The organism is uncultured Oscillibacter sp. (assembly GCF_910584465.1).
GTDB lineage: Bacteria > Bacillota > Clostridia > Oscillospirales > Oscillospiraceae > Oscillibacter.
Genome location: NZ_CAJUBK010000013.1, coordinates 1 through 46,970, shown reverse-complemented (window position 1 = coordinate 46,970; position 46,970 = coordinate 1). Strand labels below are relative to the sequence as shown.

General features: G+C 65.7%; 45 protein-coding genes and 2 riboswitches. Of the genes, 30 read left to right on the top strand and 15 right to left on the bottom strand.

Annotated elements, in window-relative coordinates; genetic code table 11:
• The 3 genes from QZ332_RS05245 to QZ332_RS05235 form a co-directional block, all read right to left on the bottom strand.
• A partial coding sequence (locus QZ332_RS05245) for an amino acid ABC transporter ATP-binding protein (RefSeq protein ID WP_367116650.1) occupies positions 1 to 628 on the bottom strand: 628 nt, incomplete at its 3' end.
• A 19-nt stretch (positions 629 to 647) separates the two neighbouring features.
• Complete coding sequence (locus QZ332_RS05240; RefSeq protein WP_295763264.1) at positions 648 to 1,424, bottom strand: amino acid ABC transporter permease; 777 nt, start codon at positions 1,422 to 1,424, stop codon at positions 648 to 650.
• Positions 1,425 to 1,509: 85 nt separating this feature from the next.
• Entirely contained in the window at positions 1,510 to 2,427 is a 918-nt protein-coding gene (locus tag QZ332_RS05235; protein ID WP_295763262.1) for a transporter substrate-binding domain-containing protein, read from the bottom strand.
• A 495-nt stretch (positions 2,428 to 2,922) separates the two neighbouring features.
• On the opposite strand from QZ332_RS05235, the gene QZ332_RS05230 reads away from it, so the two are divergent.
• The 7 genes from QZ332_RS05230 to QZ332_RS05200 all read left to right on the top strand — a co-directional run bounded on the left by QZ332_RS05230 (position 2,923) and on the right by QZ332_RS05200 (position 9,880).
• A complete protein-coding gene (locus QZ332_RS05230; protein WP_295763260.1) occupies positions 2,923 to 3,363 on the top strand; it encodes an ACT domain-containing protein in 441 nt (146 codons plus the stop codon).
• Between the two features lie 109 nt (positions 3,364 to 3,472).
• On the top strand, positions 3,473 to 4,669 hold the full coding sequence (locus QZ332_RS05225; protein WP_295763258.1) for a homoserine dehydrogenase: 1,197 nt from the start codon (positions 3,473 to 3,475) through the stop codon (positions 4,667 to 4,669).
• A 75-nt stretch (positions 4,670 to 4,744) separates the two neighbouring features.
• Positions 4,745 to 5,956, top strand: coding sequence for an aspartate kinase (locus QZ332_RS05220; protein WP_295763256.1), 1,212 nt, complete (start codon positions 4,745 to 4,747; stop codon positions 5,954 to 5,956).
• An 80-nt stretch (positions 5,957 to 6,036) separates the two neighbouring features.
• Positions 6,037 to 6,306, top strand: a complete 270-nt coding sequence (locus QZ332_RS05215) for an ACT domain-containing protein (RefSeq protein WP_295763254.1) — start codon at positions 6,037 to 6,039, stop codon at positions 6,304 to 6,306.
• A gap of 12 nt (positions 6,307 to 6,318) precedes the next feature.
• Positions 6,319 to 7,677, top strand: coding sequence for a PFL family protein (locus QZ332_RS05210; protein ID WP_295763252.1), 1,359 nt, complete (start codon positions 6,319 to 6,321; stop codon positions 7,675 to 7,677).
• 566 nt (positions 7,678 to 8,243) lie between these two features.
• A complete protein-coding gene (locus QZ332_RS05205) occupies positions 8,244 to 8,594 on the top strand; it encodes a LytTR family DNA-binding domain-containing protein (RefSeq protein WP_295763250.1) in 351 nt (116 codons plus the stop codon).
• Complete coding sequence (locus tag QZ332_RS05200; RefSeq protein ID WP_295763248.1) at positions 8,591 to 9,880, top strand: sensor histidine kinase; 1,290 nt, start codon at positions 8,591 to 8,593, stop codon at positions 9,878 to 9,880. Before QZ332_RS05205 ends, QZ332_RS05200 begins: the two co-directional genes overlap by 4 nt.
• Before the next feature lie 416 nt (positions 9,881 to 10,296).
• On the opposite strand, the gene QZ332_RS05195 is transcribed toward QZ332_RS05200, so the two are convergent.
• Both QZ332_RS05195 and QZ332_RS05190 read right to left on the bottom strand, forming a co-directional pair.
• Positions 10,297 to 12,939 carry a DNA translocase FtsK gene (locus QZ332_RS05195; protein ID WP_295763247.1) on the bottom strand — a complete coding sequence of 881 codons (2,643 nt, stop codon included), beginning with the start codon at positions 12,937 to 12,939 and terminating at the stop codon, positions 10,297 to 10,299.
• Between the two features lie 21 nt (positions 12,940 to 12,960).
• Positions 12,961 to 13,806, bottom strand: a complete 846-nt coding sequence (locus QZ332_RS05190; RefSeq protein ID WP_295763245.1) for an undecaprenyl-diphosphate phosphatase — start codon at positions 13,804 to 13,806, stop codon at positions 12,961 to 12,963.
• Positions 13,807 to 14,059: 253 nt separating this feature from the next.
• Between QZ332_RS05190 and QZ332_RS05185 the strand changes: the two genes are divergently transcribed.
• Complete coding sequence (locus tag QZ332_RS05185) at positions 14,060 to 14,383, top strand: inorganic pyrophosphatase (RefSeq protein WP_295763243.1); 324 nt, start codon at positions 14,060 to 14,062, stop codon at positions 14,381 to 14,383.
• Positions 14,384 to 14,483: 100 nt separating this feature from the next.
• Here QZ332_RS05185 and ygfK read toward each other — a convergent pair whose 3' ends face one another.
• The 5 genes from ygfK to QZ332_RS05160 all read right to left on the bottom strand — a co-directional run bounded on the left by ygfK (position 14,484) and on the right by QZ332_RS05160 (position 20,682).
• A complete protein-coding gene (gene ygfK / locus QZ332_RS05180) occupies positions 14,484 to 17,435 on the bottom strand; it encodes a putative selenate reductase subunit YgfK (protein ID WP_295763240.1) in 2,952 nt (983 codons plus the stop codon).
• Positions 17,436 to 17,473: 38 nt separating this feature from the next.
• Positions 17,474 to 17,704: a hypothetical protein gene (locus tag QZ332_RS05175; protein ID WP_295763239.1), complete on the bottom strand. Its 231-nt coding sequence runs from the start codon at positions 17,702 to 17,704 to the stop codon at positions 17,474 to 17,476.
• A 99-nt stretch (positions 17,705 to 17,803) separates the two neighbouring features.
• Positions 17,804 to 19,147, bottom strand: a complete 1,344-nt coding sequence (gene ssnA / locus QZ332_RS05170) for a putative aminohydrolase SsnA (protein WP_295763236.1) — start codon at positions 19,145 to 19,147, stop codon at positions 17,804 to 17,806.
• Positions 19,148 to 19,410: 263 nt separating this feature from the next.
• Positions 19,411 to 19,788, bottom strand: a complete 378-nt coding sequence (locus QZ332_RS05165; protein WP_295763233.1) for a metal-dependent transcriptional regulator — start codon at positions 19,786 to 19,788, stop codon at positions 19,411 to 19,413.
• A 192-nt stretch (positions 19,789 to 19,980) separates the two neighbouring features.
• Positions 19,981 to 20,682: an ECF transporter S component gene (locus QZ332_RS05160; protein WP_295763230.1), complete on the bottom strand. Its 702-nt coding sequence runs from the start codon at positions 20,680 to 20,682 to the stop codon at positions 19,981 to 19,983.
• 103 nt (positions 20,683 to 20,785) lie between these two features.
• Positions 20,786 to 20,922, bottom strand: a riboswitch (FMN riboswitch).
• A 129-nt stretch (positions 20,923 to 21,051) separates the two neighbouring features.
• On the opposite strand from QZ332_RS05160, the gene QZ332_RS05155 reads away from it, so the two are divergent.
• The gene (locus tag QZ332_RS05155; RefSeq protein WP_295763227.1) at positions 21,052 to 22,278 is read left to right on the top strand and encodes a DNA polymerase IV; all 1,227 of its coding nucleotides are present in this window, start codon (positions 21,052 to 21,054) and stop codon (positions 22,276 to 22,278) included.
• 65 nt (positions 22,279 to 22,343) lie between these two features.
• Here the strand turns inward: QZ332_RS05155 and udk are convergent, their stop codons facing one another.
• Positions 22,344 to 22,961: a uridine kinase gene (gene udk, locus QZ332_RS05150; RefSeq protein WP_295763224.1), complete on the bottom strand. Its 618-nt coding sequence runs from the start codon at positions 22,959 to 22,961 to the stop codon at positions 22,344 to 22,346.
• 203 nt (positions 22,962 to 23,164) lie between these two features.
• On the opposite strand from udk, the gene QZ332_RS05145 reads away from it, so the two are divergent.
• From QZ332_RS05145 to QZ332_RS05115, 7 genes are all read left to right on the top strand, one after another.
• Positions 23,165 to 24,226 (top strand): SH3 domain-containing protein, encoded by a 1,062-nt coding sequence (locus QZ332_RS05145; RefSeq protein ID WP_295763222.1) that lies wholly within the window; start codon positions 23,165 to 23,167, stop codon positions 24,224 to 24,226.
• 131 nt (positions 24,227 to 24,357) lie between these two features.
• Positions 24,358 to 26,109: an ABC transporter ATP-binding protein gene (locus tag QZ332_RS05140; RefSeq protein ID WP_295763219.1), complete on the top strand. Its 1,752-nt coding sequence runs from the start codon at positions 24,358 to 24,360 to the stop codon at positions 26,107 to 26,109.
• Positions 26,102 to 26,911: an RNA-binding protein gene (locus tag QZ332_RS05135; RefSeq protein ID WP_295763216.1), complete on the top strand. Its 810-nt coding sequence runs from the start codon at positions 26,102 to 26,104 to the stop codon at positions 26,909 to 26,911. The genes QZ332_RS05140 and QZ332_RS05135 overlap by 8 nt, the downstream gene beginning before the upstream one ends.
• Positions 26,912 to 26,958: 47 nt before the next feature.
• Positions 26,959 to 27,159: a DUF4177 domain-containing protein gene (locus tag QZ332_RS05130; protein ID WP_295763213.1), complete on the top strand. Its 201-nt coding sequence runs from the start codon at positions 26,959 to 26,961 to the stop codon at positions 27,157 to 27,159.
• Positions 27,156 to 27,362, top strand: a complete 207-nt coding sequence (locus QZ332_RS05125) for a DUF896 domain-containing protein (protein ID WP_295763210.1) — start codon at positions 27,156 to 27,158, stop codon at positions 27,360 to 27,362. The genes QZ332_RS05130 and QZ332_RS05125 overlap by 4 nt, the downstream gene beginning before the upstream one ends.
• Positions 27,363 to 27,365: 3 nt before the next feature.
• Positions 27,366 to 28,541, top strand: a complete 1,176-nt coding sequence (locus QZ332_RS05120) for a 5-bromo-4-chloroindolyl phosphate hydrolysis family protein (RefSeq protein WP_295763207.1) — start codon at positions 27,366 to 27,368, stop codon at positions 28,539 to 28,541.
• A gap of 136 nt (positions 28,542 to 28,677) precedes the next feature.
• Positions 28,678 to 30,018: a helix-turn-helix transcriptional regulator gene (locus QZ332_RS05115; protein ID WP_295763205.1), complete on the top strand. Its 1,341-nt coding sequence runs from the start codon at positions 28,678 to 28,680 to the stop codon at positions 30,016 to 30,018.
• A gap of 191 nt (positions 30,019 to 30,209) precedes the next feature.
• On the opposite strand, the gene QZ332_RS05110 is transcribed toward QZ332_RS05115, so the two are convergent.
• Positions 30,210 to 31,478: an amidohydrolase family protein gene (locus tag QZ332_RS05110; protein WP_295763202.1), complete on the bottom strand. Its 1,269-nt coding sequence runs from the start codon at positions 31,476 to 31,478 to the stop codon at positions 30,210 to 30,212.
• A 73-nt stretch (positions 31,479 to 31,551) separates the two neighbouring features.
• A riboswitch (purine riboswitch) is annotated at positions 31,552 to 31,649 on the bottom strand.
• Between the two features lie 136 nt (positions 31,650 to 31,785).
• Between QZ332_RS05110 and QZ332_RS05105 the strand changes: the two genes are divergently transcribed.
• Positions 31,786 to 32,544, top strand: coding sequence for a ZIP family metal transporter (locus tag QZ332_RS05105; RefSeq protein ID WP_363323998.1), 759 nt, complete (start codon positions 31,786 to 31,788; stop codon positions 32,542 to 32,544).
• 284 nt (positions 32,545 to 32,828) lie between these two features.
• Here the strand turns inward: QZ332_RS05105 and QZ332_RS05100 are convergent, their stop codons facing one another.
• Entirely contained in the window at positions 32,829 to 32,999 is a 171-nt protein-coding gene (locus QZ332_RS05100; RefSeq protein ID WP_295763198.1) for a hypothetical protein, read from the bottom strand.
• 157 nt (positions 33,000 to 33,156) lie between these two features.
• Here QZ332_RS05100 and QZ332_RS05095 point away from each other — a divergent pair, with 157 nt between their 5' ends.
• Positions 33,157 to 33,336: a hypothetical protein gene (locus tag QZ332_RS05095; protein ID WP_295763195.1), complete on the top strand. Its 180-nt coding sequence runs from the start codon at positions 33,157 to 33,159 to the stop codon at positions 33,334 to 33,336.
• A gap of 54 nt (positions 33,337 to 33,390) precedes the next feature.
• Here QZ332_RS05095 and QZ332_RS05090 read toward each other — a convergent pair whose 3' ends face one another.
• A complete protein-coding gene (locus tag QZ332_RS05090) occupies positions 33,391 to 33,822 on the bottom strand; it encodes a hypothetical protein (protein ID WP_295763192.1) in 432 nt (143 codons plus the stop codon).
• A 178-nt stretch (positions 33,823 to 34,000) separates the two neighbouring features.
• On the opposite strand from QZ332_RS05090, the gene htpG reads away from it, so the two are divergent.
• The 12 genes from htpG (at position 34,001) to QZ332_RS05030 (ending at position 46,797) form a co-directional block, all read left to right on the top strand.
• Entirely contained in the window at positions 34,001 to 35,887 is a 1,887-nt protein-coding gene (gene htpG, locus QZ332_RS05085; RefSeq protein ID WP_295763189.1) for a molecular chaperone HtpG, read from the top strand.
• 143 nt (positions 35,888 to 36,030) lie between these two features.
• Complete coding sequence (locus tag QZ332_RS05080) at positions 36,031 to 36,462, top strand: MarR family winged helix-turn-helix transcriptional regulator (protein WP_295763186.1); 432 nt, start codon at positions 36,031 to 36,033, stop codon at positions 36,460 to 36,462.
• Positions 36,463 to 36,478: 16 nt separating this feature from the next.
• Positions 36,479 to 37,852 (top strand): MATE family efflux transporter, encoded by a 1,374-nt coding sequence (locus tag QZ332_RS05075; protein ID WP_295763183.1) that lies wholly within the window; start codon positions 36,479 to 36,481, stop codon positions 37,850 to 37,852.
• Between the two features lie 258 nt (positions 37,853 to 38,110).
• The gene (locus tag QZ332_RS05070; RefSeq protein WP_295763180.1) at positions 38,111 to 38,824 is read left to right on the top strand and encodes a hemolysin III family protein; all 714 of its coding nucleotides are present in this window, start codon (positions 38,111 to 38,113) and stop codon (positions 38,822 to 38,824) included.
• A 410-nt stretch (positions 38,825 to 39,234) separates the two neighbouring features.
• Positions 39,235 to 40,062, top strand: a complete 828-nt coding sequence (locus tag QZ332_RS05065; protein ID WP_295763178.1) for a F0F1 ATP synthase subunit A — start codon at positions 39,235 to 39,237, stop codon at positions 40,060 to 40,062.
• A 220-nt stretch (positions 40,063 to 40,282) separates the two neighbouring features.
• On the top strand, positions 40,283 to 40,489 hold the full coding sequence (locus QZ332_RS13795) for an ATP synthase F0 subunit C (protein WP_363323997.1): 207 nt from the start codon (positions 40,283 to 40,285) through the stop codon (positions 40,487 to 40,489).
• 14 nt (positions 40,490 to 40,503) lie between these two features.
• Positions 40,504 to 40,989: an ATP synthase F0 subunit B gene (locus QZ332_RS05055; RefSeq protein ID WP_295763172.1), complete on the top strand. Its 486-nt coding sequence runs from the start codon at positions 40,504 to 40,506 to the stop codon at positions 40,987 to 40,989.
• Entirely contained in the window at positions 40,976 to 42,730 is a 1,755-nt protein-coding gene (atpA, locus tag QZ332_RS05050) for a F0F1 ATP synthase subunit alpha (RefSeq protein ID WP_295763169.1), read from the top strand. Before QZ332_RS05055 ends, atpA begins: the two co-directional genes overlap by 14 nt.
• Before the next feature lies 1 nt (position 42,731).
• Positions 42,732 to 43,628: an ATP synthase F1 subunit gamma gene (atpG, locus tag QZ332_RS05045; protein ID WP_295763167.1), complete on the top strand. Its 897-nt coding sequence runs from the start codon at positions 42,732 to 42,734 to the stop codon at positions 43,626 to 43,628.
• A gap of 4 nt (positions 43,629 to 43,632) precedes the next feature.
• Positions 43,633 to 45,036: a F0F1 ATP synthase subunit beta gene (atpD, locus tag QZ332_RS05040; RefSeq protein WP_295763164.1), complete on the top strand. Its 1,404-nt coding sequence runs from the start codon at positions 43,633 to 43,635 to the stop codon at positions 45,034 to 45,036.
• Positions 45,036 to 45,446 (top strand): ATP synthase F1 subunit epsilon, encoded by a 411-nt coding sequence (gene atpC, locus QZ332_RS05035; RefSeq protein WP_295763161.1) that lies wholly within the window; start codon positions 45,036 to 45,038, stop codon positions 45,444 to 45,446. Before atpD ends, atpC begins: the two co-directional genes overlap by 1 nt.
• Positions 45,447 to 45,657: 211 nt before the next feature.
• On the top strand, positions 45,658 to 46,797 hold the full coding sequence (locus tag QZ332_RS05030) for a hypothetical protein (protein WP_295763159.1): 1,140 nt from the start codon (positions 45,658 to 45,660) through the stop codon (positions 46,795 to 46,797).
• Here the strand turns inward: QZ332_RS05030 and QZ332_RS05025 are convergent.
• Positions 46,769 to 46,970, bottom strand: a 202-nt coding sequence (locus QZ332_RS05025) for a GHKL domain-containing protein (RefSeq protein ID WP_295763156.1), incomplete at its 5' end; no start/stop codon positions are given. The two genes, QZ332_RS05030 and QZ332_RS05025, sit on opposite strands and share 29 nt — an antisense overlap.

Here is a 46,970-nt window from a genome sequence, read left to right as displayed (position 1 = left end):
TGCCCACCTCCCGGGCGAAGCCCATCTCGTGGGTGACCACCACCATGGTCATGCCCTCCCGGGCCAGGCCCTTCATCACGTCCAGCACCTCGCCCACCATCTCAGGGTCCAGGGCGGAGGTGGGCTCGTCGAAGAGCATGACCTCCGGCTCCATGGCCAGGGCCCGGACGATGGCGACGCGCTGCTTCTGCCCGCCGGAGAGCTGGATGGGGTACGCCTCCGCCCGGTCCTTCAGGCCCACCCGGTCCAGCAGGGCCAGGGCCTTCTCCTCGGCGGCGGCTTTGGACATCCCCTTGACCTTGATGGGGGCCAGGGTCATGTTGTCCAGGATCGTCATGTGGGGGAAGAGGTTGAAATGCTGGAACACCATGCCCATCTTCTGGCGGTGCTGGTCGATGTCCAGCTTCACCAGCTTCCCCTCGGCGTCCCTCACCTTCTTCTTGGTGATGTCCACGCCGTCGAAGACGATGGAACCGCCGGTGGGCTCCTCCAGCAGGTTCAGGCTGCGCAGGAAGGTGGATTTGCCGGAACCGGAGGGGCCGATGACCACCATCACGTCGCCCCGCTCGATGTCCACGCTGACGCCGTCCAGGGCCTTGATGGCCCCCCGGTTATAGTGCTTCTTCAGGTCCGTGACCTGGATGAGACTACCGCTTGTCGCCACGGCTCATCCTCCTCTCAAAGTAAGCGATGATCTTGCTGGTGGGGAAGGTCAGGCAGAAATAGATGACCGTCGCGATGATCAACGGTTCCGCGATGCGGTAGGTCGCCCCCTTGATGGAGGACACCGCGTACATGATCTCCTGCACGCCGATGGTGTAGCAGATGGAGGACTCCTTGATGATGGTGACGAACTCGTTGGCGATGGGGGGCAGGATGTTCTTGATGGCCTGGGGCAGGATGATGAAGCGCATGTTCTGCACCTGGGACAGGCCCAGGGAACGGGCCGCCTCGGTCTGCCCGCCGTCGATGGACTGGATGCCCGCGCGGATGATCTCGGAGAGGTAGGCCCCGGAGTTCAGGGACAGGGCCACCACGCCGGGGAAGAACCGCTCGAACCGGATGAAGCCGAACAGCTTGAAGGAGGGCAGGGGCACGTCCGCCAGCAGCACGTAGTAGACGATGAACAGCTGGACCAGCATAGGCGTGGCCCGGAAGATCTCCACATAGACCGTGGCCAGGAAGCTGATGGGGTTGAAGCGGCTCAGCACCGTGAGGAAGCCCTGCTCCCGCAGGCGCCCGTCCGCAGTCAGGCCCAGGGAACGGAAGGGGCGGATGTCGGACAAGCGGGCGATCGCCAGGATGAGGGCCAGGATGAAGCCGAACACCACCGTCAGCAAAGAGAGGGAGATGGTGCAGACCAAGCCCTGCTGGAAGAGGGATATGTATTCCCAGGCCGTTGCGAAACCGGCGGCAGTAAACACGGGCGGTTCCTCCTTTTCGTTTCTGTTTCTGTCACGGGAAAGCCCTCCCCGCGTCGCCGCGGGGAGGGGCAAGGCATAGAGGGGATCACTCCTCGATCAGGCCCTCGACGATGTTGCCGGAAGCCTGTTCCACGGCATCCACCACGTACTGGTCGAAGGAGCCGTCGGACAGGGCGGCGTTGATGGCCTCGTTGACGCCGGCCAGCAGGGCCGCGTTGCCCTTGGACACGCCCACCACGGAGCCCTTGGCGTCATAGGGGACGTCCAGGACCACGCAGAGCTCGGGATAGCTGGCGGCGTAGCTCTCGGCCACCATGGTCTCGATGAACGCGCCGTCCATCTTGCCGGTCAGCAGCTCCGCCAGGATGTCGGGCACCTTGGCCAGCTCGATGATGTCCGCGTCGGGGGTGTGCTCTTTGGCCAGGTCCGCCTGGATGGAGCCCACCTGGGCGCCGATCTGATAGTCAGGGTTATTGGCCGAGGCCAGGTCGGGGAACTTGTCCTTGTTCTCCTGGAGGCAGACGAAGGACTGGCCGCCGGTGATATAGACGTCGGAGAAGTCCATGGCGCCGGCCCGCTTGGGATCGGGGGAGTAGCCCGCCATGCCCAGGTCCACGTTGCCCTGCTGGAGCTCCATGATGGTGCCGTCGAAGTCCATGGGGACGACCTCCAGCTCCAGGCCCAGGTAGTCGGCGATGTACTGGGCCAGGTCCATGTCGAAGCCCGCCAGGGTGGCGGTGCCGTCGTCGGCGATGGCGTAGAACTCATAGGGGGCGAAGTCGGGGCTGGTGGCCACGGTCAGCTTGCCCGCGTTGATGGTAGTGAGGGAGGTCTTCCAGTCCGCGGCATCGCTGCCGGCGTCCCCGGAATCGTCGGAGCCGGTGTCGGCGGGCTGCTGGGTGCCGGCGTCGGAGGGGCTGCTGTCGTCCGCGTCTTTGCCGCCGCAGGCGGCCAGGCTCAGGACCATCGCCAGAGCCAGCATGAGGGTCAAAAACTTCTTCATGATACGATCTTCCTTTTCTTCCAAAATAGTGGTCCGTTCAGCCGGGCGCGGGCCCGGAGGACGAGGGGAGGCGTTCCTCCCGTCGGGTTGCGGTTACTTTAGCACGTTGGGAGGGCGCTGTCAATAGTTTTCCAGAAACTGTGAATAATTATTTGCGTGTTTTCTCTGTTCCGTCCGAAAAATCCCGCGGGGACTTCGACTATTTGTGCATTTTTTATACAAGACCCCCAAAGACTGGTGAATAAACGGATGAATATCCATTTTTGGATGGCGGACGATCCCGCGGGGGTCTGCCGCCCCGGGGGAGACAGAGGAGCGGCGGGGACCGGCTCCCTCCGGCATTTTGCATACGTGGGAGTAGGATTTCCCGGTCAGTTTCCCTGTTTCCGACAGTTGCGGAGCCGTTGAAAATGTGTTACCATGCTGGAAGGACAAATGACCGCAATAGGCGGACTGACGCGCTGCCCGCCAAGGGCGGGGCGCGGGGAGGGCGCAATGTCGAGACCGATCAAATACTACATCGTGGCGGCGGACGCGCTGCCGGAGATCTTCGTCAAGGTGGCGGAGGCCAAGCGGATGATGCAGACCGGCGAGGCGGACACCGTAGGGGCCGCCACACGGATGGCGGGCATCAGCCGCAGCGCTTTTTATAAGTATAAGGACTCTGTGCGGCCCTTCAACGACATGAAGGCGGAACACATCATCACCTTTTACGCCATGCTCAAGGACGTGGCCGGCGTGCTGTCCAGCGTGCTGGCGGTCTTCGCCGCCTCCGGGGCCAACATCCTGACCATCAACCAGAGCATCCCCACCAACGGCTGCGCGGCGGTGACGATCTCCGCCGAGACCAGCCGCATGGCGGAGTCCCTGGAGCAGCTGATGGCGGACGTCACCAGCCTGGACGGTGTGCTGAGGTTCGAGATCCTGGCCGGGTAGCCCCTCCCCTCCTCCCCCGGGAGCCGGAGGGAGCGGAGAGGACGTCCGCGCGCCCCGGCGGCAGGACGGAGCGGCGCGATATCTGGGAATGATAGAGAGGTTTACGGGAATGATACAGATCGCGATCCTGGGCCTGGGCACCGTGGGGACGGGCGTGGCCAAGGTGGTGGCGGAGAACGCCAGACAGATCGAGCGGAAGCTGGGGGAGCCTTTGCAGGTCAAGGCCGTGCTGGTCCGGCATTTCAAGGACGGGCCCTACCGCCAGCTGATGACGGACGATTTCAAGAAGATCGAGGAGGACGAGTCCATCCGGGTGGTGGTGGAGACCATCGGCGGCATGGAGGCGGCCTACGAATATACGAAGCGGGCCCTCTGCGCCGGGAAGCATGTGGTCACCGCCAACAAGCAGCTGGTGGCCGAACGGGGGTGCGAGCTGCTGGCCCTGGCGAAGCGGAAGAACGTCAGCTATCTCTTCGAGGCCAGCGTGGGCGGCGGCATCCCGGTGCTCCATCCCCTGACCCAGTGCATGGCCGCCAACCGCATCGACGAGGTCTGCGGCATCCTGAACGGCACCACGAACTATATCCTCACCCGCATGGTCCGCACCGGGGCCTTCTTCTCCGACGCCCTCCGGGAGGCCCAGGCCAAGGGCTATGCCGAGGCGGACCCCACCGCCGACGTGGAGGGCATCGACGCCGGGCGGAAGATCTGCATCCTGGGCGCCCTGGCCTTCGGCCATCAGATCGACCCGGACCGGGTGCCCATGGAGGGCATCAGCAAGCTGAGCCTCCGGGACGTGAAGATCGCCCAGCGGGCGGGCTACCGGGTGAAGCTGCTGGGTCGGGCGGTGCGCCTGCCCGGCGGCGGGCGCACGGCCTACGTCGCCCCGCACCTCATCCCGGAAGACCATCCCATGTCCAGCGTGGAGGACGTGTTCAACGCCGTCATGGTCCGGGGCAACGCCGCGGGCGAGGTGATGTTCTACGGCCGGGGGGCCGGGGAGCTGCCCACGGCGTCGGCCTGCGTGGCGGACGTGATGGAGTGCCTCCAGCAAAGCCCCAGGCGGGAGGAGATCGGCTGGTCGGCGGACACGGGGGGCTTCGAGGGGCCGGAGGGCCTGAAGACCCGGCATTACTTCCGCATCGAGGGCAGCCTCACCGACGCGGCCCTGGCCTTCGGCCAGGTGGAGGTCCTCAGCGAGGACGGGGAGACCGCGTTTTTGACCGATCCCCTCAGCGGCGAGGACGCGGCCCGGCAGTCCCGGACCTTGAACGTGCTGGCCTGTATGCGGGTGCTGGAGGACTGACGGGCGGCCGCATATGATAGAGCGGGGGAGAAGGCCCCCACCCAACCGACTTCAAGCGAAAAGGAAGACAGACACATGAGTTTGATCGTACAGAAATTCGGCGGCAGCTCCGTGAGGGATGCCAAGCGCATCCAAAATGTCGCCCGGATCATCGCGGAGACCTATGTGAAGGGCGACGACGTGATCGTGGTCCTGTCCGCCCAGGGAGACACCACCGACGACCTGATCGAGAAAGCGGCAGAGATCAACCCCAACGCCTCCAAGCGGGAGATGGATATGCTCCTCTCCACCGGCGAGCAGGTCAGCGTGGCCCTGTGCGCCATGGCGCTGGAGGCCATGGGCCTGCCCTGCGTGTCCCTGGCCGCGTGGCAGGTGGGCATCCAGTCCACCGCCGTCCATACCGACGCCCGGATCCGGAAGATCGACTCCGAGCGCATCCAGGCGGAGCTGGACCAGCACCGCATCGTCATCGTCACGGGCTTCCAGGGCGTGGACCGCAACGGCGACGTGACGACCCTGGGCCGGGGAGGCTCCGACACCAGCGCCGTGGCCCTGGCAGCGGCCTTCCGGGCCAAGCTCTGCCAGATCTACACGGATGTGGACGGTGTGTATACCGCGGACCCCCGCGTCGTCCCCGCCGCCCGGAAGATGGAGGAGATCACCTACGACGAGATGCTGGAGCTGGCGTCCCAGGGCGCCCAGGTGCTCCACAACCGCAGCGTGGAGCTGGCGAAAAAGTTCCGTGTGGCTCTGGAAGTGTTGTCGAGCCTGGAGCGCAAGCCCGGCACGAAAGTCAAGGAGGTTACCAAAGTGGAAAAGACCAATATCGCGGGCGTGGCCAAGGATACCAGCATCGCCCGGGTGGCCCTGGTGGGCCTGCAGCACAACCCCGGCGTGGCCTTCCAGGTCTTCGACCTGCTGAGCAAGCACAACATCAACGTGGACGTGATCCTCCAGTCCATCGGCCGGGAGGACACCAAGGACATCACCTTCACCATCCACAAGAAGGACCAGCGGGAGGTGGAGACCATCCTGAAAGAACATAAGGAGGCCCTGCGCTTCGACCACATCGAATCCGACGACGCGATCGGCAAGGTCTCCATCGTGGGCGTGGGCCTGATGAGCAACTGCGGCGTGGCCGCCAAGATGTTCGAGGCCCTCTACGAGGCGGGCATCAACATCCAGATGATCAACACCTCGGAGATCCGGGTATCCGTCCTGCTGGACGAGAAGGACGTGGACCGGGCCGTCCGGTCCATCCACGACAAGTTCTTCGACGAGCTTTGAGCCCTGTGCCGGCGAGGGGAGCCGCTCCCCTCGCCGGAAGCTGTCTCCATAAAATCATAGAGTATCAAGGAGGATGGATCATGAACGCCATCGTCACCGTCCTGGGACAGGACAAGGTGGGCATCATCGCCGCCGTCTGCAACCGCCTGGCAAACTACAACGTCAACATCCTGGACATCTCTCAGACGATCTTACAGGGCGCCTTCACCATGGTCATGGCGGTGGACGTCAGCAAGTCCACCGCCAGCTTCGGCGAGCTGGGCAGGGGCCTGGACGACCTGGGGGCCGAGATGGGCCTCTCCATCCGCATCCAGCGGGAGGAGATCTTCGACGCCATGCACAGCATTTAAGGAGGGGGCCCTATGCTGAATCAAAAGGACATCCTCTCCACCATCGAGATGATCGACCAGCAGCACCTGGACATCCGGACCATCACCATGGGCATCTCCCTCCTCTCGTGCTGCGACCCGGACCCCAAGCGGGCCTGCGAGAAGATCTACGAGAAGATCTGCCGCTACGCGGAGAAGCTGGTGGAGACCGGCTGCGACATCGAAGACGAGTTCGGCATCCCCATCGTCAATAAGCGGATCTCCGTCACCCCCATGGCCATGGTGGCCGGGGCCAGCGAGACGGAGGACTTCGTCCCCTTCGCCCTGGCCCTGGACCGGGCGGCCCAGAGCTGCGGCGTGAACTTCATCGGCGGCTATTCCGCCCTGGTGCAAAAGGGCATGACCAGGGCCGACGAGGCGCTGATCCGCTCCATCCCGGAGGCCCTGGCCCGGACGGAGCTGGTCTGCGCCTCCGTCAACGTGGGATCCACCCGGGCGGGGATCAACATGGACGCGGTGGGCCTCATGGGCCGGATCGTCAAAGAGACCGCCAAGGCCACCGAGGACCGGGACGGCCTGGGCTGCGCGAAGCTGGTGGTGTTCTGCAACGCCGTGGAGGACAACCCCTTCATGGCCGGGGCCTTCCACGGCGCGGGGGAGGCGGAGAAAGTCATCAACGTGGGCGTCTCCGGGCCGGGCGTGGTGCACCATGCCCTCCAGTCCGTGAAGGGCCAGCCCCTGGACGTGGCGGCGGAGACCATCAAGAAGACCGCCTTCCGGGTGACCCGCATGGGCCAGCTGGTCGCCCAGGAGGCCAGCCGCCGGCTGGACACGCCCTTCGGCATCGTGGATTTGAGCCTGGCCCCCACCCCCGCCGTGGGCGACAGCGTGGCGAGGATCTTGGAGGAGCTGGGCCTGGAGGTCTGCGGGACCCACGGTACCACCGCCGCCTTGGCGATGCTGAACGACGCGGTGAAGAAGGGCGGCGTCATGGCGTCCTCCAGCGTGGGCGGGCTCTCCGGGGCCTTCATCCCCGTCAGCGAGGACGAGGGCATGATCGCCGCCGCCCGGAGGGGGACGCTCTGCATCGACAAGCTGGAGGCCATGACCTGCGTGTGCTCCGTGGGCCTGGACATGATCGCGGTGCCGGGGGATGTCCCGGCGGAGACCATCGCCGCCATCATCGCGGACGAGGCGGCCATCGGCATGGTGAACAACAAGACCACCGCCGTGCGGGTCCTCCCCGCGCCGGGGAAGGGCGTGGGCGGCACCATCGAGATGGGCGGCCTGCTGGGCAGCGCCCCGGTGATGCCGGTGCATCCCGAGTCCTCCGCGGCGTTCATCCGCCGCGGCGGGCGGATCCCCGCGCCGCTGCACAGCCTGCGGAACTGAGCGGGGCGTTGGCCGGGACTCGGCCTTATGGATGAAGCGCCCGGGAAGGGATCCCCCTTCCCGGGCGTCGAAGCGTCGAAATAGCAGTGGAGATCCCATCGGCGGGAAGGAAGAGAGCTGCAAGAGGGACCGCGGGAGGGTGTGCCTGATAAAGGATGACACACAGGACCCAAAAACATCAGGCAGTCACCGCGAAATGAAGCCGATGTGATACGGATCGACACCCGGGAGAACGCACGATCGAAAGATCGTGCGTTCTCTTTTGCCCAAAAGGAGGCCCTGACCATGCCGGGAATCATATTGTCAGATTATTTCTGCGGCGATGGATCGGAGGGATCCGTCTATCCCAAGATCCCTGCCGGTCGATCACGGATCCCCAAATCCAAGCACGTCTCCACGGACACCAAGGCCGGATCACTGCGGCTGAAAAATGGATCTCACGGTGAGACGCGATCCTTATCTGGGATCGACTCCCACCGTGAGATCGATTTTCTTCCCATCCAATATTGACATTTCGATCAAATTTCGGTACGATCCAGATATATCAAGAGAAGGGAGCCGACGATATGGCGAGGATCGCCCTTTGTGACAACGAGCCCCCCGATCTGGAGGAGCTGCACCTGTTTTTGGAGCAGTACGGCACCCGGTGGGGCCAGGAGATAGGAGCGGCCTTATCCAGCAGCCTGCTGGAGCTGGTGGCCGGCATGGATGAGCTGCTGGAGCACCTTTCCGCTTACCGCTGTTTCCTCCGGGTACACCGCTCCTGCTTCGTCGATATGGATCACATCCGGCAGTTCTCCTACCGCGCCGTCATCCTGTGCTGTGGGGCGAAGATCCCTGTTCCGCGGGGAAGATATAACGAACTAAAAAATTCGTTCCTAGAGTATGCCACGAGGAAAGGGCAGGTGCTGCTATGAATGAGACGGTCCACATTCTGATCGCCGTGCTGAACGACGCCGCGGTGAGCGTCTTCGGCGGCGTCCTGTCCGCCTCCTTCTGCGACGCACTGCGTACCCAGCGGGAGCGGATCGTTTTCTGGTGCGGCATGGCGGTGATGCTGATCCCACAGGGAGCGGTCTACCTGATCTGGAGCGCGGACTTCCGCTTGCGGGTCTATCCGCTCATCGTACATCTGCCCCTGCTGCTCCTTCTCTATGTCCTGACAAAAAAGCTGTGGAGCCCGGCGGTCTCCATTCTGACCGCCTACCTGTTCTGCCAGCTCCGGCGCTGGGTCGCACTGCTGGCAGCGGTGGTCCTGCCCGGCGGAGCCATCGTGCAGGACCTCACGGAGCTGGCGGTCACGGCGCCGCTGCTGCTGTTTTTGCTGCGGTTCGCCGCTCCCGCCATCCGCCAGCTGTTTGGCTATCCCATGAAGATACAGTGCTGTTTTGGCGCGATCCCGGCCCTTTACTATGCCTTCGACTACCTGACGAGGGTTTACACCGACCTGCTCTCCAGCGGGGAGCCGGTGGTGGTGGAGTTCATGCCCTTCGTGTGCTGCGCGGCCTATCTGATCTTCCTGCTGTTCAACTTCACTGAGGAGCGCAAGCGGGCCCGGCTCCGGGACATCCAGAAGAATCTTGAAATTCAGCTGGCCCAGTCTGTGCAGGAGATCAACGCCCTGCGGCAGTCCCAGGAGATGGCCGCCCGCCACCGCCACGACCTGCGCCACCATCTGCAATACCTCTCCAACTGCATCCGCAACGGACAGGAGGAGCGGGCGCAGTCCTACATCTCCGGGATCTTCCAGGAGATCGAGGCGCAGACGGTGCAGCGGTACTGCGAGAACGAGGCGGCGAACCTGATCCTCTCCGCCTTCGCCGGGCGGATGGAGAAGGATGGCATCCGCCTGGAGGTCCAGGGCGCGCTGCCCGCCTTCCTCACGGTGTCGGACAGCGACCTGTGCGTCCTGCTGTCCAATTCCTTGGAGAACGCCCTTCACGCCTGCCGGCCACTGGCCGCGGCGGGGCGGGCGTGTACGGTCTCCCTGCGGCTCCAATACCACGAGCGGACGGGAAAGCTCACCATGCTTGTCACCAATCCCTGCGGAGAGGCGGTCCGCTTTGAGAACGGGGTCCCTGTGTCCGGGGAGCCGGGCCATGGGATCGGCGTCCAGAGCATTTGTGCCATCGTGGAGCGGTACGGCGGCGCTTGCAGCTTTCAGGTGGAGGATGAGCAGTTTATTTTACGGCTTTTTCTATGACCCGGCTGCTGATCAGGGATAGGGGCAGGCCCAGGACAGGACCTGCCCCTTCAGTTTGGCTGTTGAAAAGAAGACTGTCGATCCAGTCTTTTTTCGTCCTATTCGCGCATGGACCCTCTCCCTTTTTCAAAAGGCTGTTATAGTATATCTTGCATCATGCGGCTGTCTCCTGTCAGGAGACTTTCTTTATCGGGGTCCCTCTGGAGCGGTCCCGTTCGTTTTGATCAATAAGTGTTCAGGACTTTTTTGAACGTTCTGAACACTTGCTCAGCCTGTCGAAAAGACGTTTTCGACAGGCTGAGGACTGCCCGCCGAAGAGGCGGGCAGTCCTCAGAGTGTCAAAAAAGGAGGGGGACTGCATCGGCGGGAAGGAGGAGAGCCGCGAGAGGGACCCGGGAGGGGCCCCTCTCGTTTCTTCATCCTTCCTCAGGCGGATCCAGGACGGGCTCCGGCAGGTCCGCGCCGGCCCCGCCCATCTTCAGCTCCTGCCATTTCTCCTTGGTGATGAGGAGCTGCCGGGGCTTGGAGCCCTCGAAGGGACCCACGTAGCCCCGCTCCTCCAGCTGGTCCACCAGGCGGGCGGCCCGGGAGTAGCCCAGCTTCAGGCGCCGCTGGAGCATGGACGTGGACGCCTGCCCCGTCTCCAGGATGACCTCCACGGCGGCGGGGAGGAGCTCGTCCTCCTCGCTCTCCTGGGGCTCGGGGGCGGCGGGCTTGCCGCCCTTCGCGCCCTTCTCCTGGACGGATTCCTCGATCTTGGCGATGACCTCGTCGGAATACTGGGCCTCGCCGGTCTGCTTGACGAAGGCGACCACCTGCTCGATCTCCTCGGGGGAGATGAAACAGCCCTGGATGCGGGTGGGCTTCCCGGCCCCCAGGGGGGCGTAGAGCATGTCGCCCCGGCCCACCAGCTTCTCCGCGCCGCCGATGTCCAGGATGATCCGGGACTCCATGGAGGACGCCACGGCGAAGGCGATGCGGCTGGGGATGTTGGCCTTCATCAACCCGGTGATCACGTCGGCGGAGGGGCGCTGGGTGGCGATGACCAGGTGCATCCCGGCGGCGCGGCCCATCTGGGCCACGCGGCAGATGGACTCCTCCACCTCCTTCGCCGCCACCAGCATCAGGTCCGCCAGCTCGTCGATCACCACCACCACGCTGGGCAGGGGCTCCAGGTCGTCCCGGGCCTTTGCCAGGCGGTTGAATTCCTCCAGCTTCTTCACGCCGTTCTCGGAAAAGGTCTTGTACCGCTTCATCATCTCGAACACCGCCCACTGGAGGGCCCCGGCGGCCTTCTTGGGGTCCGTCACCACGGGGATCAGCAGATGGGGGATGCCGTTGTAGGGGGCCAGCTCCACCATCTTCGGGTCCACCATGATGAAGCGCACGTCGTCCGGCGTGGACTTGTAGAGGAGGCTGATGATGAGGGAGTTGGTGCACACGGATTTGCCGGAGCCGGTGGTGCCGGCGATCAGCACATGGGGCAGGGTCCCGATGTCGCCGATGACGTTCCGTCCGCCGATGTCCCGGCCCAGGGCGAAGGACACGTTGGACTTGTGCCCGGCGAACTCCCGGGACTCGATCACGTCCCGGATGAGGACGGGGGTCACCTGCTTGTTGGGCACCTCGATGCCCACCACGGAGATCTTATCGGGGATGGGGGCGATGCGCACCCCGGAGGCGCCCAGGGCCAGGGCGATGTCGTCCGCCAGGTTGGTGATCTTGGAGAGCTTCACGCCCTGCTCCAGGATGAACTCGTAGCGGGTGACGGAGGGGCCGTGGATCACGTCGCCGGGGGCGGCGTCCACGCCGAAGCTGGTCAGGGTCTCCGCCAGGCGGCGGGAGTTGTTCCGCAGCTCCGCTCCGGCCTCCACATGGTCCTCCCCCCGGTTCATCCGCAAAAGGTCCACCGGCGGGAACTGATAGGCCCCCTCTTCCGCCGCCAGCTTCTCCTCGATCTCGGCGGCCACGGCGGCGGTCTGGGCGGCCACCTCCTTGGCGGTCTCGGCCTTGCCGCTGCGGGTGAAGGACTCGGCGGTGGGGAGGGGCTTGGCCTCCGCCTTCCCCGGCGCGGGAGCGGCGGGCTCCGGCTCCGGGACTTCGGGCTCGGGGAAGACCGGCTCCGGGCGGACCGGACCGGCGTCGGGGACCGGCGGCTCCGGCGCCGCGGGGACGGCGGGGCCGGGCTCCGGCACCGGGACGGGCGGCGGCACGGGGATGGCCGCTTTGCGCTCGGCCGGGGCGGGAGGGGCCGCTCCCGGCGCGGGGGCAGGCGGCTCCGCGTGGGCCCGGAGGACCTGGTCGGGAGTGGGCTGGGCCTCGGCCTTGTGGCGGAAGAAGCCGGTGAACTTGCCGGACTTCTCCGGCCTGGCGGGCCGCTCCTCGCCGTCCAAGGGGATGTCGATCTGGGGCTTGGCCCCGGCGGGGCGGCGCTTGGGCGGCGGGGCCGGCTGGGGGGCCGGCTCGGGGGGCTCCTCATACTGGGGCCGGGACTGCCGCCACTGGCGGAAGCTGGCCAGGGTCAGCCGCAGGGACAGGAACAGCAGCGTCACGAAGAGCACCGTGAACAAGATCGTGGACGCCAGAGGGGAGAACACGGCGGCGCAGCCGTTGGCCAGCACGCCGGAGACGGCGCCGCCGGACCGCAGCGCCGTACCGTCGGTCCAGATGGCCCCCAGCATCCCGAAGAAGGAGGGCTCGTAGGTCTCTTTGCAGAAGGCCAGATGGGCCAGGGAGCCGAAGAACAGCGGCAGCAGCAGGGCGCAGGCGGTCCGGAGCTGGACGGGGCGGCCCCGGTGGGTGAGCAGGATCAGCCCCGCCAGCACCAGGGAAGGCCCCGCCAGCCAGTAGCCATAGCCGAACAGGCCCTTCAGGAGCTTCGCGAAGAAGTCCAGGAACAAGGCGTTGACGCCGAAGTAGCTGACGAAGACGAACAGCGCCAGCACCAGCAGCACGCCGCCGGTGACCTCCCGGCGGACGGGCTGCTTCTGGGGGGGCTTTTTGGCCCCCTTCCCGCCGGGACGGCTGGGAGAGGATCTCTTTCGTGATGTGGAAGCCACGGTATGTACCTCCGATCCGCGTTACGTTTGCGTGAAGATCAAGGCCAGGGTGACGATGCCCGCCAGCCAGCAGTACCAGGCGAAGAAGCCGAACCGCCCCTTGTCCGCCACCAGCTTGATGAGGCGGATGCAGAGATAGCCGACGGCGGCGGAGACGGCCACGCCCACCAGGTAGACGGGGACCTCCTCCCAGAGGATGCCGGCCTCCAGCGCGTCCTTGAGGCTGAGGATGTTGGCCCCCAGGATGGCGGGGATGGACATCAGGAAGGAGTAACGCACGGCGAACTTCCGCTCGAAGCCCACGAAGCACCCGGCGGTGATGGTGGTGCCGGAGCGGGAGATGCCGGGGCAGGTGGCCACGGCCTGGCCCACGCCCACCAGCAGGGCGTCCAGCATCGAGGCGGACCGCTCCGTCTTGCGGCCCCGGCGGACGTGGTCGCTGGCGAAGAGCAGGCAGCCCGTCGTCAGCAGGGCGAAGGCCACGAAGTACATGTTGTCCCCCAGGCCCTCGATGGCGTCCTTGAAGGGCAGGACGGCGAAGAGGGGCGCCGTGCCCACCACGATCAGCACGATCATCCGCCGGGCGGGGGGCGCATGGGCGGGGGTGGTGCCGCGGACGATGTCGCCGATCCCGTAAAAGAACTCCAGGACCATGTCCCGGATGTCCCCCCAGTAGGCGGCAAAGACGGCGAACAGGGTGCCCAGGTGGAGCAGGACGTCGAAGAAGGCGGGGACCTGCGAGGCGTTGGACATGTTCAGCAGGTGCTCCGCGATGGCGAGGTGGCCGGAGCTGGATACCGGCAGGAACTCGGTCACGCCCTGGATGACGCCCAGGAAGACGGAAGACAGCAGGGTCAAAAGGCTCACACTCCTAACTCATGCAGGGATCTTGGCTCATGTAGGGAATAGTATATCACGGACAGGCTGTAAATTCCAGTCATATTTCTGAAAGTCCTTTGAAGAGGGGACGGGAGCCGGGGCTCGACACCGGCCGGCCCGTGTGGTAGGATGGGGGAAGGCCCCCGCGAGGGGGCGGGAGGAGCGCCGCCATGGCATATGGCGCCGTTCGCGCGGCCCTGCCGGGCCCTGCGGGCCAGGAGGGGATGGGAGGGCTTCGAAGATGATCGGTGAGATCGTGACGGTGACGGTGGACCGGCCTTTGGGCAGCGTCCACCCCCGATACCCGGACCTCCGGTACCCGGTCAATTACGGGTACGTCGAGGGCGTCCCCGCTCCGGACGGGGAGGCCCAGGATGCCTACGTCCTGGGCGTGGCGGAGCCGGTCGGGACCTTCACCGGCCGGGTGCTGGCGGTCATCCGCCGCCTGGACGACGTGGAGGACAAATGGGTGGTGGTCCCGGAAGGGACGCGGCTGTCGAAAGAGGAGATCGGGAGGCAGGTCTGGTTCCAGGAGCGGTATTTCCGAACGGAGATCGAGCTTTAGGACCTGTGTCCCCCGGTCATGGATACAGGTCCTTGACGGACAGCGCCCAAGGAAACGCGGAGGCCGGGACGATCCCGGCCTCCGCGCTGCGTCCCGGGGCTCAGCCCAGGAGATAGGCGTACTTGTTCAAAACGGTGAGGATGAAGACCTCGATGTCGGCGGGCAGGTCGTTCGCGGCGTTCAGATCGGCCTCGAAGACTTTGCCGTCCAGGCGCACCAGCACCCGGCCGGGGCCCAGGGGCAGGAAGCCCTGGTTGGCCGTGCTCTCGTCGAAGCCCTCCCGGGTCTTGAACAGGGTGAACTTGTCCCGGTAGGGAGCGGAGTCGTAGGGGCAGAAGACGGCGCAGTTGCCGCACTCGTTGCACATCCGGTCCACATGCAGGATCTGATGCCGCCCGTCGGGCAGGGCGATGACCACGTTGGCCCGGTTGGGGCACACGTCGGCACAGACCTGGCACACCACGTTGCAGGTCAGGCACCGCTCGCCCTCGCACTTGGCGGACTCGCAGAGGATGCCCTTCTTGGCGATGGCGTCCGCCCGGGAGGCCACGGCCTTGGCGGGGATCTCGAACTTGCGGGCATCCCCGAGGACGGCGTTGGCGAACCACTGGGCGTCGGCGATGCCCTCCACCACCGTGGCGGGGCCGCGCATGGCGTCGCCGCCCACGAAGACGCCTTCCACGTTGGTCCGGAAGTCCGGCAGGCCCTTGGCGTCCACCTCGATGCCGTTGGCGGTGAAGAGCTCGCTGTCCACCTTCTCGCCCACGGCGGAGATCACGGTGTCGCAGTCGATCTCCACGAACTCGCCGGTGGGCTCCGGCTTCCGGCGGCCCGCCTCGTCGGGCTCGCCCAGCGCCATCTTCTCGCAGCGGAGCTTCCCGTCCTTCTGCTCCACGGGGGCCACCAGCTCCAGGAACCGCACGCCGTCGGCGATGGCCAGCTCCAGCTCCTCGGCGTCGGCGGGCATATACTTCTTCGTCCGGCGGTAGACCAGGGTGGAGGACGCCGCTCCGGCCCGGAGGGCCGCGCGGGCGGCGTCCATGGCGGTGTTGCCGCCGCCCACGACGGCCACATGGCCCAGGGACACGTCCTTCCCGGCCTTCAGGTCCTTCAGCCAGCCGATGACGGGGACCACGTTGCCGGGGATGTCCAGCCTGCCGGCCTTCCACGCGCCCACGGCGAAGAAGATGTGGGTGTACCCCTCGGCCTTCAGCTGGGCGACGGAGGGGGCGGGGGCGTTCAGCCGGATCTCGGCGCCCATCTTGGCCACCAGGGCCGCGTCCTTGTCGATGGCCTCGTCCGAGATGCGGAAGGCGGGGATCACCTGCCGGACGATGCCGCCCAGCTTATCGGCCTTCTCGAAGAGGGTGACGGGGATGCCCGCCCGGCCCAGGAAGTAGGCCGCGGCCATGCCGGCGGGGCCTCCGCCGATGACGGCCGCTTTCCTGCCGTCGTCCACGGGGGCGGGGGCGTCGATCTTGGCCAGATAAGCGTCATAGCCTCGCTCGGCGGCCACCAGCTTCGTGGCCCGGATCTGGACGGAGTCGTCGTAGTGGTTCCGGGTGCACTTGGTCTGGCAGCGGTGGGCGCAGATGGTGCCCGTGATGAAGGGCAGGGGGTTCTTCTCGCAGATCAGGCGCAGGGCGGAGGCGTACGCGCCCTTCCGGCACAGCTCGATATACTCGGGGATGTCCTGGCCGATGGGGCATCCGCCCTTGCAGGGGGCGGTGAAGCAGTCGATCAGGGGGACCTTCGCCTCCAGCTTCCGCTTGGGCAGGGGCTTGACGGATTTGACGTGGTACTTGTCGGACCGGGCGGCCAGGGCCAGGGCCTCGATGCCCTCCACGTCCACGCCGGTGAAGGGCTCGAAGGCCAGGGCGTCCAGCTTGTCGCCGATCTGGACGAAGCGCTGGTAGCCGCCGGGCTTCAATTCCGTCGTGGCCATGGTGATGGGCCAGATGCCGAGGGCGAAGAGCTTGTCGATGTTCAGCGCGTCCGCGCCGCCGGCGTAGCTGATGCGCATACGCCCGCCGAACTCCCGGGAGATCCGGGCCGCCATGGCGGTGGTCAGGGGGAAGAGGGACTTGCCCGCCATATACATCTCCCCGCTGGGCAGCTCCCCGGCCTTCACGTCCACGGGGAAGGTGTTGGAGAGCTTGAGGCCGAACTCCACGCCGGTCTTATCCGCCAGGGCCTGGAGGCGGCGGAACATGGGGACGGCGTCCTCGTACTGGAGGTCCTCCTTGAAGTGGTGGTCGTCGAAGGCGATATAGTCATAGCCCATGCCGTCCAGGATGGACCGGGCGGTCTCGTAGCCCAGGATGGTGGGGTTGCATTTGACGAAGGTGTGGAGGCGCTTCTCTTCGATCAGGTAGCCGGCGATGCGCTCGATCTCGTCCGGCGGGCAGCCGTGGAGGGTGGAGACGGTCACGCTGCCGGAGATGCGGGGGGAGATGCCGTCGATGAAGGCGGCCTCGGCGGGGAAGAACTCCTTGAGGACCCGGATGCACTCCTGGAAGATGGGGGTCCGGGAGGCGTCCGTCATGCCGCGGAGGAACGTGTCCACCTTTTCACCCTGGATGCCCGCCAGATCGTAGCCCACGGACATGTTGAAGACGAAGGCGTCGGGATCGCCCAGGCCGTATACCTTCGCCATGATCTTGCAGGCGCACCAGGCTTTCACGTACTCCTCGAACGCCTGGGGGACATAGAGCTCCGTGGACCACTCGCAGTTGTAGCACTCGTCCTCCGCCAGGATGCAGGGGCGGGCCACGCAGGCGGACAGCTCCGCGCCGTCCATCTTCTGGACGGTCTTGAGCTCGAAGAACCGGGCCCCGGCGAAGTAGCTGGCGATGATGTTCTGGGCCAGCTGGGTGTTGGGGCCGGCGGCGGGGCCGAAGGGGGTCTCGATCTTCTCGCCGAAGATCGGCAGGGTCTTCACGCCGGCCTTGTAGGGTTTGTGGACGCCGAAGACGGTGCCCTCCTGCCGGTATTCGGTGGTCATCCAGGTCATCAGTTCCCGGAAGGGGATGGGGGTCATGAGTTCGGACATTATGATACCTCCAAATTTATTATGAACTGCCTTGAAAATTACCGATTTCTTTCCTCAACATAAGGAGCCAAGCGGATGCCTTTATTGATTTCTGTCACATAGCTTGAAGGCAGTCCCGCCATCTGAAGGATATCCTTTGGCGAATAATCTGCCTCTTGAATTTCATTTGAATAGCGGATACCAAAAAGATGAATCATCGTAGTCTGTTCACCTTTGGATGCAGTGGCATACATTTCCTTTAACGCACTGGATAATTCATTTAATGTCATAAAGAACCTCCCATTGCAGGCAATTCACTTGGGATATTTCAGGAGACTACGGACGAATCCAAATAGAAAACCAACGATAAACCTTAGCATAGCGGAGCCTCAGTATTCGCAGTGGTTCAGCTGGCCCCAGAGCTTCTTGGAGACCTCCAGGATCTCCGCGTTGACGGCCTCCTCGTCGATCTCGGTGAGCTGGCGGTCCTTCATCAGGATCTTCCCCGCGATCATGGTGGTCTGACACTGGCGGCCCGTCATGCCGAAGAGCATGTGCCCGTCGATGTTGGCGTCGGAGAAGGGGGTGAAGGGCTTGTAGTCCATGACGATCGCGTCCGCCGCGGCCCCGGCCTTCAGCACGCCCATCTCCGGGAACCCGGCCCGCCGGGCCATCCTGGCGTTGTTCTTGAAGAGCATGTCCGTCACCTCGCACCAGCCCACGCCGGGGAGGCACGCGTTGTGCCGCTGGATGGTCAGCGCCGCCTTGATGCTCTCCAGCATGTCGTTGGTATAGGCGTCGGTGCCCAGACCCACCAGGATGCCCTTCTCATAGAGCCGGAGCACCGGGGAGCAGCCCACGGCGTTGCCCATGTTGCTCTCCGGGTTGTTGACGCACATGGTGTCCGTTTCCTTGATGATGTCCATCTCCGCCGTGTTCACATGGATGCAGTGGCCCAGGATGGTCTTGGGGCCCAGGATGCCGTGGTCCTGGAGCCGCTGGACGGGGCGGCGGCCGTAGTTCCGGAGGCTGTCGTACACGTCGTCCATGCCCTCGGAGACATGGATGTGGTAGCCCACCCGGCCGGCGTTGGCGGCGTCCATCCGCTCGAAGGTCTTGTCGGAGATGGTGAAGAGGGCGTGCCCGCCGAACATGGCCTTCAGCATGTCGGAGGGATGGGCCTCGCAGTAGTCGATGAAGTCCTTGTTCTCCTGGACGGACTGGAGGGACTTCTCCTCGCCGTCCCGGTCGCTGACCTCATAGCACAGGCAGGCCCGCATGCCCATCTCCCGGGTGACCGCGGCGATCTCCATCAGGGAGCCGGGGATCTCACAGAAGGAGGCGTGGTGGTCGAAGATGGTGGTGACGCCCTGCTTGATGGAGTCGATGACCAGGGCCCGGGCGCTGGCCCTGGTGGCGGCCAGGTCCAGGTGGCGGTCGATATACCACCACTGGCCGTCCAGCACCTCGTAGAAGCTGGTGGGGGCGTAGCCGTCGATGCTGAGCCCGCGGGCCAGGGCGGAATAGATGTGGGTGTGGGCGTTGATGAGGCCGGGCATGATGACGCCGCCCTTGGCGTCCACGAACTCGGCCTGGGGGTATCTCGCCTTCAGGTCCGCCGTGGTCCCGACCTCGCGGATCTCTCCGCCGTCGGTGACGATGCCGCCGTCGGGCAGATAGCCCGTGCCTTCGGGGTCTCGGGTGATCAGCTTGCCGTTTGCCAGCAGGATCATAGTGGGGTTCCTCCTCGATGAATGATTTTTGGGTAAAAAAGAAAGGCGCCCCAAATCCACTCGGACTTGAAACACCTATCGGCCCGCATGGAGAGACAGGTGCGGGCCCGTGCGCGCGGCACTCCGTTGCAGCCATCTATCCTTGCTTTAGTATATCCAATCATACCGGAAAAACGGGAAGGATGCAAGCCTCTGGGGAGAGAAGTTTCCTGCCTCTTTTTATGCAGATCGCCGGGAAGCTCCCTCCCCACCGGGGGCCCTGCTCATGCGTTGGCGGCCCGTCCCTCCACGAACATGCAGATCCGCTCGAAGGTCTCCTCGCTGAGGTCATGCTCCACCTTGCACGCGTCCAGCGCGGCCTGTCCCGAGGAGACGCCCAGCAGCTCGAAGAGCTTCGTGATGGTCTTGTGCCGGTCATAGATGCGGCTGGCGATCTCCATGCCGCTGCTGGTGAGGGTGATGTTCCCGTCCCCGGCCATGGTGATGTAGCCGCTCTCCCGCAGCTTCTTCATGGCGATGCTGACGCTGGGCTTGGAGAAGCCCAGCTTGTTGACAACGTCGATGGAACGGACCTGCCCGGCCTGCTCCTGGATGATCAGGATGGACTCGAGGTAATCCTCCGCGGATTCATGGATGACCATGGCGCTGCGCCTCCCTTCTCGTTAAGTTTACCATGATAACAGATCTTTCCAGGAATTGCAAGAGGTTTTCGTCACAGTCCACGAAATTTTTTCAAAATATTTCCTGATGCGCGGGGGAGGGGGGGCAGTCCCGCGCCAAAACGAGGCGGAGCCGAACGGCTCCGCCTCGCGTCTTGGATCGTATCGGGGGGCTCAGATCTTCCCCGCCAGGACCAGCACCAGCACCACGAAGGTGGCCAGCAGCGCGAAGGAGAACAGGAGGAAGCCCGCGTCGAAGCGGTCCCCGCTGGAGGTCTCCTCCCGCTCGGGGACCAGCCGGGCCTTCCGCAGGGCGGTGACCACGGGCTTGTAGAGGATGAGGGTCAGGGCCATGTTCAGCCCGCCCTTGACCAGGTTGAAGGGGAGGAAGACCGTGGGCAGCATGCCCGCCACGACGGAGCGGTCCATGTGCATGTAGATGGGGGTGATCAGGTAGTTCCACAGGAGCATAGTGACCGTCAGGGCGATGATGCCCACCGTCAGGCCGATGACCGCGCCCTTCCGGGTGCGCATCTTTTGGTAGATGAAGGCGGCGGGGCAGGCGAAAGCGCAGGCCGCCAGCAGGTTCATGATACAGCCGATGATCCCCGTGTCGCTGACGGTGAACATCTCGATAAAGGCCACCACGATGGAGATGATCGCGGCGGACAGGGGACCGAAGAGGAAGCCGCCGATGGCGATGACGGTGCCTTTGATCTCCATTTGCAGGAAGCCGGAGACCTTGGGCAGCATGTTGCTGATGAGCATGGCCAGATAGGTCAGGGCCACCAGCATGGCCAGGGAGGTGACGGTCCTGACGGTGACCCGGGGACGGGCGGCGGGGATGGCGGCGGTGTTGGGCTCGTAGTTGGACATAAGAAAACACTCCTTCACAAACTTGAAAACACCCTGGATGCTTTGACTCCTCCAAGGTGAACAAGCAGCAAAGGAGCGCGCCGAAAGGCGCGGCCCGAGCCGCACTCATCTTCTTCCATCCAGACTGTGACTGTTGGTCCCGGAGTCTCACCGGGTCAGCGGAGGCCATGCGTGGGGGAACGGCCTCCGGTCGCGGACTGTACCGCCAGTGGGGGATCTCACCCCGCCCTGAAGACAAAGTATTCAGTTCTGTTTCCTGAGGCTAGTATACGACAGTCCCGGGGAAAATGCAACCCCTAATTTCCACTTTTCAAAACAGAACGGATGTGCTATCATAAGGCCATCGAGACTGGGGAAGGAGGGGGCACCGTGGACCGCGTGATCCTCCACTGCGACCTGAACAGCTTTTACGCCTCCGTAGAGCTGCTGAGCCATCCGGAGCTGAGGGGATCGCCCGTGGCCGTCTGCGGCGACCCCTCCTCCCGCCGCGGCATCATCCTGGCGAAGAACGAGCCTGCCAAGCGCTGCGGCGTCCAGACGGCGGAGACCATCTGGCAGGCGAGGAAGAAATGCCCGGAGCTGATCCTGCTCCCGCCCCACCGGGGGCTGTACCGGGAGTACTCCCGGAAGGTCAACGCCATCTACGACGAGTACACCGACCTGGTGGAGCCCTTCGGCATCGACGAGAGCTGGCTGGACGTGACCCACACCCTCCACCTCTTCGGCATGGACGGCCGGGCCCTGGCGGATACCCTCCGGCGGAGGGTGGAACGGGAGCTGGGGCTGACCCTCTCCGTGGGGGTCTCCTTCAACAAGGTCTTCGCCAAGCTGGGCAGCGACTACAAAAAGCCCGACGCCACCACCGTCATCTCCCGGGAGGATTGGAGGGACATCGTCTGGCCCCTCCCGGCGGGGGACATGCTCTACGTGGGCGGCGCGGCCAGGAAGCTCCTGGGGCAGTACGGCGTGACCACCATCGGGGAGCTGGCCGCCTGCCGCCGGCAGATGCTGGAGGACCTGATGGGCAAGCTGGGGGGCCAGCTCCACGACTACGCCAACGGCCTGGACCGGGACCCGGTCCGGGCCCGGCATGAGGCGGAGCCGGTGAAGTCCGTGGGCAGCGGCACGACCTTCTCCAAGGACCTGACCACCCGGGCCCAGGCGGCGGCGGGGATCGGCGTTTTGTCCGATCTCGTGGCCAGCCGCCTCCGCCGGGCGGGGCTCTACGCCGGGGGCGTCCATGTCACCCTGCGGGACCCGGCGTTCCGCGACCGCTCCCGCCAGCGGCAGCTGGCCTCGCCGACGCGCCTGATCCGGGACATCTCCGCCGCCGCGCTGGAGCTGACGGAGGAGCTGTGGAAGCCGCCGGCCCCCATCCGGGCCCTGACCGTCACCGCGATCCACCTGACGCCGGAGGGGGAGACCTATGAACAGGCGGACCTCTTCGCCGCCGGGGAGGCGGACCGGGAGCGCCGGGAGCGGCTGGAGGACGCGGTGGACGGCATCCGGCGGAAGTACGGCAGCGCCTCCATCGCCTTCGGCACGGCCAGGCCGGAGGACGAGGAGGAGCGGGGGAGCTTCCGGAGGGGCGGCTAGGATCCCCAAGGATGCGGAGGGGGCCCCGGCGGTCCGGGGGGCGGCTGGGGCGCGGCGGCCGTCTCTCAGTCCCGGTCGATGTGGTTCTGGATCCGCTGCATGATCATCTCCAGGGCCACCAGGTTGTGCCCGCCCTCCAGGACGATGATGTCGGCGTACTTCCGGGAGGGCTCCACGTACTGCTCGTGCATGGGCTTCACCGTGGTCAGGTACTGGCTCACCACGGACCGAAGGGTCCGGCCCCGCTCCTCCACGTCCCGGAGGGCCCGGCGGAGGATGCGCTCGTCCGCGTCGGTCTCCACGAAGATCTTGATGTCGAACATCTCCCGGAGCACCGGGTCCTGGAAGATCAGGATGCCCTCCACGATCAGCACCTTGGTGGGGAAGATCTCCGTGGTCTGGTCCGTGCGGTTGTGGTCCACGTAGGAGTAGACGGGGCACTGGATGGACCGGCCCTCCTTCAGCTCCCGGAGGTGCCGGATGAGCAGGTCCGTGTCGAAGGCGTCCGGGTGGTCGTAGTTCTGGAGGGCCCGCTCCTCATAGGTCTTGCCCTCCTGGCGTTTGTAGTAGCTGTCATGTCCGATGACGGTGACGTCGGGGCCGAAATGATCTTTCAGGTGCCGGGTCAGGGTGGTCTTGCCGGAGCCGGTGCCCCCGGCGATGCCGATGACGATGGCGCTCATACGATGTACCTCCCGCTGATTCGATCTTGTCCGCTGATATCCATTATATGGCTCCCGCGCGAAAAAGCAAGGAGGACCCAGAAAATTCACAAATTTTGGCGGGCCCGCACTTGACGGCGGAAGGGAAGATCGCTATGATATAAGACACGGCTGTACTGAAAGCGACACGCTTTTTCATGATTCGATCACTTGGGAGGACCGATATGGCAATGAAGCGCTGCCCCGTCTGCGGGGAGAGATATTCCGACACCTATAAGAACTGCCCGTTCTGCGAGGAGGACGAATTCTGGGAGGAGGAACAGCAGGAGCCTGCCCGCCGCCCCATCCTCCGGGAGGGCGTGCGGAGCTCGGGCCGGGGCGGCAGGAGCTCTTACGGCATCGTGACGCCGATCTTGATCGTGCTGATCGTGCTGATGACGGCGTTGCTGGTCTACCTGCTCTACGGCGATAAGATCGCCGATAAATTTGCCAAGGACCCCGCCGACGACACCGGCAAGACGGACGTCACGGCGCCGGTCGAGCCTCCCGCCGGGCCCGGGAGCGTGCCCGGCGATGACGCCGGCGGCACGGCAGATCCGGCGGCCGGGGACCCGGAGGGCGAAGATCCGGAGGGCGGCGCCGGGTCCGGCAGTATGCCGGAAGGCAGCGGCGGCGCCGGCGGGAACGCCGGGGACGCCGGGATCTCCTCCGGCGGCGGGACCAGCGGCGGCATGAGCTATGCCTCCGCGGCGGCCCTGCCCGGCGGGCTGACCCTGAGCAGCACGGACTTCACCCGGTCGGTCTCCGCGGGCGATGTGAAGCTGCGGGTCTCCGGCGGCACCGGCACGTACACCTGGATCAGCGAGGATACCTCCATCGCCTCCGTGGCCAGCGACGGCACGGTCACTCCCGTGTCCAAGGGCACCACCAACGTGGTGGTCACGGACGGGACCAAGAAGGCCGTCTGCATCGTCCGGGTCACCGGCGGCTCCGCCCCCGCGCCCAGCACCGGCAGCGGCGGGAGCACCGGGACCTCGTCCCCCGCGCCGTCTTCCGGCGGCGGCTCGCTGAAGACGGGCAAGGCCGTGGTCGTCAACGGCGGCAACGGCGTCCGGGTCCGCTCCGGCCCCGGCACGGACCATGACATCCTGGCGACCGTCCCCAACGGCGGCTCCGTCCAGATCGTGGCCAGCGCGGGGAACGACTGGTATGAGATCACCTTCGTGGCCAGCGGCGGCGTGACCACCAGCGGCTATATGAAGGGCGAGTTCCTGGCCAACGCCTGACGCCCCTCTCGGACCTGAGGATCGGATATCCCCGGATGCACCGTGTGTGTCCGGGGATATTTTGTTGCGCGGCGGCGGGATCTGTGTTATCATATCCTTTGTATCGACCTATGACGAAGGAGCATCGCTTTATGACGACCCAGGACTTCCGGCAAAAGTCTGCCCTGCAGATCTTCCTCTCCTATTTCAGGCCCCACCGGCGGCTGTTCATCATGGATCTTGGCTGCGCGCTGATGATCTCCCTCATCGACCTGGCCTTCCCGGCGGTGTCCCGCTGGTGCATGTACGAGCTGCTGCCCAAAAGCGCCTACAGGACCTTCTTCGCGGTGATGGCGGTGGTCTTCGCCGCCTTCGTCCTCCGGTCCATGCTGACCTACGTCATCTGTTACTGGGGCCACACCTTCGGCATCTGCGTCGAGGCGGACATCCGCCACGACCTGTTCCGCCACATGCAGGAGCTGAGCTTCGATTACTACGACAAGAACCGCACCGGCCAGCTCATGAGCCGCCTGACGGCGGACCTCTTCGACATCACGGAGCTGGCCCACCACGGGCCGGAGGACATCTTCATCTCCGGCGTCACCATCGTGGGCTCCCTGATCGTCATGTTCACGATCCAGTGGCGGCTGGCCCTGGTCATCGCCTGCATCGTGCCGGTCTTCTTCGCCGTGGTCTGGTCCTGCCGGAGGTCCATGAGCGCCGCCTCCGCCGCCGTGAAGCAGAAGACCGCCGTCATCAACTCCGACATCGAGTCCGGCCTCTCCGGCATCCGCACCGCGAAGGCCTTCGCCAACGAGGGGGCGGAGCTGAGGAAGTTCGACAGCTCCAACGCCACCTTCAAGACCTCCAAGCGGGCCTTCCACAAGGCCATGGGCCGCTTCAACGCCTCGATGGAGTTCTTCATGTGCATCCTCTCCGCCGCCGTCATCGCCGCCGGGGGCCTGCTGATCATGGAGGGGGAGATGAACGTCATCGACCTGACCACGTTCAGCTTCTACATCACCGCCTTCGTCACCCCGGTGCGCAAGCTCTCCAACTTTGCCGAGCTCTTCGCCAACGGCACGGCGGGCCTGGGCCGCTTCATCGAGATCATGCGGGAGGAGCCCGCCCTCCGGGACGCCCCCGGCGCTAAGGTCCTGGACCGGGTGGAGGGGCGCATCGACGTGGACCATGTCAGCTTCGCCTACCAGGGGGACCTGGCGGTGCTGCGGGACGTGGACCTCCACATCCGCCCCGGCGAGACCCTGGCGGTGGTGGGGCCCTCCGGCGGAGGGAAGTCCACGCTGTGCCAGCTCATCCCCCGGTTCTACGACGTCACCGAGGGGGCCGTCCGCCTGGACGGCTGCGACGTGCGGCAGGTGACCCAGGAGTCCCTGCGGCGGAACGTGGGCGTCGTGCAGCAGGACGTGTTCCTCTTCGCCGCCAGCATCCTGGAGAACATCCGTTACGGCCGCCCCGGGGCCACCGAGGAGGAGGTCGCCCGGGCCGCGCGTCTGGCGGAGATCTATGACGACATCGTGGCGATGCCCGACGGGTTCGATACCTACGTGGGGGAGCGGGGCGTGCTCCTCTCCGGCGGGCAGAAGCAGCGCATCTCCATCGCCCGCATCTTCCTGAAAGATCCCCCGGTCCTGATCCTGGACGAGGCCACGTCGGCGCTGGACAGCGTGACGGAGGCCAAGCTCCAGGAGGCGTTCGACAAGCTGTCCCGGGGCCGGACCACCATCATCATCGCCCACCGGCTCTCCACCGTCCGGAACGCGGACCGCATCGCCGTCGTAGAGGACGGGCGCATCGTCGAGCTGGGGGGCCACGAGGAGCTGATGGCCAGGGACGGGGCCTACGCCGCCCTGGTCCGCACCCAGGAGCTGCGCCATGGATAAGGGCGCGCTGCTGGACCGCCTGGGCCTTGCCGGGGAGGACCGGCTGGCCCTGGCGAAGGTCCTGGACAGGGCGGAGCGGGCTGCGGCCCGGGACATCCCCGCCGCCACGGACTTCCTCAGCCCCCAGCAGCAGGCGCAGGCCCTGGACCTGCTGCGCCTGGCGGGCGTCCGCGAGACGGGGTACGTCCTCCAGGGCGGCTATGAGGGGGCGGAGCGGAAGATCCTCCTCTTCCTGCCGGACTGGCTGGAGGCGGAGGGGGCGGAGAGCCCCATCCGGTGCCTCCGGGCCTCCTGGCAGGGGCCCGCCTCCTCCCGCAAAGACGGGGGCCTGACTCACCGGGACCTTTTGGGGAGCCTGATGGGCCTGGGGATCGTCCGGGAGAAGGTGGGGGACATCCTCGTCGGCCCGGACAGCGCCGATGTGCTGGTGCTGGAGAGCGTCGCGGGGGCCCTCCTGCAGAGCTGGACCTCCGCCGGGCGGATGAAGCTCCGGGTCTCGGCCGTCGAGCCGGACGGCCTCCACATCCCGGCGCCGGTGCGGAAGGAGGTCCGGGACACCGTGTCTTCCCTGCGGCTGGACGCCGTGGCGGCGTCGGGCTTCCGGCTGGCGCGGGGCAAGGCCGCCGCCCTCATCGGGAGCGGGAAGGTGCAGCTGAACTGGCGGGAGTGCGTGAAGCCGGACAAGCTGCTGGAGGCGGGGGACGTGGTGTCCGCCCGGGGCTTTGGGAAGTTCGAGCTCAGCGAGGTGGGGGGCCTGACCCGGAAGGGGCGGATCTCCATCGTGCTGCAGGTCTATGTTTGAAGAACGGCGGGCGCGGGCACCGTATGTAAGATATGGAGGGCTTTGGGATGCTGAGATATGAGTTCGAGACGATCGCCGCCGACAGGGGCTTTTTCGTGGGGAAGACCTTAGATCACCGGGAAGCCATCCTCCGCCGTGCGGCGGAGGGCTGGCGCTACGCCGGGTGGATCCCCACCCAGCAGATGAACGGCAGCGTCCTGGAGATCGACCTGGTATTCGAGCGGGGAACGGAGGGGGAAGAGGCATGAAGCAGGAGCAGATCGACCGCATCAACGAGCTGGCCCGGAAAGCCCGGTCCGTGGGCCTGACCCCGGACGAGGAGAAGGAGCGGGCCGTCCTCCGCCAGGCCTACATCGACGCGGTGCTGGGGGACTTGAAGAGCCAGCTGGACAACACCTACATCGTGGACGAGCAGGGCAACAAACGGAAGCTGAAAGAGGAAGAGGGCTGAACCATGGCAAACAAGGATCGGAGGTCCGAAGAGGACTGGAGCTGGATGCTGATCGTCCTGGCGTTCATCTTCGTGTGGCCCGTGGGCCTGCTGCTGCTGTTCAGCAAGCTCTTCGGCAGCGACGAGAAGAGGCCCGCCCAGGAGGCCCCGCCCCTCCGGGAGGACGCGGGACAGGCCCGCGGGCAGGCCCAGCCGCGCCAGCAGGCCAAGGCGGTCAAGGCGGTGAAGAAGGTCACCAAGTCCCCCGCGACGAAGCGGTCCACCGCCCGGTGGCTGAAGCTGCTGGGGGCGATACTGGCGGTCATCGGCTGTCTTGCTATGGGCGACGCTTTCAGCGCGGCGCTGATATACGGCTGGCTCCAGGACTTCTGGTGGGTGGAGGACTTCCTGAGCGGGCTGGCCTTCGCCGCCGGAGGCGGGGCCATGCTGTTCAAGGGCCTCTCCATGGACCGGCAGCTGAAACGCTTCTCCAAGTACCTCCTGGTCATGGGCGACCGGGAGGCGGTGCCCATCGACGAGCTGGCCCGGACCCTGGGCTACTCCGAGCGGCGGGTGGAGAAGGACCTGGAGAAGATGATCGACAAGGGCTACTTCGGCGGGAAGGCTTACCTCAACGTGGAGCTGGGCTATCTGTTCCGCTCCAGCGGCGCGGGGGAGGCGTTCCGCCAGCGGTTCGAGGAGGCCGTCCAGGAGGAGGCGGAGGCCGCGTCCCCGCCCCCGAAAGAGGCGGAGGAGGGCTATTCCGGCATCCTCCGGAACATCCGCCGGGCCAACGACCAGATCGCGGACCCCGTCCTCTCCGCCAAGATCGACCGGCTGGAGGAGATCGCCGCCAAGATCTTCCGGGCGGTGGAGGAGGACCCGAGGAAGGCGGGCCGCATCGACACCTTCCTGAACTACTACCTGCCCACCACGCAGAAGCTGCTGGACTCCTACGCCACGTTCGAGGCCGCCGGGGTGGAGGGGGAGAACCTCCGCCAGGCGAAGCAGCGCATCGAGACGACGATGGACTCCATCGTCAAGGGCTTCGAGCACCAGCTGGACGAGCTGTACAAGGCGGACGCCATGGACGTGGACTCGGACATCCGGGTGATGGAGCACATGCTCCGCCGGGACACCGGCAGCGCCGAGCAGGACTTCGGCCTGGGGGGCTCCGCCGTCCAAAGAGGAGAGGAGTGAGGTACGGCCCGGTCCGCCCTGGACCGGGCTGTTTCCCGGGGATGTAAACCCGCAGTTAGCAGGAAGGATGTCTGCGGTTGGTGGCAAATGCCCCGCCGGGCCTGCTATCATTGGACCCACGAAGGAGGGATGCCCCATGACCACCGGCCGGCGCGTGGCCCGGAAGCGGAAGGAGCTCGGCCTCTCCCAGGAGGCCCTGGGGGAGAAGCTGGGCGTGTCCCGGCAGTCCATCTATAAGTGGGAGTCCGACGGCGCCCTGCCGGAGGTGGAGAAGCTGGTGGCCCTGAGCCGCCTGTTCGGCGTGTCCGTAGGGTGGCTGCTGGGCGTGGAGGAGGGACCGTCCCCGGGAGGGGGGGAGCTGACGGAGGCGCAGATGAAAATGGTGGAGGAGCTGGCCGCCCGGTACGCGCCCAAGCCCCAGCTGTCCTCCGGGCGGCTGGCGGCGGTGAAGATCTCGGTGGTGGCGGAGGCGGTGTGCCTGTGCATGATCCTCCTCGGGTTTTACTGGAAGCTGGAGGACCTGAGCCGGAGCTATGACCGTCTGCAGGCGTCCATCGGCCAGGTGCAGACCGATGTGGACGGGCAGATCGGCAGCATCTCCCGCCGGGTGGAGGAGATCTTGAAGGCCCAGAACGGCGTCACCGCCGATCACGGCACGTCCTTGCAGCGCGTGAACCTGGCCGGGAACCGCGCGAAGTTCTCGGTCTACGCCGTGCCGAAGACCTTCGTGGAGGGGATGCGGGCGGAGTTCTATGCCGGGGACCGCGACCAGAGAGTCGGCACCTACGGGGCCGGGCAGTCGTTCGATGCCGAGCTGTACTGCGGATTGGAGGAGACGATCGTCCTCAGCGTGGACTTCGTCTACCCGGACGAGACCCGCCAGACCCAGATCCTGGACACCTACCGGGGCCTGTACGGCCGGACCTTCCCGGCGGCGCGGGCGGACTACGCCCTGGCCTTCCATGAGGTCCGGGACGGTAAGATTGCGCTGGAGGACGATGCGTGGGGCTTCCTGGACTGCGACCCAAGCTCGATGCCGGACGCGCTCAGCACCGTCCCGGCGGCGGAGGCGGAGGCCGTGCGGGTGGGCCTGTTCAAAAACAAAAAGCTGGTGGAGTGGGCGGTCTTCGTCCCGTCGCCGGGCGTGGTGGAGGAGGAGACGGACGTCCTCACCGGAGAGCAGTGGGAGGCTGTGGACGGCCTCAAGCAGAAGGACGCGGACGGCAACAGGAGCCGGGAGCTCCTCACCTTCTATTTCCCGGCCCGGGAGGTCCCGGTGGAGGCCGGGGACGCGCTCCAGACGGCGGTGGTCATCCGGGACGTCTACGGCCGGACGGCGGTCCGGGCCGGCACGGCCTTCGGCCTGGACGAGGGCTGGAGCGAGCTGCACCCCCTGGAGCAGGACGCCTCGGACACCTGCCCCGATGAGTGGATGCTGGCGGACGGGTCCCCGATCTCGTCGTACATCGCGCCATAGGGCCGTGTGGGCCGTTGAAGGAGGACCAAGCCCCGCCTCTTTTTAGAGGCGGGGCTTGGTCCCATACGGCCGAGAAAGAGGAGGCCCGGTCCAACGGGGAGGGAGGACGTGCGCGGGAGGCCCTTCCCGGGCCTCCCGCGCACGTCAGATCCGGGGGCGTTCAAGATCTTTTGAGGGTCCTGAAAACCGGCTCATCCGGCGGAGAAGACCTTCCTCCCCTCGCTCCAGACCGCCCGGACGGCGTCCCTCTGCCGCCGGTAGACGCAGCGCTCCAGCCGCTCCGCCGCCGTCATCGCGTGGGGCTGGGGGAGGGCGCTGTCGTCCAGCACGACGGCGTGGAGGGCGTTCCCGGGGGCGAAGCCCGGCCGTTCCCCGAAGAACGCCGCCCCGGCGGAGGTCCCCAGGTACCACGCCTCCGGGACCGTGAGGTGGGCCGTCTCCCAGCCGTCCAGGATCCGCCGGGCCTTGGAGGCCCGGATGGCCGCCGCCGTGACGTCGAACATGCTCAGGTGGTCGCCTCCGGCGATGTCGCTGCCCAAGGCCACCTTCAGCCCCTCGTCCAGCATCGCCCGCACCGGAGCCACGCCGGAGCAGAGGTCCTGGTTGGAGTCCGCGCAGTGGACCACCGTCACCCCGGCGTCCTTCATGGCGCAGCGCTCCCGTTCGTCGGACCAGACGCAGTGGGCCATCAGGGTCCGGCTGTTCCAGAGGCCGTACTTCGCGTAGGTCTCCCAATACTGCTCACAGTCCGGGTGGAGCTCCCGCACCCAGGCCCCCTCGCTGGTGTTCTCCGACAGGTGGGACTGGATGGGCAGGTCCCGCTCCTGCGCCAGCTCCCCCAGGAACTCCATCAGCCCGTCCGTGCAGGAGGGGGTGAAGCGGGGGGTGACGATGGGCTTGACGCAACGGAAGCCCTGGCACTCCTCCAGCCAGCGGAGGGTCTCCCGCTTGGACTCCTCCGTGCCCTCCTGGAGGGCGGGGATGCCGTTGCGGTCCATGTTCACCTTCCCGACGTACCCCGTGACCCCGGCCCGCTCCAGCTCCTCCATCAAGATCAGCGTGGCCTCCCGGTGGAGGGAGGAGAACATGCAGACCCGGGTGGTGCCGTTTTCGATGAGCTCCCGGGCCAGCCGGCGGTAGACCGTCCGGGCGTACTCCGGGTCGGCGAACCGGGCCTCGGCGGGGAAGGTGTAGGTGTCCAGCCACTCCAGGAGCGGCAGGTCCATGCCGCAGCCCAGCATGGGATACTGCGGCGCGTGGAGGTGGAGGTCCGCGAAGGACTGCAGGATCAGCGCGTCCCCCCAGTCCTCCACGGCGGCCCCGGCGTACCGCTCCGGCAGGACGGGGAAGACGCCGGCGATCCGCCCCTCCTCGGCCACGAGGAAGCCGCCCTCCGTGATCTCCAGGCGCCCCAGGGCCGGGGCGGAGACGATGGTGCCCTTCAAGATCGTGATCGACATGACGATGGCTCCTTTTCAAGTTTGCCGATACAAAAACAAAAAGGACATCTGCGCGGGCAGGGGGACGCTCCCCCCTTTCCGTACAGACACCCATAGCAGAGCCTTCGGCGGCCCCGTAGAAACGCCCGCGCCATACAGCGGGCCTATATGAGTCCCTTCACCTCGTATCGGATCGCCTCCAGTATACCACGCCCCGCGGGGGAAAGCAAGCACCACTTCTGACCTCTCCGCTTATACTGGCATACGGTCGCTCCGGGGCCCTTGGGCCCGGAGGCCCGAATCAAGACAGAAGGCGTTGATGGATATGATGCGGTCTCTTGGCTGGGCCGCCCTGGGCACGGGCTTCACGTTCCTGATGACCACCCTGGGCGCCGCCATGGTGTTTTTCCTCTCCGGGGAGCCGAGGCCCCGGTTCCAAAAAGCGATGCTGGGCTTTGCCGCCGGGGTGATGACGGCGGCCTCCGTGTGGAGCCTGCTGCTCCCCGCCATCGAGCAGACGGCGGAGGAGGGGCGCGTCCCCGGCTGGCTCCCGGCGGCGGCGGGGATGCTGCTGGGGGTCGTGTTCCTGGCGGCGCTGGACGCGCTGCTGCCCCGCCTGCGGCGGGGGAAGGAGGTCTGTGACGCGTGGCGGCAGAACACGCTGCTGATGACGGCCATCACCCTACATAACGTGCCGGAGGGCATGGCGGTGGGCCTGGCCTTCGCCCTGGCGGCCGGCGGCGAGGGGGCCGTCGGGGCCATGGCGCTGGCCCTGGGCATCGGCATCCAGAACTTCCCCGAGGGGGCGGCGGTGGCCCTGCCCCTGCGGCAGGAGGGCCAGGGGCGGCTGAAAGCCTTCAGCGGCGGGATGCTGTCCGGGGCGGTGGAGCCGGTCTTCGGCATCCTGGTGGTGCTGATCGCCGCCTGGGCCCACCCGCTGATGCCCTGGCTTTTGAGCTTCGCCGCGGGGGCGATGCTGTATGTCGTGGTGGAGGAGCTGGTGCCCCAGGCCCACAGCCGGGCCGGGACCTGCGGGTTCGTGGGGGGCTTCCTCATCATGATGGTGCTGGATGTGGCCCTGGGATGAGGGGACTGCCGCGTTAGAGTGTCGAACAAGGAGCGTGGACCACACCGACGGGAAGGAGGAGCGTTACGAGAGGGACCCAGGAGGGGTCCCTTTCGTTTTCAATAAAAAAGTTTTCAGGACTTTCAAAAAAGTCCTGAAAACTTGCTCAGCCTGTCGAAAAGACGTTTTCGACAGGCTGAGACGCGGCAGTCGGGGGACTGCCGCGTCTTGCCTATCCATCATGTGAGGACGATCGAAAGCGGCCTCGGCAGGAAGCGGACGCGTGGTCCGTGACCTGTATGCCATCATTCTGAGGGAAGGGCTTCCACATACTGTTCCAGGATGAATTCGATCTGTTTAGCGGTTGAACGCTTGCTTTTCGCTGCTTCTATTTTGATCTTTTCTAACAATTCAGAATTGATGCGCATGGTGAAACGTGTCTGGTCGTCCTTGGTATAGATATCGTGATCTTTCATGTCGGGGACCTCCCTTTGATGTCATTATGACATCATGAAGGAAAAAAGTAAAGGCATCTTATTGACACCAAAAAGAAGACGTGATATCATGAGCGAAAAGGCGGTGTCAATAATATGACAAAAGGTGCTGGGAGCTTTGCGGTCTTGAGGTGAAAACATGAGATTTGAATTGAGACAGCCACCTGCCGGGGAAAAGGCTGTCTATAAAACATTATATATCAAATGCTCCCTTGCTGAGCGCATAAATGAGATCGCCGTGAAAAATGAGACCAGCTTCAATAACGTAGTGATCTCCATGATCGAAAGCTGGTTGAAAGAAGAGCAGGATACACGATAGATGAAACGGCAAACGATACAAAACCAAACGGCACCCGTGGCCCATCTTCCTTCCTCAGGTCTTCGCCTGGATCTGCGCCCCGCACTTGGGGCAGGTGATGACGATCTTCCCCTTGCCCACCGGGACCCGGCAGATGGTCCTGCACTGTCTGCAGGTGAAATACTTGTGCTCCTTGTCGGCGTGACGGGCCTTGGCCCCGGCGTTCCGGTTCTTCATGCCGCAGTACCAGTTCACCCACTTCTGGTTCTCCGTCCGGCGCCGGTACAGGTCCTTGGAGAACATGCGGAAGAAGATGATGAGCATCAGGGAGAACAGCACCGCCTCCAGGACCCGGGCCGCCAGCCCCCAGCGCAGGAGGCCGCACACGATCTCCGCGATCCACAGGGCCAGGTAGCCCCGGAAAAGCGCCTGGTTCAGCTGATCCCATCCGTTCCGTCCGTACATGAAGCGGGCGAACGCGCCGCCGATCTTTTGGAAAAAACCCATATGCTCGAACTCCTTTGCCGGTCCTGTCGTTTTTTGTTACCCTACATTCTACTCTCGACCGGGCGGACAAACAACCGGTTTGGGCGCGAATTTACAAAATGGTCATTTATTTTCCATGGAGGCTGTGCTATATTTTAGTGTTGTTATAAAATATGAAGAAGGAAGTGCATCGAACATCATGGCAAAGAAGCAGTTCAAAGCGGAATCCAAGCGGCTCCTGGATCTGATGATCAACTCCATCTACACCCACAAGGAGATCTTTCTCCGGGAGATCGTCTCCAACGCCAGCGACGCCTGCGACAAGCTGTGCTACCAGGCCCTCACCGACGACGCGGTGGGCATGGACCGGGGGGACTTCAAGATCGAGATCGCCGTGGATAAGGACGCGCGGACCCTAACCGTCTCCGACAACGGCGTGGGCATGGACAAGGAGGATCTGGAGAACAACCTGGGCGTCATCGCCTCCTCCGGCTCCTACAAGTTCAAGCAGGAGCTGGGCGACGACGCCAAGGACACCGACGTCATCGGCCAGTTCGGCGTGGGCTTCTACTCCGCCTTCATGGTCTCGGACCACATCACCGTGGTGACGAGGAAGTACGGGGCGGAGAGCGCCTACATGTGGCAGTCCTCCGGCGCCGACGGGTATTCCGTCACCGAGTGCGAGAAGGAGACCGTGGGCACCGACATCATCATGCACATCAAGCCGGACACGGACGACGAGAAGTACGGCGAGTTCTTAGAGGGCTGGAGGCTCCAGGAGCTGGTGCGGAAATACTCCGACTACATCCGCTTCCCCATCCGCATGGAGGTCTCCAAGACCCGGAAGAAGGAGGGCTCCCCCGAGGAGGAGCCGGAGTATGAGACCTATACGGAGGTCGAGACCCTGAACTCCATGGTCCCCATCTGGCAGAGGGCCAAGAGCGAGGTCACGGCGGAGGAGTACGACAAGTTCTACCGGGACAAGTTCCGCGACTATACCGACCCTCAGCGGGTGATCCCCGTCTCCGTGGAGGGCAGCGTCACCTATAAGGCGCTGCTGTTCGTCCCCGGCGCGGCGCCCTTCGACTACTATACCAAGGACTATGAGAAGGGCCTCCAGCTCTATTCCAACGGCGTGCTCATCATGGACAAGTGCGCGGACCTCCTGCCGGAGCACTTCCGTTTCGTCCGGGGCGTGGTGGACTCTCCGGACCTGAGCCTGAACATCTCCCGGGAGCTGCTCCAGCACGACCGCCAGCTCAAGGTCATCGCCGCGAACCTGGAGAAGAAGATCAAGGCGGACCTGAGCAAGTACCTCTCCGAGGACCGGGAGGGCTATGCCCAGAAGTTCTGGAAAAACTTTGGCCGCCAGATCAAATACGGCGTGGTGAACGAGTATGGCCGGCACAAGGACCTGCTCCAGGATCTGCTGCTGTTCTGGTCTTCCACGGAGAAGAGGCTCGTCACCCTGGACGAGTACGTCTCCCGGATGAAGGAGGACCAGAAGTACCTCTACTACGCCGCCGGCGAGACGCCGGACAAGATCGACAAGCTCCCCCAGACCGAGGGCCTGCGGGACGCGGGGACGGAGATCCTCTACTTCACCGAGGAGGTGGACGAGTTCTGCGCCCAGACCATCCGGACATACAAGGACAAGGAGTTCCGCTCCGTCCTGGACCAGGAGATCGAGGAAGGGGCGGAGAAGAAGGCCGAAGAAGCCGCCGAGGCCCACAAGGAGACCTTCGCCTTCGTGAAGGAGGCCCTGGGGGACAAGGTGAAGGAGGTCCGGGCCTCCGCCCGGCTGAAGTCCCACCCCGTCTGCCTCACTGCCGGGGAGGGCCTGAGCTTCGAGATGGAGAAGTATTTCCAGACGGTCCAGCCCGACGCCGCCATCAAGGCGGAGCGCATCCTGGAGCTGAACGTGGAGCACCCGGTGTTCCGGGCCCTGGAGGCCGCCGTGGCGGCGGATGCGGAGAAGGCGAAGGACTATGCCGCGCTGCTGTATGCCCAGGCCCTGCTGATCGCGGGACTGCCCCTGGAGGATCCCGCCGGCTATACCGACCTGGTGTGCGGTCTGATGAAGTGACCGAGATGAGACAGGACCCGGCTCCGGCCGGGTCCTCCGGCTGTCGAAAAGGGCGGAGCGTCCCTTGACAGGCGGGACGGTCTGTGTTATGCTCAGATAGTTCTCAAAAGAACAGTTTAAAAAAGAACGAAAGAGGGCGGCCCATGATCACCATCTCCCAGCTCACCCGTCTGCCCCAGAGGTTCCGCAGATACTATGACCGCCGGTTCCTCCCCCTGCTGGAGCGGACGGGCCTGTCCATGCGGGAGGTCCACGTCCTCCTCTTCCTGGCGAACCATCCCGGCCAGGACACCGCCCGGGACGTGGCGGAGCTCCGGGGCCTGGCGAAATCCCAGGTCTCCCAGGCCGTGGAGGTGCTGACGGGCCGGGGCATCCTGGCCCGGCGGGCCGACGGGGAGGACCGCCGGATCGTCCACCTGGACATCACGGAGGCGGGCCGCCCCCTGGCCCGGGAGGCCCAGGCCATCCAGGCCGCCTGCGGGCGGCGCCTGCTGGCGGGCCTGTCGGAGGAGGAACAGGCCGTGTTCCTGGACCTGCTGGAGCGGGTCCTCCGGGAGACGGAGGCACTGACATGAAAAAGGAGCGATCGAAATGGACCGAAAGCGCGTAGACCTGGGCAGCGGCCCGGTGGGGAAGCTGCTGCTCTCCCTGGCCCTGCCCACCATCACCTCCCAGGTGGTGAACATGCTGTACAACCTGGTGGACCGGGTCTATATCGGCCACATGCAGCCCGTGGACACCGTGGGGGCCCTGGCCCTCACCGGCGTGGGGGTCTGCCTGCCGGTGATCATGATCATCTCCGCCTTCGCGGCGCTGGTGGGCATGGGCGGCGCGCCCAGGGCCTCCATCCAGGAGGGCCGGGGGGATCTGGAGGGCTCCCAGGAGATCATGGGCAACAGCTTCACCCTGCTGATCGCCTCCTCCGCCGTGCTGACGGTGGTCTTCCAGGGCTTCGCGGAGCCCCTGCTGCGGACCTTCGGGGCCAGCGGGAACACCATCGGCTACGCCCTGGACTACATGAAGATCTATTCCTTGGGCACCCTCTTCGTCCAGGTGACCCTGGGCATGAACGCCTATATCACCGCCCAGGGCTTCACCACCGTCAGCATGAAGACCGTCCTCATCGGCGCGGGGCTGAACACGGTGCTGGACCCGATCTTCATCTTCGGCCTGGGCCTGGGCGTCCGGGGCGCGGCCCTGGCGACGATCCTCTCCCAGGCGGTCTCCGCCGCTTGGGTGCTCCGCTTCCTCACCGGGCCCCAGACCAAGTGGCGGCTCCGCAGGGCGGACCTCCGGCTCCGGCCCAAGGTGTTCCTGCCCTCCCTGGCCCTGGGCCTGTCGCCCTTCATCATGCAGTCCACGGAGAGCCTCATCGCCGTGTGCTTCAACTCCTCGCTGCTGAGATACGGCGGGGACGTGGCGGTGGGGGCCATGACGGTGCTGACCAGCATGATGCAGTTCGCCATGATGCCCCTCCAGGGCCTGAGCCAGGGGGCCCAGCCCATCGTCAGCTATAACTTCGGCGCCCGGGACGCCCGGCGGGTCCGGGACGCGTTCCGGTGCCTGCTGAGGGCCTGCGTCATCTATTCCGCGGTGCTGTGGCTGCTGGTGCAGAGCTTCCCCCGGATGTTCGTGCTGATCTTCAACAACGATCCGGCGCTGGTGGAGTACGCGGCCTGGGCCCTGCGGATCTACATGGGCACCACCTGCCTCTTCGGCATCCAGATCGCCTGCCAGCAGACCTTCGTGGCCCTGGGGAACGCCAAGACGTCGCTGTTCCTGGCGGTGCTGCGGAAGATCATCCTGCTGATCCCCCTGATCTATATCCTGCCGAACTTCTTTGCCGACAAGGCGTTCGCCGTCTTCCTGGCGGAGCCGGTGGCGGACTTCCTGGCGGTGAGCACCACCGCGTCCATGTTCGCCGTCCAGTTCAAGAGGAGCATGGCGGGACTGGAAGAGGATTGAACCACAGCGTACGCCGCCGGGGAGCTCCCCGGCGGCGTTTTTGCGCCGGAAGACGTCGAGACGCGGGGGAGGCCCACACGGTTTTCGTTGTTTTGACTAAAGATTTCTCATCTTCTTTGTGCTAAAATGCAGGTCAGCTGGAATAGACGAAAATATTTCGCAAAAACTACTTGCAATATAAAGTGAAATCGTATAATATAGTATTGAAAACTAGATTAAAAGATATGGACGCTGCAGCGCAGGCTGAGGAGGAGCACTATGGAGGCGGTTTTGACGAAACAGCAGATACAGCGGGCCCGCTTGCGGGCGGTGCGCCGGGCCAGGGTCCAGGCCCGGAACGAGCCTCCCCGGCTGACTTTGGGGGAGGAGGCCTTCAACGCCGCCAGCCACGGCCTGGGGGCCCTGGGCGCGGCGGCGGCGCTGACGCTGCTGCTGGTCCGCTCCGGCGGCGGCAGGGAGGTGCTGGCCTCCTGCGTGTACGGGATCAGCATGGTGCTGATGATGCTGATGAGCTGCGTCTACCACGCCATGCCCGCCGGTTCGAGGGCCAAGCGGGTCTGCCGCAGGTTCGACTATACGTCCATCTACCTGCTGATCGGCGGCACCTTCGCCCCCATCCTGCTGCTCTACCTGGGCGGGACGGCGGGCGTGGTCCTGTTCTGCGTCCAGTGGGCGGTGATCCTCACCGGCGTGGCGATCGTGATGGCCTTCGGCCCCGGCCGCTGGCGGGCGCTGCACTTCACGCTGTACTTCCTCATCGGCTGGAGCGGCCTGGTCTTCCTGCCCCGGATGTACCTGCACAGCCGGACGCTGCTGTGGTTCATCTTCGCCGGCGGGCTGGCCTATACCCTGGGGATGATCCCCTTCGCCGGGAAGAGGAAGTACGATCACTGCATCTGGCATGTCTTCGTCCTGGCAGGAGCGGTCCTGCACTTCGTGGGCATCTATACGCAGATATACCTGGGCCAGTGATGGCCGGGGGATCGGGAGGATGGTGCGGGAGGTCCGGGAAGGGCCTCCCGCACACGCTGTCCCCAGCGATAAGATCCCCGCATCCTTCGGCGGGGAGGCGGCGCGCCGCAGGAGGGGCCGGGAGGGTCCCTCGGCCTGTCGAAAAAGTAGAGGGGACTGCATCGACGGGGAGGAAGAGCGTTACGAGAGGGGCCCGGGAGGTCCCCTCTCCCCATATCCGCATACCCTCCGGCGGGCATAAAGAACATGTTAAAAATACGGGACGATTTGAGAGGGAAAGGAAATGCGTAACCGTTTTCGAGGGCCCGCGTCTTGACATTCCCGGCGGAATGACTATAATCAAACCGTATGATCTTGGCAGTGCGTCCGCCGGCTCGGGCGCACGGGCCACGGAGAGAAGGGATAAGCTGATGAAACGACACAAAAAGGGCTTGGCGCTGTGGCTGGCGGCGGTCGTGCTGCTGCTGACCGGCGCCCTGCTCGCCGGGTCTCCCGGCCGGACGGAGACCGTGAAGGAGGCCATGCGGGACGCGGTGCTCCATGACGTGAACCAGATCGGACTCTTCGGGATCAAGACCGTGGACCCGGGGCTGATCTCCGCGTTCACGGTGACGCTGATCCTGCTGGCCGCCGCCGCATGCATCCGGATCTTCGCGATCCCCAGGTTCCGCTATACGCCGGGGAAGCTCCAGCTCCTGCTGGAGGAGGCCGTCGGCCTGTTCAGCGGCATGGCGCGGGGCAGCAGCCCCCACCGCTGCGGCTTCTTGGGGGCCTACGTCTTTTCCGCCGGGACCTACATCTTCGTGGGGACGCTGTTCGAGCTGCTGGGGCTCCAGGCCGTCACGGTCCACGGACACCCCATCACCCTGCCCGCCCCGCTGTCCGACGTGAACGCCGCCATCGCCATGGGGACGTTCTCCTACCTGGTGATCCTCTCCGGCGGCATCGCCGCGAACGGCGTCCGGGGCATCGGGAAGACCCTCAAGGAGTTCTCCCTGCCCATCTCCATGAGCTTCCGCCTTTTCGGCGCGCTGCTCAGCGGCCTGCTGGTGACGGAGCTGGTGTATTATTACGTGCACCTCAGCTTCGTCCTGCCCGTGATCGTGGGCGTGATGTTCACCCTGCTCCACGCGCTGATCCAGGCTTACGTGCTGACCATGCTGACGGCGCTGTATTACGGCGAGGTGTCCGAGCCCTCCCTGCCGAAGCCGAAGGGGAGCGGACGGCAGCGCGCCTGACAGGGCCCTTCATGATAAACCTATCTCACATATCACATCACATAAACGGAGGTACATCCTGATGAACGAGCTGATGAAGAAACTGCTGATCTTGACGCTGACCGTGCTGGCGTCCCTGATGCTGGCCGTGCCCGCCTTCGCCGCGGGGGAGGACGCCGCGCCCCAGACCGAGGCCCAGACCGAGATCCTGGCCGAGGCCAGCACCGCCAACTGGAAGGCCATCGCCTCCGCCGTGGGCATCGGCATCGCCGCCATGGGCGGCGCGCTGGCCATGGGCATGGCCACCGGCAAGGCGGCGGAGAGCATCGGCCGCCAGCCCGAGGCCGAGGGCAAGATCCGCACCACACTGATGCTGGGCCTGGTGTTCATCGAGACGGCCATCATCTACGCGCTGCTGGCGGTCATCCTGATCATCTTCGTGCTGTAAGGCAGGTGGACGGCGTGAATATCCCCCTGAATGTAGACTGGCAGCAGATACTGCTGCACTGGATGAACCTGGTCATCCTCACCGGCGGGCTGTACCTCCTGCTCTACAAGCCGGTGAAGCAGTTCATGGAGAAGCGGGAGGCCCACTACCGGGAGCTGGACGAACAGGCCGCCCGGAAGCTGGAGGAGGCCGAGGCGCTGAAGGCCTCCTATCAGGCCAAGCTGGACGGGGCGGAGGAGGAGATCCGCCAGGCCCGGGCCAAGGCCCAGGCGGCGGTCCAGCAGTCCGTGGAGGAGCAGAAGGCCCAGGCCGAGCAGATCATCGCCAAGGCCCAGGCCGAGGCCGCCAGCAGCCGGGAGCGCATGATGCGGGAGTCCCAGCGGGAGCTGCGGGAGCTGACGGTGCGGGCGGTGAAGAAGCTGACGGTGAAGGCGGACATGGACCTCTTCGACCAGTTCCTGGATCTGGCGGAGGGAGGCGAGCAGCATGAGGACCAGTAGGGGCACGCTGAAGGCGGAGCTGCGGAGCTCCGTCTCCCCCACGGCCGAGCAGCTGCGCCGGTTCGAGCAGCTCATCGCGGAGAAGTACGGACGGAAGGTCCCCCTGCACTGGGAGATGGACGAGTCCATCCACGGGGGCTTCCGCCTCCAGGTGGGCTCCGACGTGTATGACTGGACCCTCCGGGGCCGGGTCCGGCAGTTCCGGGACTACCTGCGCCAGCTGGAGGCCGGGTCCAACGACATCCTGCCCCTGATGCGCCAGGCGGTGGAGGACTGGACCCTGAGCGTCATCCCCGAGGAGATCGGCGAGGTGGTGACGGTGGACGGCGAGATCGCCACGGTCAAGGGCCTGGACCACGCCCAGTACGGCGAGATCCTGGTGTTCGCCTCCGGCGTGAAGGGCATGGTCCAGGACCTGCGGCGGGACGGCGTGAGCTGCATCCTCTTCGGCGGCAGCGACGATGTCTCCGCCGGCAGCATGGTCCGCCGGACGCTGAAGACCGCCGGCATGCCGGTGGGCGAGGAGTATTTGGGCCGGGTGGTGGACGCCCTGGGCGTGCCCGTCGACGGCAAGGGCAAGATCATCCCGGAGGGATACCGGCCCATCGAGGCCCCGGCCCCCGGCATCCTGGACCGCCAGAGCGTGGACACGCCCATGGAGACGGGGCTGCTGGCCATCGACTCCATGTTCCCCATCGGCCGGGGCCAGCGGGAGCTGATCATCGGCGACCGCCAGACCGGCAAGACCGCGATCGCCCTGGACACCATCCTGAACCAGAAGGGCAAGGACGTGGTGTGCATCTACGTCGCCATCGGCCAGAAGGCCAGCTCCGTGGCCCGGATCGTGGAGGACCTGACCCGGCGGGGGGCCATGGAGTACACCGCTGTGGTCAGCGCCCCCGCCAGCGCCTCCGCCGCCCTCCAGTACATCGCGCCCTACGCGGGCTGCGCCCTGGGGGAGTCCTTCATGCGCCAGGGCCGGGACGTGCTCATCGTCTACGACGACCTCAGCAAGCACGCCATCGCCTACCGGACGCTGAGCCTCCTCCTGGAGCGCTCTCCGGGCCGGGAGGCGTACCCCGGCGACGTGTTCTACCTCCACTCCCGCCTGCTGGAGCGGGCGGCCCACCTCTGCGAGGAGCTGGGCGGCGGCAGCATGACCGCCCTGCCCATCGTGGAGACCCAAGCCGGGGACGTGTCCGCCTATATCCCCACGAACATCATCTCCATCACCGACGGGCAGATCTTCCTGGAGGGGGATCTGTTCTTCGCCGGGCAGCGGCCCGCCGTCAACGTGGGCCTCTCCGTGTCCCGGGTGGGCGGCGACGCCCAGACCAAGGCCATGAAGCGGGCCTCCGGCACACTGCGCCTGGACCTGGCCCAGTACCGGGAGATGGAGGTCTTCACCCAGTTCTCCAGCGACCTGGACGACGCCACCAAGCGCCAGCTGACCTACGGCCAGGGCCTGATGCGCCTGCTGCGCCAGCCCCGGTACGCCCCCCTGTCCCAGCACCAGCAGGTCGCCATCCTGACGGCGGCCATGGCCCGGGTGATGCAGGACGTCCCCCTGGAGCGGATGGACGCCTTCCGCGCCCATCTCCTGCGCACCGTGGAGGAGGAGGCCCCGGACCTCTGCAGCCGGATCGACCTCACCGGCCAGATGGAGGCGGAGGACCGGGAGGAGCTCGTCTCCCTGGCCCGGGAGGCCCGGGAGAGCTTCGGCGGGGAGCAGGGGGCGTGACATGGCGGGGACGAAGGAGATCAAGACCCACATCGAGAGCGTGGGCGAGACCCGGAAGATCACCAACGCCATGTACCTCATCGCCTCCACCAAGCTCCAGCGGGCCCGGCAGGAGCTGGACCAGACCCGGCCCTATTTCGAGGCCCTGCGGGGGGAGATCAAGCGCATCTTCCACACGGCTTACAACGTCGACAGCCATTACTTCTACCCGGTGGGGGACGACACGCCCCTGAAGGGGACCTACGGCTGTCTGCTGATCACCGCCGACAAGGGCCTGGCGGGCGCTTACAACCAGAACGCCATCCGGGAGGCCCAGACGCTCCTGGAGCGCCACCCGGACACGAAGCTCTTCGTGGTCGGGGAGTACGGGCGGCGGTTCTTCGACCAGCGGAAGATCCCCATCGAGCACAGCTTCCTCTACACGGCCCAGAACCCCACCATGGCCCGGGCCCGGGAGATCGGCGCACTGCTGATGGACGGCTTCGAGCGGGGGGAGCTGAAGGAGATCTTCGTCATCTACACGGACATGGAGAGCGCCATGAGCTTCCAGGCCAGGGGCACCCGGCTGCTGCCCCTCCACAGGACCCACTTCGCCGGGTCCCCCGAGGGGGGCTGGGCCATGACGGAGCGGTTCGAGTTCTATCCGGACGTGCGGACCGTGCTGCACAGCATCATCCGGAGCTATGTCACCGGCTTCATCTACAGCGCCCTGATCGACAGCTTCTGCTGTGAGCAGGACGCCCGGATGACCGCCATGGACAACGCGGACCGGAACGCCGGGAAGCTGCTGGGGGAGCTGTCCCTGGAGTACAACCGGGTCCGGCAGGCGGCCATCACCCAGGAGATCACGGAGATCTCCGCCGGGGCCAGGGCCCAGCGCCGGAAGAAGGGGAGGTAAGAGCATGGAACGAGGGATCATCGTACAAATATCCGGCCCCGTCATCGACGTGGAGATACAAAACGGCGCCCTCCCCAAGCTGCGGGAGGAGCTGACCGTGGAGAAGGACGGCAGCCTCCGGGTGATGGAGGTGGCTCAGCACATCGGGAAGGACACGGTGCGCTGTATCATGCTGTCCCCCAGCGAGGGCCTGGCCCGGGGCCTGGCCGTGGACGTGCCGGAGCGGACCATCGAGGTGCCCGTGGGCACGGCGACCCTGGGGCGGATGTTCAACGTCCTGGGCCAGCCCATCGACGGCGAGGGCCCGATGCCCGAGGGCACGCCCACCAGGAGCATCTACCGCAAGCCCCCCGCCTTCGACGAGCAGAGCCCGGCGGTGGAGATCCTGGAGACGGGCATCAAGGTCATCGACCTGCTGGAGCCCTATCCCCGGGGAGGCAAGATCGGCCTCTTCGGCGGCGCGGGCGTGGGCAAGACGGTCCTCATCCAGGAGCTGATCCACAACGTGGCCACGGAGCACGGCGGCTATTCCATCTTCACCGGCGTGGGCGAACGGAGCCGGGAGGGCAACGACCTCTGGCGGGAGATGCGGGAGAGCGGCGTGTCCGAGAAGACGGCCCTGGTCTTCGGCCAGATGAACGAGTCCCCGGGCGTGCGGATGCGGGTGGCCCTGGCGGGGCTGACCATGGCGGAGCACTTCCGGGACAAGGAGCATAAGGACGTGCTCCTCTTCATCGACAACATCTTCCGCTTCGTCCAGGCGGGCAGCGAGGTGTCCACCCTCCTGGGCCGGATGCCCTCCGCCGTGGGCTATCAGCCGACGCTGGCCAACGAGATGGGCGAGCTCCAGGAGCGGATCGCCTCCACGAAGAACGGCTCCGTCACCTCCGTCCAGGCGGTGTACGTCCCCGCCGACGACCTGACCGATCCGGCGACCGCCACGACCTTCGCCCATCTGGACGCCACCACCGTCCTGAGCCGGAAGATCTCCGAGCAGGGCATCTATCCGGCGGTGGACCCCCTGGCCTCGTCGTCCCGCATCCTGGAGGCCGACGTGGTGGGGGAGCGGCATTACCGCATCGCCCGGAAGTGCCAGGAGATCCTGGAGAAGTACATGGAGCTCCAGGACATCATCGCGATCTTGGGCATGGACGAGCTCAGCGAGGAGGACCGCAGGACCGTGGCCCGGGCCCGGCGGCTCCAGCGGTTCTTCGCCCAGCCCACCACCGTGGCCGAGAAGTTCACCGGCATCCCCGGCGTGTACGTGTCCCTGGAGGACACGCTGGAGAGCTTCGAGAAGCTGGTGGACGGCGGGCTGGACCAGTACCCGGAGGCCGCCTTCTACAACGTGGGCACCTGGCGGGACGTGGTGGAGAAGGCGAAGAAGATCGAGGCAGGTGAGTTGTGATGGAGATCTTCCAGGTCCACATCCTGGCGGCGGACAAGAACTTTTACGAGGGCCCCTGCGTCTCGCTCACCATCCCCACCAGCGACGGGGAGCAGGGCATCCTGGCCCACCACAGCGACATGATCGCCGCCATCCTGCCGGGGACCCTGCGCTATCAGACGCCGGACGGCCCCGTCCAGCTGGCGGCGGTGTCCAGCGGCATGGTGAAGATCGAGAAGAACGAGGTCCTGGTCCTGGTGGACTCCGTGGAGCGCCCCGAGGAGATCGACGCCGCCCGCGCCCGGCGGGAGGCCGACGAGGCCCGGGAGGCCATGCTCCAGCAAAAGAGCCGCCAGGAGTACCAGCTTGCCCAGGCCGCCCTGGCCCGCGCGATGAACCGCCTGCGGGTCAAGGCCAGGGAGATCCGGTAGGCCCGTCCCCGCGGGACGGCCCCCTTTTTCGACAGTTCGACAGACTGAACAGCCTGCGGCCCCAAGGGCCGCAGGCTGTTTTCCCGTCTACGCGCGGGAGAGCGCCTGGGATCTCGCCGCTCTACGAAGCATAGGGTGACTCTCCCCCGGATCTGTGAGAGGATGGGGACAGGCGCTCCACCGGGCGTCGATCAAAAAAGGAGGTATGTTTATGAAACGCTTCATCCTTGCCCTGCTGCTGCTGTCCCTGCTGGTGCAAACGGGCTGCGCCGTCCGGGCCGCCCAGGCGGAGCCGCCCGCCCCGGCGGAGGGATCCGCCCCGGCGGAGGAGGCCCGGCTGATCTTCGCCGGGGACGCCTTCGAGCAGGGGTACGACGCCCCGGACGCCGTGTGCTACGACCATCTGGAGGCCCGCCGGGTCCAGTTCGACGTGGAGGACCTCAAGTCCATGCTCTTCACCGAGGTGGGGGACCCCATCACCATGGGGGACGGGCCTCATACGACCAAAAGCGGGCATACGGATATTTCCTTCCACAGCGGTCCCGGGGGCTGGGAGAGAGGCTGGGGCCCCGGCGCCTTCCTCACCGTGGGGTCCGGCATGGATAACTACATGGCCTACTACCATGTGCCCTGGTACGACAAGTACAGCATGGTCGTGTCAGAGCACTCCGCCGACATCGGGATGTGCTTCCTCTTTGACAACGTGGACCTAGCCCCCCAGGAGGGCGACCTGGCCTTCGCCGCCGCCCAGGAGGCGGAGGACGCCGTCCGGGCCGCTCTGGACCGGATGGGCTTCCCCCATCTGGAGAACGTGGAGATCTACCGCCTCTCCAAGGAAGTCCTCCGTGAGATGGAGAAGGACACCCAGTCGTGGTGTCACCATCTCGAGTCCGAGACCTGGACCGAGGAGGACGAGTGCTATCTCCTGGTCTTCCGGGCCCAGTACGACGGGATCACCATCGCCCGGGAGGGCATCCGGAACTGCAGGGGGAGCGGCACCAAGGCCTCCGCCCTCTATGACCACAAGGGCATCGCCTTCCTCGAGGCCTTTGCGCCCCTGGAGATCGTGGAGACCGGGGAGCGCATCGACATGCCCACGGAGGCCGAGGCCCGGCAGCGCATCGCCGAAAAGTTCGAGGCGGACATGGAGGAGCGGGGCTGTGACGTGGTGGTCCACGAGGTCTCTTTGGAGTACGTCCTCACCTCTCAGGGAGGCACCCTGGTCCCCGCCTGGCGGGTCATCATGGAGGAAGTGGACGGCATCAAGGACGAGGAGACCGGAGAGGCCGTCTCCATCTGGGACTGCTATTTCTTCAATGCCCTCACCGGCGAGGAGTACGAGGGGCCCTGACCCCGCCGTCCAGGGGCAGGCAGGCGATCAGCTCAAAGCGCCCGCCCATGGCCCGGGTCTCCAGGGAGCCGCCCAGGCGCTCCGCGATCTCCCGCATCCCCGTGAGGCCGAAGCCGTGGGCGGCCCGGTCCGCCTTGGTGGTGGACAGGGCCGGGGGACGCTCCCCGGCGTAG

Coding starts and splice junctions, on each gene's coding strand:
- QZ332_RS05225 (WP_295763258.1), top strand. CDS start 3,473: ATGATACAGATCGCGATCCTGGGCCTGGGCACCGTGGGGACGGGCGTG.
- QZ332_RS05140 (WP_295763219.1), top strand. CDS start 24,358: ATGACGACCCAGGACTTCCGGCAAAAGTCTGCCCTGCAGATCTTCCTC.
- QZ332_RS05185 (WP_295763243.1), top strand. CDS start 14,060: ATGATCGGTGAGATCGTGACGGTGACGGTGGACCGGCCTTTGGGCAGC.
- QZ332_RS05125 (WP_295763210.1), top strand. CDS start 27,156: ATGAAGCAGGAGCAGATCGACCGCATCAACGAGCTGGCCCGGAAAGCC.
- QZ332_RS05210 (WP_295763252.1), top strand. CDS start 6,319: ATGCTGAATCAAAAGGACATCCTCTCCACCATCGAGATGATCGACCAG.
- QZ332_RS05160 (WP_295763230.1), bottom strand. CDS start 20,682: ATGTCCAACTACGAGCCCAACACCGCCGCCATCCCCGCCGCCCGTCCC.
- QZ332_RS05200 (WP_295763248.1), top strand. CDS start 8,591: ATGAATGAGACGGTCCACATTCTGATCGCCGTGCTGAACGACGCCGCG.
- htpG (WP_295763189.1), top strand. CDS start 34,001: ATGGCAAAGAAGCAGTTCAAAGCGGAATCCAAGCGGCTCCTGGATCTG.
- QZ332_RS05115 (WP_295763205.1), top strand. CDS start 28,678: ATGACCACCGGCCGGCGCGTGGCCCGGAAGCGGAAGGAGCTCGGCCTC.
- QZ332_RS05145 (WP_295763222.1), top strand. CDS start 23,165: ATGGCAATGAAGCGCTGCCCCGTCTGCGGGGAGAGATATTCCGACACC.
- QZ332_RS05205 (WP_295763250.1), top strand. CDS start 8,244: ATGGCGAGGATCGCCCTTTGTGACAACGAGCCCCCCGATCTGGAGGAG.
- QZ332_RS05030 (WP_295763159.1), top strand. CDS start 45,658: ATGAAACGCTTCATCCTTGCCCTGCTGCTGCTGTCCCTGCTGGTGCAA.
- ygfK (WP_295763240.1), bottom strand. CDS start 17,435: ATGTCCGAACTCATGACCCCCATCCCCTTCCGGGAACTGATGACCTGG.
- QZ332_RS05230 (WP_295763260.1), top strand. CDS start 2,923: ATGTCGAGACCGATCAAATACTACATCGTGGCGGCGGACGCGCTGCCG.
- QZ332_RS05135 (WP_295763216.1), top strand. CDS start 26,102: ATGGATAAGGGCGCGCTGCTGGACCGCCTGGGCCTTGCCGGGGAGGAC.
- QZ332_RS05075 (WP_295763183.1), top strand. CDS start 36,479: ATGGACCGAAAGCGCGTAGACCTGGGCAGCGGCCCGGTGGGGAAGCTG.
- atpG (WP_295763167.1), top strand. CDS start 42,732: ATGGCGGGGACGAAGGAGATCAAGACCCACATCGAGAGCGTGGGCGAG.
- QZ332_RS05235 (WP_295763262.1), bottom strand. CDS start 2,427: ATGAAGAAGTTTTTGACCCTCATGCTGGCTCTGGCGATGGTCCTGAGC.
- QZ332_RS05095 (WP_295763195.1), top strand. CDS start 33,157: ATGAGATTTGAATTGAGACAGCCACCTGCCGGGGAAAAGGCTGTCTAT.
- QZ332_RS05220 (WP_295763256.1), top strand. CDS start 4,745: ATGAGTTTGATCGTACAGAAATTCGGCGGCAGCTCCGTGAGGGATGCC.
- QZ332_RS05090 (WP_295763192.1), bottom strand. CDS start 33,822: ATGGGTTTTTTCCAAAAGATCGGCGGCGCGTTCGCCCGCTTCATGTAC.
- QZ332_RS05110 (WP_295763202.1), bottom strand. CDS start 31,478: ATGTCGATCACGATCTTGAAGGGCACCATCGTCTCCGCCCCGGCCCTG.
- QZ332_RS05080 (WP_295763186.1), top strand. CDS start 36,031: ATGATCACCATCTCCCAGCTCACCCGTCTGCCCCAGAGGTTCCGCAGA.
- atpC (WP_295763161.1), top strand. CDS start 45,036: ATGGAGATCTTCCAGGTCCACATCCTGGCGGCGGACAAGAACTTTTAC.
- QZ332_RS05070 (WP_295763180.1), top strand. CDS start 38,111: ATGGAGGCGGTTTTGACGAAACAGCAGATACAGCGGGCCCGCTTGCGG.
- QZ332_RS05130 (WP_295763213.1), top strand. CDS start 26,959: ATGCTGAGATATGAGTTCGAGACGATCGCCGCCGACAGGGGCTTTTTC.
- QZ332_RS05065 (WP_295763178.1), top strand. CDS start 39,235: ATGAAACGACACAAAAAGGGCTTGGCGCTGTGGCTGGCGGCGGTCGTG.
- QZ332_RS05100 (WP_295763198.1), bottom strand. CDS start 32,999: ATGAAAGATCACGATATCTATACCAAGGACGACCAGACACGTTTCACC.
- QZ332_RS05120 (WP_295763207.1), top strand. CDS start 27,366: ATGGCAAACAAGGATCGGAGGTCCGAAGAGGACTGGAGCTGGATGCTG.
- QZ332_RS05175 (WP_295763239.1), bottom strand. CDS start 17,704: ATGACATTAAATGAATTATCCAGTGCGTTAAAGGAAATGTATGCCACT.
- QZ332_RS05105 (WP_363323998.1), top strand. CDS start 31,786: ATGCGGTCTCTTGGCTGGGCCGCCCTGGGCACGGGCTTCACGTTCCTG.
- atpD (WP_295763164.1), top strand. CDS start 43,633: ATGGAACGAGGGATCATCGTACAAATATCCGGCCCCGTCATCGACGTG.
- udk (WP_295763224.1), bottom strand. CDS start 22,961: ATGAGCGCCATCGTCATCGGCATCGCCGGGGGCACCGGCTCCGGCAAG.
- QZ332_RS05165 (WP_295763233.1), bottom strand. CDS start 19,788: ATGGTCATCCATGAATCCGCGGAGGATTACCTCGAGTCCATCCTGATC.
- QZ332_RS05215 (WP_295763254.1), top strand. CDS start 6,037: ATGAACGCCATCGTCACCGTCCTGGGACAGGACAAGGTGGGCATCATC.
- atpA (WP_295763169.1), top strand. CDS start 40,976: ATGAGGACCAGTAGGGGCACGCTGAAGGCGGAGCTGCGGAGCTCCGTC.
- ssnA (WP_295763236.1), bottom strand. CDS start 19,147: ATGATCCTGCTGGCAAACGGCAAGCTGATCACCCGAGACCCCGAAGGC.